This window comes from Arthrobacter glacialis (assembly GCF_002909445.1).
GTDB lineage: Bacteria > Actinomycetota > Actinomycetes > Actinomycetales > Micrococcaceae > Specibacter > Specibacter glacialis.
The window spans coordinates 115,344-171,611 of the sequence record NZ_PPXC01000008.1 but is presented as its reverse complement, the minus strand read 5'-3'; the positions used below and the strand labels follow the sequence as shown (position 1 = coordinate 171,611).

Here is a 56,268-nt window from a genome sequence, read left to right as displayed (position 1 = left end):
ACCGAAGGCTGCATCATCTGGTTGTCGTAGTTGGGCACAAAGTCCACAACGTTCTCATCCAGGTTCCCCGTCAGCTCCAACGCGGCCGCAGCAAGGCGGGCCTCCGTGTAGCGGGGGGCGGCGGGGCCGTCGTCGAGCGAGCCAAAGTTTCCGTGGCCGTCAATGAGCGGCAGGCGCAGGGTCCAGTCCTGGGCCATGCGCACCATGGTGTCGTAGATGGCCGAGTCGCCGTGGGGGTGCAGCTTTCCCATGACCTCGCCCACCACGCGGGCACTTTTGACGTGGCCTTTTTCGGGGCGCAGGCCCATCTCGCTCATCATGTACAGGATGCGCCGCTGCACAGGCTTGAGGCCGTCACGGGCGTCCGGTAGTGCCCGGGAGTAGATCACCGAATAGGCGTACTCCAGGAACGAGCCTTCCATCTCCGTGGAAACATCAATATCAACAATGTTTTCCACGAAGTCGTCAGCTGGCGTGCCGTCGGTGGGGCGTTGGCGCTTGGCCATGATGAAGATGGTCCCTTTTCTTTGTTAAGTGTGTTGCGGACTGACATAGACGCAAATGAATGGATCATGTCGGTACAGTGATTCTATGGTGAAGCTAGAGCTCGCGCCCGAATATCCGGCCCATTGGGAAGCTGATGTTGTGCTCCGCGACGGCGCAACAGGCCATTTGCGCCCCATGACGCCCGCCGACGCCGACGCCGTGCAGACATTTCACATGGCGCAGTCCCAAAATTCCATCTATATGCGCTTCTTTACCTACAAATCGAAGCTCACAGCCAAGGAATTGCGCCGCTTTACCGAACTGGATTACCGGGACCGTGTGGCATTTGTCATTACCCGCGGTGCCGAAATTATTGGTATTGGCCGTTATGACAGGTTGAACGATCCCACCGAGGCCGAGGTGGCCTTCAATGTTTCCGATGCGCACCAGGGCCGTGGACTTGGTTCAATCTTATTGGAACACTTGGCCGCCGCCGCGCGGGAGAACGGGATCGACAAGTTCTCCGCCGAAGTTCTGCCAGAGAACCGGAAAATGATCCAGGTCTTCTCCGAGGCCGGGTATGAGGTTCACCGGCACTTTGACGACGGCGTCATCTCCTTGCACTTTGACATCGACCCCACCGATAAATCCCGTGCCGTGATGGAATCCCGTGAGCACCGGGCGGAGGCCCGCAGCGTGGCCGGCCTGGTGGCGCCTGCCTCGGTGGCCGTCATTGGGGCCAGCCGGGCGTGGGGGAGCATTGGCCAGCAGCTACTGGAGCACGTGGTGGAGGGCCAATTCACCGGAGCCGTGCACGCCGTCAATCAGGAGGCCCTGGAAGTTTCCGGCATGATGCCGTACGCCAGCATTGCCGAGGTGCCCGGAACCGTGGACTTGGCCATCATCGCCGTCCCCTATGATCAGGTTCCGGCCGTGGTGGAACAGTGCGGTCGGGCAGGGGTGAAGGGCCTGGTCATCGCCACGGCAGGTTTTGCCGACGACGGCGCACAAGGGTTGGCGCGGCAGCGCGCCTTGGTGCGCCAAGCCCGGGCGAACGGCATGCGGCTGGTGGGTCCGGCGTCGTTGGGATTGGCCAATACAGACCCCGCAGTTTCCCTCAACGCCTCCATGGCACCAGCCTTGCCGGTGAAGGGCGGACTGGGCATTTTTACCCAGTCGGCTGCCTTGGGAGTGTCACTGTTTGCCTCGCTCAGCCGCCGCGACGTGGGCCTTTCCACCGTCCTCTCCGCGGGGAACCGGGCCGATGTGTCAGGTAATGACATGATGCAATTTTGGGAAGATGACGCCAACACCACAGCCTGCGGGCTGTACCTGGAATCCATTGGCAATCCGCGCAAGTTCGCCCGCATCTCGCGACGCCTGGCCCGGAGTAAACCCGTCATTGTGGCCAAGTCCGACTCCATGGGACTTCGGCTGCCACCGGGCCACGCGGTGCGGGTCACCCAGGCGCCGGCCGGTGCCCTGGATGCCATGCTGCGCCAATCCGGGGTGGTGCGCGTGAACACCATCGAAGAGCTCTCCGATGTGGCGCAATTGGTGGTTGGCCAGCCCCTGCCACAGGGCCCGGGCCTGGCCATCATTGGAAACTCCGCGGCCCTGGGGGCGGTGGTGGCCGACGCTGCCGAGCAACAAGGCCTCAAGGTTGCCACCGTGCAGACGAAACTGCTGCTGGATGTGGGCCAATCCAAGGCGCTCCCGCTGCTCAAACGCGCCGTCCTTGCGGGCCTGGCCGGGGCAGATTCGGCCATCGTCACACTCTTGCCGGTGATTGGCCTGCCGGTGGAGACCATTGCCGCCACGCTGCAGGAGTGTTCCGTTACGTCCGGCAAACCGGTGCTGGCAGTCTTCACCGGAATCGTTGATCCCCGGATTCAGGTCAATCGGCAAATGGCCGCGGCAAAGACGCTGCCGGCCTACTCGAGTCCGGGGGCCGCCGTTGCAGCATTGGCAGCCGTGAGCCGCTATGCGCATTGGCTCATCCTGGAAGCACCTGTTTTTGAGGTTCCCGCCGGAGTGGATCCGGAAGCGGCCGCGGCCCTGCTGGACACCTGGCTGGAGGGTGTCACCACTGAAGAGCTCACCACTCTGGGGCCGGAACAGGTGAGGGAGTTGCTGGGTCACTACGGCATCACCGTGCTGGAGTCCGTGCCCTTTGGCAGCGACGACCAGGCTGTTGCGGCGGCCGAACGCCTGGGCTGGCCAGTGGCCATCAAGACACTAGACCCAAGTCTGCGGCACCGGCTTGACCTTGGCGGGGTGCGGATCAATATTGAAAATGCTGACTCCTTGCGGCGCAACATTGGCCAGATGCGCAAGTACCTCCAGCCCTACGGCAGCAAGGAGTTGGAGGTGCAGGCCATGGCGGAGGTGGGCCAGTCATGCACCCTGCGGGCCATTGAGGACCCGTTGTTGGGTCCTGTGGTGTCCTTTGGCCTGTCCGGGGATGCTGTGAACCTTTTGGATGACTGGGCCCACAGGGTGCCCCCGCTGTCGGTGGCCGACACTGCTGAATTGGTGCGCTCACCCAGGGCGGCGGTAAAACTTTTCGGTTACGAGGGATTGCCTGCCGGCAACGTCAATGCCCTGGAGGACTTGGTGGCACGCGTTGCCATGCTCAAGGAGGAGCACCCGGAGATTGCCTGGATGGAGTTCAAACCCATTCTGGTGGGCCCCAGCACCGTGAGCGTGCTGTCCGCCGAACTGCGCATTGGCAACCCTGCACAACGCACCGACAGCGCACGCCGGGCCATGATCTCCTAGGACTTCCCTGCTGCGGTCCCATGCCGCCGTGCTGTTAGGTTGCGCCCAGTTCGCAACGTTGGCTCCAAAGTGCAAAAATGGAGCATATGAACAGCTTCGGAGCCGGCGCCCCGGCCAATACCAAGGGCCGCGATTTGGAATCCGCGCTCCAGCGCTCAGGGTTTTATCCCCGACTTGTTGCCGATGTGGTCAATGATGCCCTGGATGGCGCGGAAAGCCTGGCCCACCTGGTGCATCTGGAAACCCACTTCGACAGGACGGAAGTGCACCGGCACATCACCGTCCTGGTGCTCACCGCCGAGATGCTGGTCATCACGCACGTTGATGATCACCAGCTCGATGAGTCGGGCGAGCAGATGGTGGCCCAGGTTTCCACCGAGTCGGTCCCTGCCAGCCAGATCAATTCTGTTGTGCTCAGCTACATTTACGCCCAGCCGCAGGATTACAAGCCATCGGATCCGGCCCGTGAACTGACCTTGTCCATCGCCTGGTCTGGTGGTCAGCGTGTGGAGATGGGTCCAACCACGTGCGGGGATCCCACTTGCGACTCCGACCACGGCTACTCCGGCACCATTGCGCAGGAGGACATTGCCTTGCGCATCAGCGCCGAAGCGGAGGGCCTGCAGGCAGTGGCAGACGCCAAGGCTTTCGCCCGGGCGTTGCGGGCCGTCAACACCGGCACGGCAACCCCCACCCATGCAGAGCTGGGGACCTCCAAGTTCCCCACCTTCGGCACACGCCTGGGCCGCTCACATTACCGCCGCTAACGCCGTGGGGGAGCAGGGCCCCACTGTTACGCTGCTGGGGTTCAACCAGCCCGAGCTGCCGGCCGCACCCGCATACGGACGGGCCTCCATTGGCGACGTTTTCTCCAGTGCCGCAGCGGCTCTGGGCGTTGCCGCCTTTGAGAATGTGCTGAGGCTGCCTGCTGCGCCGCGGATCTGCGTTGTGCTGGTGGATGGCTTGGGCAAGGCTTTGCTCAAGCAACGCTCGGGCCATGCGCCGTTCCTGCGTGGAGTGCAGGCCCAGGATTCCTCCGGCGAGCACCCCCGCACCCTTCATGCAGCGTTCCCCAGCACCACCGCCACCTCATTGACGAGCTTGGGCACAGGCACTGTTCCCGGCCGGCATGGGATGGTGGGCTACGACGTGCTGGATCCGCGCCAGGACAAGGTGGTCAACCTGCTGGGCCAGTGGGACCCCGGCGTTGACCCTTTGCGCTGGCAGCCGTTCCCCACGGTCTTTGAACAGATCGCCGGCGAGGTGCCATGCACCACTGTGAGCCTGCCGCACTTCGCCAGTTCGCCCATGACCCGGGCCGCGCTGCGTGGCAGCAGGTTCATTGGCGCCAGCAACGTCCATTCACGGGTTGAAGAGGCAGCTGCGGCCTTGGCGGCCACACCGAAGGCCCTGGTTTACCTGTACTGGAGCGAACTGGACAAGGCCGGGCACGCCCACGGCACCGATTCCGCCCAGTGGGAGCACCAATTGGAGGAGCTCGACGCCGGGATGAAGCGTCTGGCGGCAACCGTCCCGGCAGACACCTTGATCCTGCTCACGGCCGACCACGGCATGGTCGATGTGCCGCGCTCCGCCCGGATTGACTTCTCAGTGATCCCCGAACTGGTGGACGGCGTGCGCCACACAGCTGGTGAGCCGCGCATGGTGCACCTGTATCTGGAGCCGGAGGCCACCGCCGATTTCCGGGATCAGCTGATGGCCGCCTGGGTGGAGCACTTCGGCAAGAAGGCGTGGGTGGTGAGCCGGGAGCAGGCCATTGCCGCGGGCTACTTTGGTGCCGTGGACGACTCCGTGGCAGCCCGGATTGGTGATGTGCTGATTCTGGCCCGCGAATCCATTGCGTTTTACGATCTGCGCCGCGTTCGTGCCCAGGCCATGGACGTGGTGGGCCAGCACGGCTCCATCACCAAGTCCGAGCGTGAGGTTCCCCTGCTGCGCATCCCCGTCACAGCGAAAACTGCCAAAACAGGCAAAGGCAAGCGCCGCTAGCAGCCCTTTAAGCAACTGACCCGCAGTAGTGGTCGAAAAACACCGCGAAATCGCGTTTTTTCGACCACTACTGCGGACCAGTTGTTGAATGCGCTAGTCGCCCTTGGTGCCAAACACGATCTCGTCCCAGCTGGGGACGCTGGAGCGCTTGGGCTTGGCAGCAGCTTTTCGTTCCAGACGCGCAGCAACTTCGCTGTCGCTGGGACCGCTGTCTGCGGTTTCCTGAATTCCGGATTCGGCTTCAACCGCTGGCGCCTCAACCGGTGCGGGGCGCCACGGGGTGCCAGGCTCACCGGACAGGACTATTTCACGGGTTTCGGTGCTGACTTCGGCAACACTGTCCATCTCGTGGTGGTGCTCAGCGTCAAGACTGGGTGCCAGCGACAACAGCGGCATGGCGCGCAGCCTGTCCTTGGCACTGGGTTTGGGTGCGTCCGGGACGGCCTTAATTTCTTCAGCTTCGGTGGCCGGGGCGTACAAGGCCTCGTCGCGCGGATGGGCGCCAGGGACGTGCGTGCCCAGCATCGCTGCCAGCTCGTCGTCGCCGGTTTCATCGATGCCCAAGCGGACACCGCGCCGGGACCGGAGAATCTCCAGGAAGCCATGGCCCGGGTACTCCTCGGTCTCAGCCACGTCGGGAACGCCAGCGGCATCGTCAACGTCAGGTTCGGCGTCGGCCTCAACATCAAAGGGCGCATCCAGCACGGCGGTCAGGCGGCGCTCAGGGACCGGACTGTCCATGGGTTCCAGTTCGCTGAGCTGCTGTGCCCAACGGTTGGCGTTGTGCAGGGCCTTGCGGCCTGGGTGGAAACGCCACAGCGCCGGGGGCGGCTCGCCGATGCTGCTGGCTGCCCACTGCGTCCCTGGCTCAAAGTCAGCGCTGATGGTCCAGGCGCCGGCGCTGTCACGCCAAGCATCCCAGCGAAGTGATTTCGCGTCGATGCCGAAGGCGCCCAGGCGGTGCATGACCATTTCTTCCAAGGCCGTGGGGCTTTCGCCAAAGGCCGAGCGGTAGCCGTCGTTGTGGGGTGTTGGTGCAGCAACCTCGACCTTTCGGGCCTGGTTGGCAATGTGCTCGCGCTCAGCCAGAACCGGTCCCTCGTAGCGGCGCACCTGATCCAGAGACAGGGAGGACTGTTCCGCCACGGAGGCTGCTGTTGCCCCGCCACGGATCAGTGATTGAATCTCCCGCGGGGTCATCCGGGTGGTGCTTTGCTGCACCCGGGAGCTGCGAATGGCGGACTTGGCCGCAGCCGCACGCAACGCCTCATCGAGGGGGAGTAAGTAGTTTTCTCCATCGGGACCACTGAGCAACAGGTGTTCGCCGTCGTCGTGGACACCCACCAGCCGCAAATCAGCCATGCCGTTCTCCCAAATCTTCTAGTTTCCCCTCGAAACTTTGCCACCGAACGGGTGCAATTCCTACTACCTAGCTTGGCGTGGCGCGAGATGGCTTGGAAAAAGCGCCATTTTCGCACTGGTCAGGCGGCAGGAAGCGGGTGGGAGCGCTCCGGGGGTTACGTCCCATCTTAAGCCAGCTGCGAACTCTTGGCAGCGCCGGGCACGCGCCAGGCGTTTGAGCCTTAGGGTATTGGCTGTATTTAGTATCTGCCGCACTTGGCAGCGAAGTGAGGATGTAGTCATGACCACCAGCTTTCACGCTCCCCGCACGGCTGGACGATCAGCGCAACCCTCGGCGGTGATCGATCTGGCGGAAACCGAGCTGGCCGAACTCTACGAACTTCCCGGTGCTGACGTCTCGCCCGAGGAGCTGGCCTTGGAAATCGTGGCCCAGCGGGCCGACGAATTCACCTGCGGGTCATGTTTTTTGGTGCGGCACCGTTCGCAGTTGGCCAAGGAAAAGAACGGCCTGAAGTACTGCAAGGACTGCGAAGGCTAGAGGCCCATAAATAATGGCCACCCCGGTGAATGGGGTGGCCATTGTTGTTGGCGTACTTAGCTGGTTTTCTTCGGCACGGCGCCACCCAGTGCTGCGGCCAGGTGCTCCGGGTTGCGGGTGGATGTCAACCAGTAGGGCGTCTTGTCATCGGGATCGGTGATCTCAATTTTGACCACGGGCTTGATCCAGCCGCGAATGCACAGGTAGGCCAGGCCGTTGAGTTTGATGCCGCGCTGGGCCGTGGCGTCATCGCCGTAATAGTAGCTGACATCGCCAACGAACTTGCGGTCAATCTGGGCCCTGCCCACTTGCAGCGTCTCCGGCGTCACGGAAATGGTGGGGGTGGAGGTCACCAGCATCACCACTTGCGCCGCCAGCAGCACGGCGAATGCCACATAGCCGGCCAAGGGGCTGATGGGGATGAAGATCAAGATGCCAGCGGCGGAAAGTCCCAGCACGATGACCCAAATCCAAAAGGTGGGCCACAGCTTCTCGGTGTAGTTGGCCGTGGTGGGGGACATGGCGCCTTGCGGCGATTCAGATGACATGTATGTAGCTTTTCATCTTTCCGGCAGTAATTCACTTCGGGCCCGGCAGCGCCGCCCGCCGCCACCAGTGTTCGCTTCGGGATACACTGAGCTGTTGTGACCCATCAGACTTTTGCCTCAAACCAAGAACCGGATCAGCCCGGCGCAAATGTGAGCGTGCAATTGCGCATGCTCGACGCCGGGATTGACCCTCCCAGCTACGCTCACCCAGGTGATGCCGGCGCAGACTTGCGCACCCGGATAGATGTTGTCCTGGCACCTGGTGAACGCGTGCTTGTTCCCACGGGCGTCAGCCTTGCCCTTCCTTTTGGCCTGGTGGCCTTGATTCACCCGCGCTCGGGCCTGGCCACAAAGCACGGGCTGACCATTGTCAACAGCCCTGGCACCGTGGATGCCGGCTATCGCGGGGAGATTTCTGTAACACTGCTGAATACCGATTCACACCACTCCATCTCCCTGTCCCGGGGCGATAGAATTGCACAAATGGTCATCCAGCGCGTGGAAATCGCCAACTTTGTTGCGGTGGATCAACTGCCCGACTCGGTGCGCGGTACCGGCGGCTTCGGATCCACTGGTGGTTTTGCCCCGTCCGCAAACGGCGACACCACCTCAGGGACCACCAACGGCTGATTGCCGTTTCATCTTTCACAAGGAGTCTTTAATCCCATGGCTTTCGGGTTCGGTAAGAAAAAGAAGATCAGCGAAGACATCGACCAGCGAGAAGATGCCGGTAGTTCCGCCGAGAATGCGGCTGACGCGGCGCAGGGCCCCGAGGGTGCCACAGCCACGTTGAATCTCCCGCCAGATCCGGCCGACACCGTCTACGACCGTGCCCTGCACGGACCCTTGGACGCTGCCGAGGTGGACAGCACTGACGGCTACATCGACTTGGGAGCTTTGCTCATCACCCCGCTCGAAGGGCTCTCCCTGCGCCTGGAGGTGGAAGAAAGCACCTCACGCGTCATCGCCGTGACGCTTGACCTGGACGGTAACAGCCTCCAATTGCAGGCCTTTGCCGCCTCGCGTTCCGAGCAGTTGTGGCGCGACATCCGTGAGCAGATCGGCTTGTCCGTTGGTTCGCAGGGCGGCGAGATTGAAATTCTTGACGGCACCTTTGGCAAGGAAGTCCTTGCCAAGGTTCCGGCCCAGGGCGCCGACGGCAGCAACGGTTTCCGCGTAGCCCGTTTCATTGGCATCGACGGTCCGCGCTGGTTCCTGCGTGGCGTTCTGGGCGGAAACGCCGCCGTGGACAGCGAAGCCGCAGCGGACCTGGAGAACTTGTTCCGCGGCGTTGTGGTGGTCCGCGGCGAAACGCCGCTGCCCCCACGCGATCTGTTGTTGCTGCGCCTGCCCAAGGATGCAGCCGCCAGCCCGGAAGGCGCCGTGGTGGCTGACCATGCCTCACCGGCCCAAGGCGGGGAGCCCTTCCGTCGTGGACCTGAAATCACGGCGGTCGGTTAGTTTCGTGCCCATGCAATACGGTGAGTGGCCGCCGGCAGTTGCCATCAATGAACTGCCTCCACGCGGCCGGGCCGTGTGCTGCGGCGTTGTCGATGCTGTAACCATTTTGCCGGCATCGGCGTCGCCGGCCTACACGGCCATTGTCACCGATCGGGAGTCGCACAAGCTGGACCCTGCAGCGGGCAATCACCGCCTGCGTTTGGTGTGGATTGGCCGACGCCGGGTACCCGGCGTCGCGGCCGGCACCCGCCTGCGCGTTGAAGGCATGGTGTCCCTGCGCGAGGGATTGCCCACCATGTACAACCCTCGTTATGAAATTATTGGAACCCAGGAGAGCTAGTTGAGCCAGAAGAGCCCCGAAGAAGACTCCCAGGCAGCCAAACCCGTAGGCGGTTTTGCCGACATGGCCCAGGAACTGGCGGCCAAGAACCCTTTGGTGCGCAAGGAAAATGGGCACATCGACTTGCTGGCTGCTGCCGGGGGAGTCAGGGGCATTGCCGAAAGCATTCTTCCGGGCCTAGTCTTTCTTGTTGCGTTCACCCTGACCCGGGACCTGACGGTTGCCCTGGTGGGTTCTGTCGCCATGGCCGCCGTTTTCCTCGTTGCCCGGCTGGTCCAGCGAACCCCCTTGACGCAGGCGCTGGCCGGAATTGTCGGCGTCGCACTTTCCGCGTTCCTGGCCATGAAAACGGGCAAAGCCGAGGACTATTACACGGTGGGTTTCTACACCAACGCCGGCTACATCCTGGCCATGGTGGTTTCGATTGCTGTGCGCTGGCCCGTGCTGGGGCTCCTGTTTGGCTATGCCCGCAACGAGGGCACTCGCTGGCGCCAGCAGCCTGAGCGGCTCCGTGCCTACCGTGTTGCCACCTGGATCCTGGTGGGCGTCATGGGTGCCCGGCTTGCTGTGCAATTGCCGCTGTACTTCGCCGGGCAGGTCGACGCGCTCGGAGCCATGCGCCTGATCATGGGTGTGCCGCTGTACGCGTTTGGCCTGTGGATCGCCTGGCTGGTCAGCCGCCCTGCGGCAGATGTTCCCGCAGCAAGCGACTGACCCCAAGGTTAAACAACTAGCCCGCAGAAAACGCCGAAAATCACGTGAAATTCGTGAATTTTCGGCGTTTTCTGCGGGCCAGTTGTTTAGTCGTTGGTGAGCAGGGTGCGCAGTTCGTTTTCCGCTGCAATGGTTGTGATGAAGAACAGTTCGTCGTGAGCCTCCACCACATCATCGCCGCTGGGCGTGATGGGTGCTTCATCGCGCAGAATCGCCACAAGTGTTGAATCTTGCGGCCACTGAATGGCGCTGACCATTGAACCAATCACGTGCGAATCCTCCGGGACGGTGAACTCCACCAGGGAAGCCACGCCCGTTTGCAGGGTGAGCAGGCGAACCAGGTCGCCAATTTCCACTGCTTCCTCCACCAGGGCTGTCATCAGGCGCGGAGTGTTCACGGCAACGTCAACGCCCCACGAATCGTCAAACATCCAGTCGTTCCTGGGGTTGTTGACCCGGCCCACCGTGCGGCCCACACCAAATTCCGACTTGGCCAGCAGGGATACCACCAGGTTGACCTTGTCATCCCCGGTGGCCGAGACCACCACGTCGGCTTCTTCCAGCTTGGCCTCGCGCAGGGTGCTGATTTCGCAGGCGTCGCCCACCAGCCACCGGGCGCCCCGCAAACCGCTTTTGCCAATGACTTCGGGCTTGGGGTCGATGAGCAGGGTGTCGTGCCCGTTGGACAGCAGTTCCTTGGCAATGGAACAACCCACGCTGCCGGCACCCACAATGACAACAATCATGCTAATTCTCCTTCGCGGGGGCAGCTGCAAGAATGTGGGCCACGTCGGTAAACCGTGCACTGACTATCATGGCGTGGACTGTGTCGCCCTGCTGGTAGCTGGTGTCCGGGCCCGGCAAAATGCCTTCACCAAAGCGGGTCAAATAGGCAACGCGCACCTTGGCAGCGGATTCAATATCCAAAATGTGGCGCCCAATCCAGTCCGGATGCAGCGCCAGTTCGGTCAGGATCAAACGCCCCGATGGTTCACGGAAGTCACCCTTGATGGCAGTCTCAGGCAGGATTCGGCGCAGCACCTGATCGGCGCTCCAGCGCACGGCAGCAACCGTGGGGATGCCCAGGCGCTGGTAGATTTCCGCCCGGCCTGGATCGTAGATGCGAGCCACCACATGCTCCACATGGAACGTCTCGCGGGCCACCCGGGTAGCCAGAATATTGGAGTTGTCACCGCTGGAAACAGCTGCAAAAGCGTAGGCGTGCTCAATGTCCGCCTGCTTGAGGGTTTCCTGGTCAAAGCCAACACCTGTGATTTTGCGTCCGCCAAAACCTGTGCGCAAACGCCTAAACGCCCGCTCGTCCTGGTCAATGATCGCCACGGAGTGACCTGAGTCCTCCAAGGTGTGGGCCAGTGTGGCGCCCACCCGACCGCAACCCATGATCACAAAATGTGCCACTGGTGCTCCTTGTTATAGCGGATTGCCGGGGATTCCCGGCCGACCGCTGCTGGTGCCGCATGCTTTGCCATGCGGTGCGGGTACTAATTTCACGATAGTTGCGGCCCTCCGGTCAAGTTGGGGACGGGGCCGCGTAATGCCAAAATCTCTAGCCCTAGTGTGACATGGAGGCGGTGGCAATGACATTGGACACCCGTGCGGCCCCCAGTGGTGCTAGCGTTACCCGCGTGCTGAACTTCTTCAACGCGTTCAAGCGAGTCCTTGTGGGACGTCCATTCCGCAACGAAAAGCTCGCCCATACGCTCCTGCCCAAACGCATCGCGCTGCCGGTTTTTGCCTCCGATGCGTTGTCCTCAGTGGCTTATGCGCCGGATGAAATCCTGTTGACACTGGCCCTGGCCGGTGTGGCAGCCGTGTCACTGTCCCCCTGGGTGGGGCTCGCCGTCATGGTCGTGTTGCTGACAGTTGTGGCCTCCTACCGCCAAAATGTGCACGCCTACCCCTCCGGTGGTGGCGACTATGAGATTGCCACGGTCAACCTTGGCAAGTCGGCGGGCCTCACAGTGGCCTCCGCGCTCATGGTGGATTATGTGCTGACAGTGGCAGTGTCCATGTCCTCAGCCGCGAACTACCTGGCTACGGCCATTCCGGGCTGGCACGGCACCCAGGCTGCCGTTGCGGCGGTGGGTGTCATCATCTTGGCCCTGGTGAATCTGCGCGGCATCAAAGAAGCCGGGACCGTTTTTGCCGTCCCCACCTACATTTTCATGTTCTGCATCTTCGCCATGACGGCCGCCGGCTTGTTCCAGGCCGCCACGGGAACCTTGGGCAGGGCGCCGTCGGCCGACTTTGAGATTGTTCCAGAGGCTGCGTTCAACCAGGGCCTGGTGGGCTTGGCCGGTGCGTTCCTGCTCCTGCGCGCCTTCTCCTCCGGCGCTGCTGCGCTGACGGGTGTTGAGGCCATCAGCAACGGTGTACCGAATTTCCGCAAGCCAAAGAGTAAGAACGCAGCCACCACCTTGCTGTTGCTCGGCGCCATCGCTGCCGGCATGATGGCCAGCATCTTGTTCCTGGCAGACGCCACGGACGTGCACATTGTGGCCGATCCGCACACCGAATTTCTGGTCAACGGTGTGGCGCCGGGAACCGACTATGTGCAGAACCCGTCTATCAGCCAGATCGCCTCCACCATTTTCGGGGCCGGCTCCATCCCGTTCTTCATCATTGTTGCCGCCACGGGCACGATCCTGGTTTTCGCCTCCAACACAGCCTTCAACGGCTTCCCCGTCCTGGCCTCCATCCTCGCCAGGGACGGCTACCTGCCCCGCCAGCTGCGCACCCGCGGAGACCGGCTGACCTTCAGCAATGGCGTGCTGCTGCTGGCGGTTGGTGCGCTGGTGCTCATCATTGCCTTCGACGCCGACGTCACCCGGCTCATCCAGCTGTACATTGTGGGCGTGTTCATTTCCTTCACGGCCAGCCAGCTGGGCATGATCCGCCATTGGACCCGGGAACTTCTCAAGGTCAAGGACAAGTCAATCCGGTTCAAGATGAAGCGTTCACGGATCATCAACTCCATCGGCTTCAGCATGACCTTGACGGTGCTGTTGATTGTCCTGGTCACCAAATTTGAACAGGGCGCCTGGATAGCTTTGCTGGCCATGGCGGTGCTCTTCGCCGTCATGTGGAGCATCAAGTCCCACTACGACAATGTGGCCAAGGAATTGGAGGTCGAGTCTGATTTTGCGATCAGGGCGCTTCCAGCCCGGATTCACGCTGTGATTTTAGTCTCCCATGTGCGCAAGCCTGTCATGCGGGCTGTCGCCTTTGCCCGCGCTTCAAGGCCGTCAACGCTAGAGGCGATCACCGTTGATCTGGACCCCGCCGAGACCGCCCAAACCGTTGCGGATTGGGAGAGGCTGAGCATCCCGGTACCGTTGACAGTGTTGGCGAGCCCGTACAGGGAAACGTTGACGCCGCTCATCAGCCATATCAAGGCCATGCGCAGGGACGCCCCTCGCGACTTGATAGTGGTGTACATCCCGGAATACGTGGTGGGAAAATGGTGGGAGCAGCTGGTGCACAACCAGACTGCCCTGCGCATTAAAACGCGGCTGCATTTTGAACCCGGCGTTGTGGTGGCCAGTGTGCCTTGGCAGCTGAAGTCCTCCACAGACGCGAAGAAGTACCAAGAATAGAAGAGCAAAGAGCATATGAGCGAGCCCACTAGCACCCCCCGCCTCACCGTCACAGTTGGACCGGTGGCCCACGGCGGCCACTGCGTTGCCAGGCATGACGGACGCGTGATCTTTGTCCGCCATGCCATTCCGGGGGAGACCGTGGAGATCGCTCTCACCGAGCACGACGCCGACGCCAAGTTTTGGCGCGCGGATGTCACCCGCGTGGTGGAAGGGTCCCCGGACCGCGTGAGCCACTTTTGGCCCGAGGCTGACGCGCTGCGGGCAGGTGCCCGCGGAGCCTCACCCATTGGTGGTGCCGAATTTGGACATATTTCGCGCCCCGGCCAGCTGAAGCTCAAAACTGATGTTGTCCGTGAACAGCTCGAACGCCTGGGCGGGGTCCCCACCGAGCGCCTGAATGAGCTTTTCGCCGCAGGTGTTGAGGATGTGGACAGTTCAGGGACGCAAGCCCAGCAGGCCGGCTTGGGCTGGCGCACACGCGTGGGCTTCGCCGTGACGCCGTCAGGCAAGCTGGGCATGCACGCCCACCGCTCACACACAGTCCTGCCCATCTCCGAAATGCCGCTGGCCCTGCCAGCCGTTGACGAGCTGCGCCTCTGGGAGCTGGACTTCACCGGCATTGACCGCGTTGAAGTGGCTGCCCCCGCCAATGGCTCCGGCGTGCTGGTGCTCCTGGCTCCGGCCCACGGCTTGAGCGAAAAGGCTGCCGGCCATGCCGTCAACCGTATTGCCCGCGCCCTCGCCGCCTTGGAAACACCGCCGTCGGTGGCCCGCTGGAACCCCGAAAATAGCGCCATCGAAGTGGTCAGCGGCCGCGGCTGGGTCAAGGAAACCACAGCAGATCACGAGTTCCGCGTGACAGGTGACGGTTTCTGGCAGATCCACCGCAACGCCCCGAAGGTTCTCACGGATGCCGCCCTGGGCTTCCTGCTCGAGGGTGGTTACCTGAACGACGGCGCCGACGTGGCAGACCTCTACGCCGGGGCCGGCCTGTTCACGGCGCCGCTGGCTGACGCCGTGGGCTCCGACGGCAGCGTGCTGTCGGTGGAAGGCTCGCCCGGCACCAGTCGGGATGCACGCAAGAACCTGCATGCCAGCGAGCAGGTGGAGATCCTGCAGGGCCGCGTGGAAAAGATTCTGGGCACCCAGTCGCGGGCCTCGCAGTCGGCGGCCGGACAGCGCAGGCGATTTGACGCCGTCGTGCTTGATCCGCCGCGCGCAGGTGCCGGCAAGGTGGTTGTCCGCGCCTTGGTGGCCACACAGCCCCAGGCCATCGCCTACGTTTCCTGCGATCCGGCAGCTTTTGCCAGGGACGTGAAGTACTTTGCCAACGCTGGCTGGCGCCTGGCCAAGGTGCGGGCGTTTGACCTGTACCCGCACACCCACCACGTGGAGACAGTGGCCCTGCTGGTTCCGGCAGCTGCCATCGCCAGCTAACACGCGCTGACGCCAGCCACACGCCAGCAAAACCCGAGGAAGCCTCTTGAACCAGACACCACCGAAGGTGCGGCCCCAGCGGCGGGATCTGACGCGCAACAAGCCCAAAGGGACGCTCATTGCCGAACGGCGCGATGAACATCGCAAAGCGGCCATGGCAGCGGCCCGGGCGAACTTGGCGCCGGTTGACGAGGTGGTGCTGGAACGTGATGGCCTCACTGCGGCGCAAGTGCGCGAACGCCACGACGCCGAGCTGAGCAACGCTGTGCGGCATGAAAGCAGCCGCAGCATGTGGGCCATTGTGAGGGCCAACGTGTTCACCCTGTTCAACACGGTGTTGGGTGCCTGCCTGGTGCTGGTGCTCATTGTGGGAGACCCGCGGGACGCGCTCTTTGGCTTCATTGTGCTGGCCAATGCTGCTATTGGCGTGGTTCAGGAGTACCGGGCCAAACGGACCCTGGACAGGCTGGCGGTGCTCCATGCTCCCAGGGCCCGTGTGCGCCGTGATGCGCAGGAAGTGGAGCTGGCAGTTGCCGACGTCGTCTATGACGACGTGTTGTTGCTGCGCACAGGCGACCAGATCCCCGCCGATGCGATTGTTGTGGACGCGGACTCCTTGGAGATTGATGAATCCCTGCTGACGGGGGAGTCCGATCCCGTGGAGAAGCACCCGGGGGATTTGGCCCTGTCGGGTTCGGCCGTGGTGGCGGGCTTCGGCACTGCCCGGGTGCACCGGGTGGGGGCGGAGTCCTACGCATCGCAGCTGACAGCTGAGGCCCGCCGTTTCTCCCTGGTCAACTCGGAGATCCGCAACTCGATCAACCAGATCATCTTGTACATTACGTGGGCGTTGATTCCCATCATCTTGTTGGTCATCAACGGCCAAATGAGCGCCCACGGCGGCTGGGAGCGGGCCCTGGCGTCGGGCGAGTGGCGCATTGCCGTGGTGAGCGCCGTGGCCAGCATTGTGGCCATGATTCCCGAGGGTCTGGTGCTGCTGACAAGCATTTCCTTTGGCATGGCCGCGGTGAGCCTGGCCCGGCAGCAGGTTTTGGTGCAGGAGCTGCCTGCAGTGGAGGGCCTGGCCCGGGTGGATATGGTCTGCCTGGACAAGACCGGGACCCTGACGGAGGGACGGATGGAACTGGCCAGCACTCGGGAGTTTGCCGCCGTGCCCGGCTGGGAACAGGTTTTGGCCTGGCAGGGGGCCCACCCCAACGCCAATGCGACGTCCGGGGCCCTTGCCGGCAGCTACACCGCGCTGCCCTCGGAGCTGCCGGTGGAGGAAGTCCCGTTCAATAGTGCGCACAAGTTCAGTGCCGTCACCTTCGGTCCCGGCGGGCTTGCCGGTGACTGGGTGCTGGGTGCCCCGGAGATGGTCTTGGCAGCGCAAAGCCAGAGTGAGGCGCTGGCGGCCGCCCACGACGCCGCAGGACGCGGTCTGCGGGCGCTCGTGCTGGCACACAGGCCGCTACAGCCGCCTCACAGCGCTGAGATCTCCATCACCCCCGATGAGTCAGCAGACTTCTCCGTTGCCGGCCTGGAGCCGGTGGCCCTGCTCCTGTTCCGTGAAAAGGTCCGGCCCGACGCCGCACAGACCCTGGCGTACTTCCGCGAGCAGGGTGTTGAGCTGAAAATTATCTCCGGCGACAACCCCAGAACCGTGGCGGCCGTGGCCCGTGAGGTGGGTTTTGAATTCACCGGCGACGGATATGACGCACGCGGGCTGCCAGAAGACTTACCGGCCATGGCTGATGTTTTGGCCAAGGAAAGCGTGTTGGGCAGGGTCACGCCCGAGCAAAAAAAGGCCATTGTGCTGGCCCTGCAGAGTCGCGGCCATGTGGTGGCGATGACGGGCGACGGCGTCAATGACGCCCTCGCCTTGAAGCATGCGGACATTGGCATCGCCATGGGCAGCGGCGCCGCAGCGACGAAGGCCGTCTCGCGCCTGGTGCTGCTCGATGGCCAGTTCAGCCACCTCCCCTCAGTGGTGGCGCAGGGGCGCCGGGTGATTGCCAATGTGGAGCGGGTGGCGAATTTGTTCCTGACAAAAACCACCTACGCCATCATCATCTCAGTGGTCATCGGGGTGCTGATGTGGCGTTATCCCTTCCTGCCGCGCCAACTCTCCATTGTCAGCTCCATGACCATTGGGATCCCGGCGTTTTTCCTTGCCCTGCTGCCCAATGCAAGGCGGTACCAGCCAGGATTCCTGCGCCGGACGCTCATGTTTGCCATCCCCTCGGGCACCATTGTGGCCGGCTGCGTCATGGCTGTTTACTCCTTCGCCAGAGCCTTTCCGGATCCGGCCCTGAGTGTGGAGGAAGCTGTCACCGTGGCACAAACGGCAACCACCATGACGGTGTTGTTGGTGGCCCTGTGGGTGCTGGGCACCTTGGCCCGGCCCTTCGACAAATGGCGGGCCCTGCTGGTCGGCGCCATGGTCCTTGGCCTGGTCCTGGTGATGGCTGTTCCCTTCGCCAGGAATTTCTTCGCCCTCGATATTCCGTCAGGGCCGCTGTTAGCGGCTACTATGGGCGTAACTGTCGCAGGGTGTCTGGCGATCGAGCTGCTCTACCGTTTCCTGAAGAAGCGGGGCGCCGTCTCCGAGCGTGAGTAAGGCGTGCCTAACTGGCATCCGTGCCCCTGCGTGACCAAGATAAAAGCAGTGGCGAGAGGAGTCCATCGATGACTAATGTGGACAGTTTTGGTTCCAAAGGCGTACTTAATGTTGCCGGGACCGAATACGAGATTTTCCGACTGAACTCGGTTGAAGGCGCGAAGAGCCTTCCGTTCAGCCTCAAGGTTTTGCTTGAGAACCTCCTGCGCACCGAAGATGGTGCGAATATTACAGCTGACCACGTACGTGCGTTGGCAGGTTGGGATCCCAATGCGGAGCCCGACACCGAAATTCAGTTCACCCCGGCCCGCGTCATCATGCAGGACTTCACTGGAGTTCCCTGCATCGTTGACCTGGCCACCATGCGCGAAGCTGTCAAGGAACTTGGTGGCGACCCCACCCGAGTGAACCCCTTGGCTCCTGCCGAGATGGTCATTGACCACTCCGTGCAGATTGACGTGTTTGGTAACTCCGACGCCGTCGAGCGCAACATGGACATTGAGTACCAGCGCAACGGCGAGCGTTACCAGTTCCTGCGCTGGGGCCAGACAGCTTTTGAAGACTTCAAGGTTGTGCCCCCGGGCATGGGCATCGTGCACCAGGTCAACATTGAGTACTTGGCCCGCACTGTCATGACCCGCACTGTCGACGGCGTATTGCGCGCCTACCCCGACACCCTGGTCGGCACTGACTCCCACACCACCATGGTCAACGGCCTGGGTGTATTGGGTTGGGGTGTTGGCGGCATCGAGGCCGAGGCAGCCATGTTGGGCCAGCCTGTTTCCATGCTGATACCGCGCGTTGTTGGCTTCAAGCTGACCGGGTCCATCCCGGCCGGCGCAACCGCAACCGATGTGGTTTTGACCATCACCGAGCAGCTGCGTAAGCACGGCGTCGTTGGTAAGTTCGTAGAATTCTACGGTGAAGGTGTTGCCGGCGTGCCGTTGGCAAACCGCGCCACGATCGGCAACATGAGCCCGGAATTCGGTTCCACGGCTGCCATGTTCCCGATCGACAGCGTCACCGTTGACTACCTGCGCCTGACCGGCCGCAGCGAAGAGCAGCTGGCACTGGTTGAGGCCTACGCCAAGGAGCAGGGCCTGTGGCACGATCCCTCCGTGGAGATCAAGTTCTCCGAGTACCTGGAACTGGACCTCTCGACAGTGGTTCCCTCCATCTCGGGACCGAAGCGTCCCCAGGACCGCATCGAGCTCACGAACGCGAAGTCTCAGTTCCGCTCGGATCTGAAGAACTACGTTGCCGCTGATGCGAACGCTGAAGGCAACACGGTCGATGAGTCCTTGGAAGAGTCTTTCCCAGCCTCCGACGCCCCGTCCTTCACCCATGCAGACAGCCACACCCACGACACCGAGCGCGTGCTGGCTTCCGCCGCTGCCGGTGCCAACGGCCGACCGTCCGCACCGATCCATGTGAAGAACGAATCCGGTGTGTCCTTCGAGCTTGATCACGGTGCGGTTTCCATCGCCTCGATCACCTCGTGCACCAACACCTCCAACCCCTCAGTGATGCTCGCTGCTGCCGTTCTGGCACGCAACGCCGTCAACAAGGGCTTGGCTTCCAAGCCGTGGGTGAAGACCTCTGTAGCCCCCGGCTCCAAGGTAGTCACCGACTACTACGAGAAGTCGGGACTGGTTCCGTTCCTGGAGCATCTCGGCTTCTACACCGTCGGTTACGGTTGCGCCACCTGCATCGGTAACTCCGGTCCCTTGGACACCGAAGTATCCGCCGCGATTGCCGAAAACGACCTGTCCGTGACGGCTGTTCTCTCCGGTAACCGTAACTTTGAAGGCCGCATCAACCCGGACGTAAAGATGAACTACTTGGCCTCCCCGCCTTTGGTTATCGCTTACGCCCTGGCTGGCACCATGGACTTCGACTTTGAGACCGATGCTCTGGGCCAGGACGACGCCGGCAACGACGTCTTCCTTGCCGACATCTGGCCCAACCCGGTTGAGGTTCAGGAAGTCATGGACGCCTCGATTGACCGTGAGATGTTCACCAACTCCTACGCCACCATCTTTGACGGTGACGATCGTTGGAAGTCCCTGGAGACCCCGGAGGGCAACACCTTCGAATGGGATCCCAAGTCAACGTACGTGCGTAAGCCCCCGTACTTTGAGGGCATGAAGGCCCAAGCCGATCCCGTCGCCGACATTGCCGGTGCACGTGTTCTGTTGAAGCTGGGCGATTCGGTCACCACCGACCACATCAGCCCTGCCGGTTCCTTCAAGTCCGAGACCCCCGCGGGCCAGTACTTGCTGGCCAACGGTGTTGAGCGCAAGGACTTCAACTCCTACGGTTCACGCCGTGGAAACCACGAGGTCATGATTCGCGGAACCTTCGCGAACATCCGCATCCGCAACCAGATCCTGGACAACGTTGAGGGTGGATTCACCCGCGACTTCACCCAGGCCGATGGCCCGCAGGCGTACATCTACGACGCCTCGGTCAACTACCAGGCTGCCGGCACCCCGCTGGTTGTTCTGGCTGGCAAGGAATACGGTTCAGGCTCCTCACGTGACTGGGCTGCCAAGGGTACTGCCCTGCTGGGTGTGAAGGCTGTTGTTGCCGAGAGCTACGAGCGCATCCACCGCTCCAACCTCATCGGCATGGGCGTCCTTCCCCTGCAGTACCCGGCCGGCGTGAACGCTGCCTCCCTGGGCCTGACGGGTACGGAAACGTTCTCCGTTGAAGGCGTCACCGAGCTGAACAACGGCACCACGCCGAAGACGCTGAAGGTTACGGCCGTTGCAGAAGACGGCACCACCGTCAGCTTCGACGCCGTGCTGCGCATCGACACCCCCGGTGAGGCCGATTACTACCGTAACGGCGGCATCTTGCAGTACGTACTGCGTCAGATCTCCGCAGCGAGCTAGTCCCCACCCGCCGGCCCAGAAATCGCTGACGCGATTTTTGGGAACCTGGAGGGCGTGGGCCCGGGCCTGTGGGCCCAAGTGTGGGCTTACGTTTTGTGATCCACGCTGTGCAAGGGCGGGCATCCGGGAAACCGGATGCCCGCCCTTGATTGCGTTTAATGTGCTTTGTACCACTGAAACCAAGCGATACGCTCAGTCATGACGGTTGGACACGATATTGTTAGACGTTGATAGTGGACCCAGGGAGGTACCAATGGGACTTTTAGAAACCATCACGCATCCGCGCGATCTCAGCAAGCTCAGCCCGAGCCAGATGGAGACCCTGGCCCAGGAGATCAGGGATTTCCTGATTACCAACGTGTCTCAGACAGGTGGCCACCTTGGCCCCAATCTTGGCGTGGTGGAGCTGACGCTTGCCATTCACAGGGTCTTCGATTCCCCCCGCGACAGCATTGTGTTCGATACAGGGCATCAGTCCTACGTCCACAAACTCGTCACTGGACGCCAAGACTTCTCCACCCTGCGCCAGCAGGGCGGACTCTCGGGCTACCCTGACCGTGCCGAATCCGAGCATGACATAGTGGAAAGTTCCCACGCATCATCCTCCATTTCCTGGGCCGATGGAATATCCCGCGCACGCCAGCTCACGGGCGAGGGTGACCGCTACGTGGTGGCTGTCATTGGCGACGGCGCTTTGACCGGCGGCATGACTTGGGAAGCCCTGAACAACATTGCCGCGGACAAGGACCGGCGTGTGGTGATTGTGGTCAACGACAACGGCCGCTCTTACGCCCCGACCGTGGGCGGCGTGGCCGAGTACCTGGCCTCCCTGCGCCCGGCCATTGACCACGTCCGCACGCATAAGAAGTATGAAGCCTCCATGTCGTGGGGCAAGAAGCGTCTACAGGACGGCAACGCAGCCGGCCAGTTCGTTTACAAGAGTTTGCACGCCGCCAAAAAGGGAGTGAAGGATTGGTGGGCGCCCCAGGGCCTCTTCGATGACCTTGGCATGAAGTACGTGGGCCCCGTTGACGGCCACGACGAGAAAGCCATGGAATCGGCACTGTTGCTGGCCAGGAACTATGGCGGCCCCGTGATTGTGCACGCTTTCACCGAGAAGGGCCGAGGCTATGCCCCTGCCCGGGCGCACAAGGACGACCAGTTCCACGCTGTGGGCGTCATCAATCCCGAGACGGGCGTTTCCGTGGAGGAGCCCAGTGGCAAGTCCTGGACGGGAGTTTTTGGTGAGGAAATCGCCAAGATTGCCGAGGAACGCACCGACATTGTGGCAATCACAGGTGCCATGTTGATTCCCGTAGGTCTTGCCAAGTTTGCACAAAAGTTCCCAGACCGTGTCATTGATGTTGGCATTGCCGAGCAACATGCACTGACCATGGCCGCGGGCATGGCTTTTGGTGGCCTCCACCCGGTGGTGGCCATCTATGCCACTTTCCTGAACAGGGCCTTCGACCAGCTCCTGATGGACGTAGCCCTGCACAAGGCAGGGGTGACAATTGTCCTTGACCGGGCAGGTGTGACGGGCCCGGACGGTCCCAGCCACCATGGCATGTGGGACATGTCCATGCTGCAAATTGTGCCCGGCCTGCACCTGGCCGCTCCGCGTGATGCCGTGCGCCTGCGCGAGGAACTGCGCGAAGCCGTGGCTATTTCGGATGCACCCAGCGTGGTCAGGTATTCCAAGGGCACCGTGGGTCCAGAAATTGTGGCCCTTGAGCGCCTGTACGACGGCGTCGACGTTCTGGCCCGCACCCATCACGACATGCCGGAGGCAGGCAGTGAACCCCAAACCGATGTTCTGATTGTCAGTGTTGGGGCCATGAGTGAATTGGCCTTGGATGTTGCCGCTCGCATTGACCAGCAGGGCATCAGCTCCACAGTGGTTGACCCGCGCTGGGTGATGCCCGTGCCGCGCTCCATTGTGCAGCTGGCCTCACAGCACAGGATTGTCATTGTCATTGAGGACGGCGTCCGGGCCGGCGGAGTGGGCTCACGCATCCGGCAGGAACTGCGCTCAGCAGGCATTGACACGGCACTGAACGAGGTGGGCCTGCCCGTGGAGTTCCTAGCCCACGGCAGCCGTTCGCAGGTGCTTGCGCGGGTGGGGCTGACAGCCCAGCGCGTCGCCCAAGATGTGGTGGAGCAGGTTTTGGGCACCAAGGTGCCCTTTGCCCGGCCCCTGCCCGGGCAGCCTGCGCCCCGCACAGGTCAGATGCCCATCCTGTGACGGCGTTTCCCGACACGCAGTCGGCGCAGATGCCTCAGACCGGGGATCTGGTCGTGGCCCGCAACCGCAAGTATGATGGCACCGCTCACTGGGTGGTACCCGGCCGGTATCTGGGATCCGATGATGCCGGCCACTGGGTGTTCCAGGGAACGGGTGAATTTGTGTCCCGGCCCGGTGCAGCTTTCTATGCGGAATCCGATGCCGTGCTTTTAATTCCCCACGAGGGAGATTGGGTGGCGACGTTTTACGATCAAAGCCACCCGTCCGGCGTCGAACTTTATATAGATCTGGCCACTGAGCTGGCCTGGCGGCGCATCCGGCCGGCGGTCATCGAGTTTCACATGGTCGACATGGATTTGGATGTTGTGCGCACCAAGTCGCGGGGCCTCTATGTTGATGATGAAGACGAGTTTGCCGAGCACAGCAACACCATGAATTATCCGCCCGAACTGTGCACCCGCATGGAACGAGCAGCGGAAGCCTTGATGGAGGCCGTCGCGGCCCGTCGGGCACCTTTTGAGGGCCGGGAAGCGGTCTGGTTCACGCTAGGAAGGACACTGCCATGAGCAGCACCGAAGGACAAGACAGCAACGATTCCCTGGAATCAAATGATCTGGACCCCAACATTGTGCGCATGTACAAGAAGGACGACGCCGGAGCCTGGACTTTCCGCGAAGCGTGGATTGACGCCGGGATGCCCCAGGAGGATGACGCTGAGGCAGCCCCGGCAGAATCGGCGGAGATTTTCTTTGTGGTCAATCATGGCGCAGTAGGCCACCAAAGCACGTCCAAGGATGTTCGCGCAGCCTCCCTGGAAGAGGCCCGTGGCATGCTGGAAGCGTTCGCGGAGCAGTGCGCCGTGGACGGTTATGCCGTGCTCAGTCGTGAAGAGCAGTTCACTGTGGTGGCACAGATTGCCCTGAAGAGCGACAGGATCACTGACAGGGACAAGACCCTTGGAGCCAGTGCCAAGGCAGCCCTGACGGCACATTTGGCATGGCGGGGCAGCGGACTCGTGGAGAAGATTGAATTTACCAAGGGCCCGCACAGCACCGGCAAGCTGAACGTGTACATCCTTGCCCCGGACCCGGCCCGCGCAGTGGCCAACATCAAGGTGTGCATCCGTGAAGAGAAGCTCGACTTCACCAAGCTCAGCGTTGCCGTCGCCCCGGCCGACCAGCTCGACGAGCTGCGGGCCAAGCACAGCACCAGCGGCAGCACAGTCTTCAGCCTCTAACCTCCCACCCCAACGCTCGCTCACTTACGGGGCCGTTTTCCCCAACGCTCGCTCACTTGGTGCAGGAGCGTTGGGGAAAATCCACCCTTTGCTGCAGGAGCGTTGTGCGGGTGGGACGGGGCCAAATTGTCTGCGTGTGGGCGGGACTGGCTATTGTTGAACCATGATTGAATACCGACAAGTAGGCCGTTCCGGACTGACCGTTTCCACTGTGGGCCTGGGGTGCAACAACCTGGGCCGCAGCGGGACGGTGACACAAACGCAGGAGGGCAGCAACGCCGTCGTGCATGCCGCCTTGGAGGCTGGGATCACGCACTTTGACGTGGCTGATGTGTACGGGATGACGCCCGGCATGAGCGAAACCATCCTGGGCAAGGCGCTTGGTGCGCACCGTGAGAATGTCATTGTGGCCACCAAGTTCGGCATGGATACCCAAGGCGCCAATGGCGTGGATTGGGGGCGGCGCGGCTCACGAAAGTACATTATGCAGTCCGTGGAGGCCTCGCTGCGCCGGTTGAACACCGACTATCTTGACCTCTTTTACTACCACACACCCGACGGGCACACCCCTATGGCGGAGACGCTCTCGGCGCTGGATGACCTGATCCGCGCCGGCAAGGTGCGCTACCTGGGACACTCGAATCTGGCAGGGTGGCAGATTGCCGACGCCGAATACACCGCACGCACGCTGGGTACGGAACGGTTTGTGGCCAGCCAAAACCACTACAACTTGCTCGACCGCCGTGCCGAGCAGGAGGTCACCCCCGCTGCTGAAGCGTATGGGCTGGGTGTCATGCCCTACTTCCCGCTCGCGAACGGCTTGCTGACTGGCAAGTACCGTGGTGGTGTGGTGCCCGAGGGCAGCAGACTCTCACACACCCGCCAGCACATGGTTTCAGGGGCTGATCAGGACCAGTTTGCGGCGTTCAGTGCCTTTGCTGCGGCCCGCGGCCTCACCGAGGTTCAAGTGGCGTTCTCTTGGCTCGCAGCGCAGCCGTCGGTTGCCAGCGTCATCGCCGGTGCCACCAAGCCGGAACAGGTGCGCGAAAATGCCGCGGCGGCGGGATGGAAGCCAACAACGGAAGATCTGACTGAGCTCGACCTGATCTTCCCGCGCACTCCCAAAGTGGCCTTGTTCTAGCAGTCAGCAGGGAATTTGCTACATGCTGACGGTGATCCATTCGCCGACTGTGTCTAGCGTCCGCCGCGCGGGGCCGGCTACATGCTGACGGTGATCCATTCGCCGGCTGTGTCTAGCGTCCGCCGCTGGTGGCCGGCTACATGCTGACGGTGATCCATTCGCCGTCGATGGCCGCGCTGAAGCGGGGCAGGGCAGCCTTCGCCGGGCCGGATATCACTGTGCCGTCTGCGCCCTTGAAAAGTGAACCGTGGCAAGGGCACTTGAAGTCCTCGCCATTGGGTGCAACCTTGCAGCCGGCATGCGTGCAAATGTCGGTGTAGGCCAGCACGGTCGTTTCATCCGGGCGGAACAAGATGACATCCACACCATTGGCCGTTCCTGCCGCAGTACTGCCCACGGGGAGCTCGGACACTTTGCCCACCTGGTAGGGAGTTCCGCCCGTGGGGATCTCGGACGGAACGCTGCCTGTGCCGGGACTGGCGGCACCGCTGGGGGTGCAGCCCACCAAGGCCAGCGCGCAGGCGGCGCCGGTGGCTGCTGTGGTGGCCCGGAGGGCATTGCGTCGGGTCAAAGTTGGGTCAAAAGTCATGAAACCATTCTGTCAGTTCCGGCCGGGGGAATGCCACACGCGGCTCCCGGCCAGTTCCGCCTCGCGAACGGGCAGTAGTTGTTGATGTTGAGCACAAACATCAACAACTACTGCCCGTTCACGAGGCGGAGGCGGCGGAGGGGCAATGGATGGATCAGGCGGCGGGGTGGAACAGCTTCCCGTTGACCCGCTCAGAGGCGCCCACCCGGTCCAGGTAGGGGGTGATGCCGCCTAGATGCATGGGCCAGCCGGCGCCCAGAATCATGCACAGATCGATGTCCTCGGGTCCGGCCACCACGCCCTCTGCCAGCATCAGCCCGATCTCCTCGGCCAGGGCATCCTGGGTTTTGAGCAGCAGCTCCTGTTCCGTTGACGGGGAGTTGCCAAAGCTCAGCAGCGCCAGGGTGCTGGCCGGGATGGACACGCTGCCATCCGGGGCGGTCTCCCACAGTCCCTTGATGCCGGCGTCGATCAGGGCCTGTTGGTTGGCCGAGACATGGAACCGCTCGCCAAAGGCTGCGTGCAGCGATTCCGTGACGTGCTGCGCCACGGGGATGCCCACCATGGCCAGCAGGGTGAACGGCGTCATGGGCAGGCCCATGGGGCGCAGCGCGTTGTCCGCAACGTGCGCGTCGGTGCCCTCATCGAAGGCAGCGGAAACTTCAGCCATGAGCCGCAGGAGCACGCGGTTCACCACGAACGCAGCCGCATCCTTGACCAGGACAGCCGTCTTGCGTAGCGCCTTGGCTGTGGCAAACGCCGTAGCCAGTGCGGCGTCGTCGGTCTTGGGTGCCCGAACAATCTCCAGCAGCGGCATAACGGCAACCGGATTGAAGAAGTGGAAGCCCACTAGGCGTTCGGGGTGCTGCAAGTCCGCCGCCATGGCCGTCACGGAGAGTGAGGAGGTGTTCGTGGCGAGGATGCATTCCGGCGAAACAATCGCCTCAACCTCGGCAAACACAGCCTTCTTGACGTTGAGTTCCTCAAACACGGCCTCAATCACAAAGTCGGCATCCGCAAACGCCTCCTTGGACACGGAACCTGTCACGAGAGCCTTGGTGCGGTTGGCAGCGTCCTGGCTCAGCCTGCCCTTGGCGAGCAGCTTGTCCACCTCGCCATGGACGTAGCCCACACCCTTGTCCACACGCGCCGCATCAATGTCCGTCATGACCACGGGCACCTTCAGCTGGCGGGCAAAGAGCAGGGCGAACTGGCCCGCCATCATCCCCGCGCCGACGACGCCAACCTTGGTGACGGGGCGCGCCAGCTTGGCGTCAGGTGCTCCGGCAGGCCGCTTGGCCCGCTTCTGGACCAGGTCAAGGAAGGCGTAGACGGTGTCCCGGAACTGCGGGGTCGCCATGAGGTCGGCCAGCGCCTCATCCTCGGCGGCGAATGACTGCGCCTTGGTGAAGTGTTTACCCTCCTCCAGCAGTTCGATGACGCGGGCCGGGGCGGGCGCGGCGTTGGAAGTTTTCGCTTCAACAAATTTCTTGGCGCGTTCGACGGCGGCGTCCCAGGCTGCGCTGTTTTCCTCGCTCAACGGCTCGGAGACGGCGTTGGGGCGGCTGACCTCCTCACCTGCAAGGACCCGGGCCGCCCAGGTGAGCGACTGTTCCAGGAAGTCGGCCGGTTCGAACAAGGCATCGGCAATGCCGAGTTTGTAGGCTGCCGGGCCGCTGAGCGTGCGATTGTTGCTGAGTGCGTTCTCCAGCATGACCGTTACGGCGTTGGATGGACCGATCAAACGGGGGAGCAGGTACACGCCGCCCCAACCGGGGACCAGGCCAAGGAACGCCTCGGGCAGGCCCAGGGCTCCGGCTCCGGTGGAGACTGTCCTGTAGTTGGCGTTGAGCGCGATCTCAAGACCGCCACCGAGGGCCAAGCCGTTGATGAACACAAAGCTGGGGACGCCCAGGTCGTTGAGTGTTGAGTACACGTCGTGGCCCAGCTGGGCCATCCAGAGACCGGACTGGCGGTCCTTGAGGCTCTTGACGGCGGAAAGATCAGCGCCGGCAACCAGGAAGTACGGCTTTCCAGTGACGCCCACACCAATAATTTCCCCACGTTTTGCGCGCTCACGCTGTTCCTGGAGAGCCGTGCCCAACTCCACCAAGGTGTTCGGGCCCAGGGTGCTGGGGCGGCGGTGGTCCAGGGCGTTGTCCAGGGTAATTAGCGCAAAAGTGCCGGCGCTGGGAGCGCCGTCAACGCCCGGGAGCGCAATGTCCTTCACATGCGAGTGGGTGATGACCTCGTCCGGGAACAGGGCGGCGAGCTGGTGAAAGTCCTGGGCGCTCATGCTGCGCTCCCTTCGGTGGTTGAGGTGGCTGAGGTGGTTGTGGCGTTGAAGTGCGGGTTTTCCCAGATGACTGTGGCACCCATGCCCAGCCCGATGCACATGGTGGTGAGGCCATAGCGAACCGAGGGGTCTTCCTGGAATTGACGGGCCAGCTGGGTCATCAGACGAACGCCGGAGGATGCCAAAGGGTGGCCCACAGCGATGGCGCCGCCGTACCTGTTGACCCGGGGGTCGTCGTCGGCAATTCCGTAGTGGTCAAGGAAGGACAGGACCTGGACGGCGAAGGCTTCGTTGATCTCAAACAGGCCAATGTCACCGATGCTCAGGCCGGCCAGTTTGAGAGCCTTCTCGGTGGCGGGGACGGGTCCGATGCCCATAACCTCGGGCGCCACTCCGGCGAAGGCATAAGTGACCAGGCGCATTTTGACGGGCAGGCCAAGTTCTTTGGCGGTCTCCGCGGAGGCCAGAAGTGCCACCGTGGCGCCGTCATTCAAACCGGCAGCGTTGCCTGCCGTCACCCGGCCGTGGGCGCGGAACGGCGTCTTCAACGCGGCCAGGTCTGCAACCGTGGTGCCGGGGCGCGGGGGCTCATCCACGGTGTTCAGGGTCCAGCCCTGTTCCGGCTTGAGGGTGGCCACGGGCACCAGGTCGGGTTGGATCTGGTCCTTGGCGTAGGCTGCAGCCAGCTTGTTCTGGCTCGCGACGGCGTATGCGTCGGTGCGGTCCTTGGTGATGGCAGGGAACCTGTCGTGCAAGTTCTCGGCCGTGTTGCCCATGTTCAGGGCCGCCGGGTCCACGATCCGTTCGGACATGAAGCGCGGGTTGGGGTCGGAGCCGGCTCCCATGGGGTGGTGGCCCATGTGCTCCACGCCGCCGGCAATGACCACGTCATAGGCACCGAAACCAATGCCGGAGGCGGTGGTGGTGACGGCCGTCATGGCACCGGCACACATCCTGTCAATGGCAAAGCCGGGAACCGACTGCGGGAGCCCTGCCAGCAGTGCTGCGGTGCGGCCAATGGTCAGGCCCTGGTCACCCGTCTGGGTTGTGGCGGCAATGGCGACCTCGTCGATGCGCTCCGGCGGCAGCGAGGGATTGCGGCGCATGAGCTCGCGGATGCACTTGACCACCAGGTCATCTGCCCGGGTGCTGGCGTAAATGCCCTTTTCCCCTGCTCGTCCAAAGGGTGTGCGGACGCCGTCAACAAAGACCACGTCCCTAATCTGCCGATTCTGGCTCACCTGGTGCTCCTTGAGTGCGTACAACGGATGTCGTCCAAGCCAATCATGTTGGGGACGACTGTGTCACACATCATGTTACCCGCCGGTAACTTGGAGTCAAAATCCCCGCGCAAAGCCCGACGGCGTGCCAAACGGGCGATGACGCATGAAATTTCACACGCCCAAGTCAGGGCCCCCGGCCACGAGGGCCCCGAGGCGTGCTTGCGAGTCTTGGGAGTGGCCGGGGATCGCCGTCGGCGGAGGCAGAGGGGCTAGGCGGCCGCTTCTTCGGACCTGGGGGCCTTGGGCTCCTTGGGTGGCAGCGGCTCCGGGTTCAGCAGGGAGTCGGTGAGCAGCTCCGCAGTCTTTTCGATCTGCCAGGGGCGGGCACCAAGTTCCGACAGCTGGGCTGACACGCTCTCCACGCTGATGCTCGACGGCGGACGCCAGCACAAGCGGCGCAGGAAGTCGGGCGTGAGAACATTTTCACCGGGAATGTTGATCTCTTCGGCAAGATCACTCAGGCGCTGGCGCGCAGTGGCGTACCGGGCAGCAGCCTCGGGATCCCGCTCAGCCCACACCCGCGGCGGGGGAGGTGTGTTGGTGGAGACCTGCAGGGGCGGCGGCTCGGTGCTGTTCTTCGCTGTCTGGATGGCGTGGAGCCACTTGGGCGCATCGCGCTTGGCTGCGCGCCCGTGGAACCCGGACAAGCCCAGCAGGGCAGGAACGGTTGCGGGCATGCCCTTGGCAGCTGCCACAATGGCCGAATCCGGGATGAGCCGGCTGGGGGCAATGTCGCGGTGTTCAGCCAATTTCTCGCGGGTGTACCAAAGCTCGCGGACCACTCCCAGCTGAACCCGGTTGCGGATGGTATGGGAGCCGGAGGTGCGCCGCCACGGATCAACACGAGGGGCGGGCACGCCTGCGTCAATCAGGTGCTGGAACTCCTGGGCGGCATACTCGAGCTTCCCGTCCTTTTCCAGCAGTGCCACGAGTTCCTCCTGCAGGTCAACCAGGACCTCCACATCGAGGGCGGCGTAGCGCAGCCACGGCTCGGGCAGGGGGCGCTGGGACCAGTCGGCCGCCGAGTGTTCCTTGGCGAGGTGGTAGCCCAGCAAGGATTCCACCACGGCGCCCAGGCCAACACGCGGCAGTCCGGCCAGGCGTGCGGCCAATTCCGTGTCAAAAAGTTTGCTGGGCCACATGCCAACACCCGCCAAGCAGGGCAGGTCCTGGCTGGCGGCGTGCAGAATCCACTCCACCCCGTGCAGGGCCTCGTCAATGATCTTCAAATCATCGAAGGCTTCGGGATCAATGAGCCATGTGCCGGCGCCTTCGCGGCGAATCTGGACCAACATGGCGCGCTGGCCATACCGGAAACCTGAGGCGCGCTCCGTGTCAACGGCTGCCGGGCCGTGCCCGCTGGCCAATGCCGCGGCGCACCGTGCCAAGGCAGGCTGGGTTTCCACGACGGCCGGAATGCCATCCTGGGGCATGTCCAGCACCACCAGCTCTGGCAGGTCGCCCAGTTCCACCCGGACACGGTCAATGACCACTGAAGTCAGCGGGGCGGCAGCCAGTTCGACGGCGGTGGTGGCGGCATCCTGTGTGGTCCCTGTGCCTGTCGGGGTGCTGGAGGGGGAGCCGGGGCCTTGGTGTGAGGTGGACTTTTTGGCCCGGGCGCGGCTGTGTGCGCTGGATTCTGGGTTGGTCATGATGCCCTTAGTCTACCGAATGGTGCAGCACCTGCTGGGGTGGGAGCCGTCGTCGGCCGCGCCAACCCCCTTCATCAGAGGTCACCAGCCGTGGTTGGGGCGGCGCTGTGAGAGCAAAGTCACTCCGTGGGGCACGGGCGGCAGGCCGGCAAAGGTGCACACAAGATTGCTCCACGCCTGCAGGTGGGCGCTGACATCAGGGCCCTCGGGAGTCCATGAGGCGCGCAACTCGATGTCAATGGCGTCGGGGCGAGAGGCCAAAGTGCCAAAGCCTTCGGAGAGGACACGGGTGGCGGTGCCGCCGGCACTGCGGTACCGGGCACCTTCCTCCTCCAGTGCCTCCACCAGCCAAGCCCACGCCACGTTGGCCAGGAGTGCGTCGTTGCCCATGTCGGCCTCGAGCTGTGCCCGCACATACGTGACGATGCGGAAGGTGCCGTCCCATAGATCGGAGCCGTGGGGGTCGTGCAGCAGGATGAAGCGGCCCGTGGCGAGCTCTTCACCATCCACCATGACCTCAGCACCGAGCGCCACACCAAACGGGGCAAGCCGTGCCGGGGCGGGGACTTCTGCCAACGAAAGTTCAGGGCGGGTTCGGGCCGCCCGCAGCGACGCCAAGGCAGATTGGAAGTCAATGGGAAGCTGTGGGATAGGACTCACCTTGGCAGATTATGACCACGCCGGACCAAACCCCGGCAGGCGCGCCGCAACAAAGGTGAGCGCCTAGGCTGCCAGCTCCGCACGCAAGGCGGCCACGAAGGCATCAACGTCAGATTCCTGGGTGTCAAAGGAACACATCCAGCGCACTTCCCGGGCGGCCTGGTCCCAGTCGTAGAAACGGAATTTCTCCCGCAAACGCTCAGCCACGCCGTCGGGCAAAATGGCAAACACGCCGTTGGATTCGGTGGGCTGGGTGCACTGTACCTCGGGGAGAACCTCCACTGCTGCTCGTAGCCGCGCCGCCATGGCGTTGGCGTGCGACGCCGAACGCAGCCACAGGTCATCGGCCAGCAGCGCCAGCAGCTGGGCCGAGATGAAACGCATTTTTGAGGACAGCTGCATGTTCATCTTGCGCAGGTAGATCAGCCCGTCGGTGGCCTGCGGGTTCAACGCCACCACGGCTTCGCCAAACATGATCCCGTTCTTGGTGCCACCAAAGGACAAAACGTCCACGCCGGCGTCGGAGGTGAACTCACGCACCGGAACGCCCAGGTGGGCGGCAGCGTTGGCCAGCCGTGCCCCATCCATGTGGACCTTCATGCCCAGGGAATGGGCGTGGTCGCAGATGGCACGTACTTCCGCCGGGGTGTAGCAGGTGCCCAGCTCCGTGGTTTGGGTGATGGAGACGGCCAGCGGCTGGGCGCGGTGTTCATCGCCAAATCCCCAGGCTTCCTTGTCAATCAGATCGGGCGTCAGCTTGCCATTGTCGGTGGGGACGGCCAGCAGTTTCATGCCGCCCACACGCTCAGGAGCCCCGTTCTCGTCCATGTTGATGTGGGCTGTTGAAGCGCACACCACGGCACCCCAGCGCGGCAGGAGCGACTGCAGCGCCAGCACATTGGCGCCGGTGCCGTTGAAAACAGGGAACACCTCAACGTCGCGGCCAAAGAGCTGCCCCATCTCCTGGCGCAGCGAAGTGGTGTAGTCATCCTCGCCATAAGCCACCTGGTGCCCGCCATTTGCTGCGGCCACGGCAGCCAAAACTTCCGGGTGAATGCCGGAGTAGTTGTCGGAGGCGAAGCTGATCACAGCGGGGTCGTGAAGCTGGGTGGATTCGGGGTTCACAAAGACCTTCTCTAGTTAAGGATGATGCGCGCGCCGTTAAGCTCGCTGGCGTCGGTGGAAAACAGCTCCGCCACGGTGCGGCCCAGCAGGCCCACATCGGTGAAGCCGGGAAATTTGCGTTCGGGGGAGCGGGCCCGCATGGAGTCATCCACCAGGGCTTTCACCACAAGCACGACGGCGGCACTGGCGATTGGTGTCCCGCCCGTGGCGGCCTCGGCTTCGAAGCCCTGCGCCACGGCCTGCACCCAGGTTTCGGCCGCAGCCTTGATGGCAGCGTAGTTTGCGTTGCCGGCCGTGGGTGCTGTGACGGAGCTGGAGGAGACGATGGCGAGCCGGCCCACGGGGGAGGTGGCCAAATCGGCGAAGAACGCCTTGCTGGTATTGCGCAAGGTGCGGAGTACGGAAGCGTGCAGGACGTCCCAATCTGTGTCACTTTGCGCGGCGAGATCAGCTCCTCCGCGCCATCCGCCCACCAGATGGATGAGTCCGTCAACTGGTCCAAAGTCCGTGTGGACGCTGGCGGCCAGTTCGGCCACTGCCGCAGGATCCGCCAGGTCGCAGACCAAGGGTACGGCGCCGGCGGTGAGCTGGGCGGCGGCACTGATGCGTCCGGCGTCGGACCCTACTGTGAGCACGCGCATGCCAGTGCCGAGCAGTTCGTTGGCCACGGCAATGCCGGCGGCACTGCTGCCGCCGGCAATGAGCACCAGGGGAGTCGTCATAGTTCTTAGAATACCCATTCAGGCAGCACTGGTGCCTGTCATGCCGGAGGTGGACTCGATGACGGCGGCCATTTTCTTGTTCAGGGCCTCGTAAAACATGGACAGCGGGAATTCGTCGTCCAGGACCTGGTCCGTGATTTCACGCAGCGGTGCGGTCAGGGGGAGGGCGTCGGGGCCCTTGGCCCAGGTGGAAGCGGGATTGGGTGTCAGGGTGGCTGCCACCAGCTGGTAGGCGGCCAGCCAGTGCGCCAGCTTGGGGCGGTCGATCGAGCGCCAGTAGAGGTCCTCGATCTCACGGCCAAGCGCAATCACCATCTCCGGGACTTGGTCCCAATCGATGGTCAAGCGGGTGTCCGTCCAATGCAGCACGTGGTGCTGGTGCAGCCAGGCGAACAGCAGCTGCCCGCCCAAGCCGTCATAGTTGCGCACCCGGGAACCGGTGATGGCGAAGCGGAAGATGCGGTCAAAAATCACTGCGTACTGCACCAGCTTGGCGTGTTGGCGGGCCTCGGGGGAGGCCGCCTCGTCATGCTCAATGGCGACCGATTCGCGGTACGCCGTCAAGTCGCAGCGCAGCTCCTCCAGTGAGTACAGGAAGTACGGCATGCGCTGCTTGATCATGAACGGGTCAAAGGGCAGGTCGCCGCGCATGTGGGTCCTGTCATGGATCAAGTCCCACATGACGAAGGTTTCCTGGGTGAGCTCCTGGTTCTCCAGCAATTCCAACGCGTCGGCCGGCAACTCCAGCCGGGTCACCTTGGCGGCTTCACGCACCACGCGGCGGAAGCGGGCAGCCTCACGGTCCTGGAAGATGGCGCCCCAGGTGAACGTGGGCGTCTCCCGCACGGCCACACTCTCCGGAAACAGCACGGCCGAGTTGCTGTCATAACCGGGAGTGAAATCAATGAAACGCAGCGGCACGAACAGTTTGTTGGAGTAGTTGCCGGCTTCCAGCTCGCCGATGAATTCGGGCCAGATGACTTCCACCAGCACTGCCTCCACATGACGGTTGGTGGAGCCGTTTTGGGTGTACATGGGGAAGACCACCAGGTGGCCCAGGCCGTTGATCCGGTGTTCTTGCGGGTTGAAGGCCAGCAGCGAGTCCAGGAAGTCGGGGACGCCCAGGCCCTGCTCCAACCATTTGCTGAAGTCCTGGACCAAAAGGTGCAGATACGCGCCGTCGTGGGGGAAATGCGGCGCCAGGTCCTTGATGGAAACCGTAATGGTTTCAATCAAGGACGCGGCGGCACCATGATCTTTTGGCTCGGGCACGGAGCCGTCCTTGACCTGCAGCGATGCCAGCTGCGTGGCGGCATTTTTCAGGGCCAGCCAGGCGGGATCCGCCACCAGCGTGCCGTAGTCAAATGTGCTGACATCCGTTGTTGCCAGGGATGTTGGTGCCATCGAAAGAGTCATGGGATTTGTCCTTTACTACTGTGCGTTCAGGTCTTTTCCCGAGCGTAGCAACGGAACAGTAAATCTAATGTCAAAATACATCGAGCATAAGAAACTCTCGTGCTCAGGCGTTTTCTGGCGCTTCTGGCGACAGCGTCACCGGACGCTCACGCAGTTTCAGACTCACCGAGTTGATGCAGAACCGCTGATCCGTGGGGGTGTCGTAGCCTTCACCCTCAAAGAGGTGGCCAAGATGCGAATCGCAGGCCATGCACCTGACCTCAATGCGTTCCATCCCCAAGGTTTTGTCATGCAAGTAGCGCACAGTGCCATCTGCCAGCGGTGCAAAGAAGGCCGGCCAGCCGCAATGTGCGGAGAACTTTTCCTTGGAGGTGAACAGTTCGGCGCCACATGCACGGCACTCGTAAACGCCCTCTTGGGTGGAATCCCAGTACTCGCCGGTGTACGGCCGTTCGGTTCCAGCCTGGCGCAGCACCTGGTACTCCGCCGGCGTCAGTTCGTTGCGCCATTGTTGGTCGGTTTTTACTACTGTCGGCACTGCCGAATTTTCAGAGGTAGTCATAGTTGTTCCAACGCTTAGGAGTCGCCAATAAATCCCGAACCCGAATACAAATGCAAAACCGGCAGGCCGAGCTTGCGTTGCGCCTGGTTCGCCCAGTCCTGCCTGAAAGTATCGGCCACGGCATGGGGCCGGGTGACCACCACTGCCTGCCGGGCCCCGGTCTCGGTGACCTTGGCAACCAGGGAGCTAACGGCGTCGCCCACGGCAACACTGCCGCTGAACCTGGCGCCGGAGGCTTCCAGCACGGCCAAGGACTCTGCCAGGGTTTCATTGGCCTCGGCACGCACGGCGTCGGCGTCGGGCTTCTCACGGATTTCACGCAAGGCGCCGGGAAGATCCAGCATGGTCAACTGGTCAATGACATCCACAAACAAGTTCCGTTTGGTGTCGGCGGGAACCAGCAGCACCAGTTCGACGTCGTCCTCCGGGCCGTACAAATCGGCTATGTTGGCCACGTCCACGGCTGTTAACGGTTCTTCGGTCAGGATGATGATCGTATCGCTCATGGCACCAGCTTAGGCTTCCGTGGACTATAAACAATGCCAAGTGGGCAAGTTGTGCGAAGAAAGTTACGGACGCGTCCGGTGTGCCGCTCGACGTGCCCCGGCACGATGGGCACAATGGTCATATGGCTACCTCGGAGCAGCAGTCCAACAAATGGCTTAAATGGGGTGCCCTGAGCGCTGGCGCGGCAGGAATTGGTGCCGCCGCAGTGGTCACGGCCACCTCAGGGCTGGCGGCGTACTTTGCCCTCAAGGTGGTGACGCCGGAGAAACAAAAAGTTGCAGACGTGGCCATTTTGGCTGTCATTGCCAACGGGCCCGAGCAGCAGGTAGTGCTTGAAGCCACCGCTGACACCACCATCGAAGGCAACTACGGGCTCTACTTCAAAGGCGGCGCCGCCCACGCCATTATTGGCCGGGTCATCTCCTATGTGCCACGCGAAGGCAGTGTCACCCGCGAAGTTCTTTCCGTCTATGGAGGCGATCTGCGCTCAGCCACCGCCGGCTGGTGGTCGGGCAACCTCTACTCCCATCCCGAGCAGATGGACCTGCCGTACGAGGATGTCACACTCAACTTGCCCGTTGGGGAGGCGCCGGCTTGGCTGCTTCCGGCACTGAACCCCGGACCCACCTGGGCCATCATGGTCCATGGCCGCGGCGCCACCCGCAACGAAGGCCTGCGCGCAGTTGCCACGGCGCACAAGCTGGGCATGACCGCGTTGCTCATGTCCTACAGGAACGACGGCGACGCCCCCGCGACGCCCGACCGCAGGTACGGCCTGGGCATCACCGAGTGGCAGGACGTTGAAGTGGCCATTGATTTTGCCGTCTCACGCGGCGCCAAGGACGTTGTCTTGTTTGGCTACTCCATGGGAGGGGCCATCAGCCTCCAAACCGCAGACCTTGCCCGGAACCGCAAACATGTTCTGGCCATGGTCCTGGATGCCCCCGTCATCAGCTGGGTCAACGTTCTTGCCCACCAGGCGCAGATGAACAGAATCCCGGACTACGTTGGCCGGTACGGGCAGCTCATGCTCAGCCATCGGCTGGGCAGGCGCATCACAGGCCTGGCCGCACCCGTGGACTTCAAGAGCATGGACTGGGTGGCCCGAGCCATTGAGCTGCGGACGCCGTCGTTGATCCTGCACAGCATCGACGACGACTTTGTCCCCTACGAGCCCACCGCCGAACTGGCCAGGCGCAACCCGGAAATGGTCACCTTTGAACCGTTCAGCAAAGCCCGGCACACCAAGGAATGGAATGTGGACCCGCAACGCTGGGAAAGTTCCGTAGAAACCTGGCTGCGCCCCCGACTGGGCAGACACGGACTGCCGCGGGAGTAACTCGGTTCGAGTCGTCCGGCAGGCCATGTCCGCCGCTCGCGTCCTTCTCGAAATGGGGCTTGTGCCCGCACCGCGCCACACACGACTTCGTCGGTGTGTCCGCGGCGACGCCCACCACGCCGCAAGCCCCATTTGGTTCTGGACGCCGCGGCCCGGCAACCTGGCTGGCATCAGCACCGGGCACGCGTGATACCTAGCCGGGGTGGCCAATTTTTGCTGTGGTCGCCTTGGTCAGGCTGATGAGGTCGGTGGGGGAAAGCTCCACGTCGAACCCCCTCCGGCCGCCGGAGACGTAGATGGTCTCGCAGAGCAATGCCGATTCGTCCAACACGGTGGGGGACTGCTGGCGCTGACCCAGGGGTGAAATGCCGCCCAGCACATAACCTGTGCGGCGTTGGGCTGCGGCGGGATCAGCCATGGTGGCCTTCTTGTGGCCAACGGCCTGGGCCAGGGCTTTCAGGTCCAGCATGCCGTTGACGGGGACAATGGCCACGGTCAGGGTTCCGGCCACATCCGCCATGAGCGTCTTGAAGACCCGTTCGGGTGAAACACCCAAAACATCGGCCGCTTCCGTGCCGTAGCTGGTGTTGGCGGGATCGTGGGCATAGCTGTGGGCGGTGAACTGCACGCCGGCAGCAGTGAGGGCGACTGTTGCTGGGGTTCCTGCACTGGCGGCAGCTGTCTTCTTGGCCATGGCCCAATTATGTCAGCGCACAGCCAGTGCCTGAAGAATCGGGTACGGGAGAATCGGGCAATGAGAAATGCCCCGCAAGGTCACCGTCATTAGCAGGGAGACCTTGCGGGGCATGTCATGAAGCTGCTTGCCCTGGCAGGCTGCTTAGGCAGCGGGACGAGCCCCAGCAACGATCTTGCGTTTGACACGTCCCAGCATGGCGGACATGCCGCGCATGCGCAGGGGCGAGATGGCGCGGGTCAGCCCCAGTTGCTCGGGCATGTCATCGGGCACGGCCAGGATCTCCGCTGCGGTCAAACCATCCAGGCCCTCAAAGAGCACGGAGGCAAAGCCGCGCGTCGTGGGTGCCTCGGGGGGTGCCTTGAAGAAGAGTCGGATGACTTCGCCCTTGTCAGTCTGTTCAGACTCGACAGTCAGGAACAAGGGCGACTGGCATTCCATCACCTGTTCCAGCAACTCGGGGTGATTTGTGAGACGTTCCGGCAAGTCGGGCAGGGACCGCGAGAATTCCAGCAGCAGCGTCAGGCGGTCGCGCTCCTCAAGTTCCTGGAAATCAGTGACGATCTCGGCCAGGGCCGGTGGCAGTGCTTGTGAAGTAGTCATTGCTTTAACAGTACGATTCTTTCTGCTGGCCCGGTAGCTAGTTGGTCTTGGGCAGTTCGCCACGTTCGGAACCAATGGCGATGGGAACACGCACAGCGTTGCCCCATTCGGTCCAGGAACCGTCGTAGTTGCGCACCGTGTCGAAGCCCAACAGGTACTTCAAGGCAAACCAGGTGTGGCTGGAGCGTTCGCCGATGCGGCAGTAAGCCACAACGTCGTCGCCGGGAACCAGACCGGCCTCATCCAGGTAGAGGGCTTCGAGTTCAACGCGAGAGCGGTACGTGCCGTCTTCTGCCGCGGCGCGGGCCCACGGGATGGACGCAGCGGTAGGGATGTGGCCCCCACGCAAAGTACCTTCCTGGGGGTAGGCGGGCATGTGCGTGCGCTCGCCTGTGTACTCCTCGGTGGAGCGGACATCGATCAGCGGCTTGCCCAGGTGTGCCAGGACGTCATCCTTGTAGGCCCGGATGGGGGCGTCGTTGCGCTCCACCACCGGGTAACCTGCGGAGGGGGAAGAGGGTGTGGCCTCGGTGGTCAGTTCGCGACCCTCGGCAATCCACTTGTCGCGGCCGCCGTCGAGCAGGCGAACATCTTCATGGCCGAACAAGGTGAAAACCCACAGCGCGTAGGCAGCCCACCAGTTGGACTTGTCGCCGTAGACAACCACCGTGGTGTCGCGCGAGATGCCCTTGGCGGTGGCGAGCAGTGCAAAAGCCGCGCCGTCAATGTAGTCCCGGGTGACGTCGTCGTTCAGGTCAGTGTGCCAGTCGATCTTGACCGAGCCGGGAATGTGGCCCGTCTCGTACAGCAGCACGTCCTCGTCGGACTCCACAACCACCAGGCCGCCGTCGGCCGTGGCGCCGTTGGCCAGCGCATCCGCGAGCCACTGCGTGGAAACCAGGCGCTCCGGGTGGGCGTACGCTGCGAACTTCTCGTTTGATTCAACTGCAACAGGCATGATGTCCCTTCTTGTAAACCGTGCTGCCGCGGATACATGACGCGACAGCTGTTCCTAACTCTCAGCGTAACCAGTTGGTGTTCGTATTACTTCCCGAGTGTTAACGCAAGGCAATATGGGGTGGGTATTCTTGTATCCGTGATGCGCCTATCACGAACGCCTGAAATTTTTTGATGATGGGAAACATCCTTGGTACACGTTGAGCAACTTTCCACCCGCCGCCCGGCAGTATCGGTGGAGGAACTGCTGGCGGGATTCGTCCCGTCGCCGCGTTTTGGTGAGGTTGCCTTTGCCACCTACCGCCCCGATCCTTCCCAGCCCTCCCAGGCCGAGGCCGTGACAATGCTGCAGAACTTTGCTGCCGATGCCGCGCACAAGCCCGCCACCGGCCTGCGGAAACTCTTCGGCGGCAAGGCCAAGGTCCCCGCCGGTCGCGCCGGAATTTACCTTGACGGTGGCTTTGGCGTGGGCAAGACCCACCTGCTGTCCTCGCTGTGGCACCAGATGGAGGGCCCCAAAGCTATTGGCACCTTCGTGGAGTACACCAACCTGGTGGGCGCCTTGTCCTTCCGTAAAACCGTTGAGGCGCTCAGCGCTTACAAGCTGGTCTGCATTGACGAGTTTGAGCTGGATGATCCCGGAGACACCGTCCTGATGTCGCGTCTCATGCGTGAACTGGCCGACGCCGGTGTGAAGTTGGCTGCCACCTCCAACACCCTGCCGGGTTCCCTGGGCGATGGGCGCTTTGCGGCCGTTGACTTCCAGCGTGAGATTCAGGTGCTGGCAGACCAGTTTGAGATCCTGCACATTGACGGCGAAGACTTCCGCCACCGCGGCCTGCCCACTCCTCCGGAGCCTGTTGCCAACAGCGACTTGGATGCGCGCATGCGCCAAGATTTTGCCGGGCGCACCGTGGCTGTGGATGACTTTGGTACCCTGGTGGACCACCTGGCCGGCGTCCACCCGTCCCGGTACCGCCAGATGCTTTCCGGGATTGACGCTGTGGTGTGGCGCAATGTGCACACCATCACCGAGCAGTCTGTTGCGCTGCGCTTTGTGGTGCTGGCGGACAGGCTCTACGACAAGGATGTGCCCATCCTGGCCAGTGGTGCGCCGCTGGATCAGTTGTTCACCCCCGAAATGATGGCCGGCGGGTACCAAAAGAAGTACTTCCGTGCTGTGTCACGACTGACGGCGCTGGCCCGTGAAGCCCAGGAACTGAGCGTGCCCGCACCCGTGGGATAAGCGGTTAAAAGCGGAAGGCGTCGGTACCGTCTCTCGACGGGACCGACGCCCCCTTGACGCTCTGATCAAGAGCGAAAGGTGAGTTACTTTGCTGCGCCGTCTACAAAACCTGACGCGGCCTGCTGCGCTGAGTCAATCTGGTCCTTGAACTTGTCACCAGTCTTCTCATCGACAAAGTCACCGACTTTTTCAATGCCACCCTTGATGGCGTCTTCCTTGCCGGCGATCAGTCCCTCTGCCTTGCCCTTGATATCGTCAAAAATAGACAATAGGCACCTCCCTTCGCTCCTGGGGTCTTTTGCGCCCCAACTTTCTCCAGCCTAGTGGCTTGGTTCACGTTGTCAACCATATTTTCTTTGCGCTTAATGGGTGTGCCAGACTGGATAATGCCAGATGGCACCCGGACGAGGTGCGCCGTACCCGGCCAGCGAAAAGACGGCGTCAAGGAGAAATTGTCATGGCCTGGATTATTTTGATCGTCTCGGGAATGCTCGAAGCTGTATGGGCAACGGCCCTGGGCAAGAGCGAAGGCTTTAGTAAATTGGGCCCCAGTATTTTGTTTGTTGTGGCGTTGATTGCCAGCATGGTTGGGCTTGCCTGGGCCATGCGCACCCTCCCCATCGGGACCTCGTACGCCGTGTGGGTGGGCATTGGGGCAACGCTAACGGTTGCCTATGCCATGATCACCGGCACGGAGGCCGTCTCACTGTTGAAGATTTTGCTGTTGCTGGGCCTGGTTGGCTGCATCGTGGGCCTCAAGCTGGCTCACTAGTCCCATCGCGCTGTCGATGTGGTGATTCGCTGCCGATATATCAACAGCGAATCACCACATCGACAGCGCTGGGCTCTCGCCCCCAGTTTTGTGGCACGAAAAAGCCCCTCTGATCAGCGTTTGTGCTGGTCAGAGGGGCTTTTCTTTGGGTGGGCGATACTGGGTTCGAACCAGCGACCTCTCCGGTGTGAACGGAACGCGCTACCACTGCGCCAATCGCCCAAAAGTGAACTGCATAATCGCCAGGCGATACATGCGCGTTCCTGTGGTGCGTTCAAAATAATAGCTCAAACTTTCCCGTGCTCATAATCGTCATCTTCGAACTCCCTGCCGCATGGAGTGCAGCCCATGGCGCATCACCGTCCACCCCACCGTTGCGGCAGCCAAGGTGGCTGAAAAGCAGCAGGGGAGTGGCCGGCGTCGACCATAAAAGGATGGAATGTGACGAGCACCTCACAGGAAATTTTGGGTGAACGCGGCAAAAACACCCCGAAAACGCTCAGGAATGACACGGCTGTAATTCGAATGAAGGGCCCGGCATCCGCGCCATCTCAACGATCTGGAGGACCAGGCTCCCTCAAGGGGCATTGGCGTGCGTGGTCGATTTGGTGATTAGGAAAGGCCTCGGGTATTGTTTTTACCGCAGCAACACGGACTACCGAAGCGGAGACGCAAACGGGAGAAAATGTTACTCATGCGGTTGTAGCTCAGCTGGTAGAGCACCACCTTGCCAAGGTGGATGTCGCGAGTTCGAATCTCGTCAACCGCTCGCATGACACGGTTCAGTATTCACGGTGGGGTGGCCGAGAGGCGAGGCAACGGACTGCAAATCCGTGCACACGGGTTCGAATCCCGTTCCCACCTCCAGTTTGACTGAAACAACGTATTTTGCTGTATAGTTCAGCGGGATGCATTGGGCGATTGGCGCAGCGGTAGCGCGCTTCCCTGACACGGAAGAGGTCACTGGTTCGATCCCAGTATCGCCCACGAATGAGTTTGTCTCGTTCAGCTGATGCAAATCAGTAAAGCAGTAAATTGCGGTCGTAGCTCAGCTGGTAGAGCACCACCTTGCCAAGGTGGATGTCGCGAGTTCGAATCTCGTCGACCGCTCAGATGTATGCGTAAAAACTGCCGGAATCCTTGTGGGTTCCGGCAGTTTTATGCGGTGCTCTGTTTTTTGGGGCACTTTGGGCGATTGGCGCAGCGGTAGCGCGCTTCCCTGACACGGAAGAGGTCACTGGTTCGATCCCAGTATCGCCCACGAATGAGCCTGGCTCATTCAACTGATGCAAGTCAGTGAAGTAGTAAATTGCGGTTGTAGCTCAGCTGGTAGAGCACCACCTTGCCAAGGTGGATGTCGCGAGTTCGAATCTCGTCAACCGCTCCAAAAGAAATGCCGGAATCCATGTGGTTCCGGCATTTCTGTTTAACCCGTGAGCTTTCGCTGGGTGACTTATCCACAGATAAGCCCCTGGCTGGGCCACGGTGTCCGACGGTAGTGGAATAGTAGAGGTATGACAGCACCAGCTTTGGCACACAGCACCGAATTGGGGCGCATGTACGCCCGTTCCCTGCAGGACCCGCCCAAGGTCCCTTCCATCACCACGGTCATTGGCCAGCAATCCAACACCCTGGACGGCTGGATTGGCTATATGGCGGCAACTGCCGTGGCGAAACACCCCGATTTGGGTGCGGCCGTGGGCAATCCTGGTCAGTTGCGCACAGTGGTGCGGGACAGCTCCAACGCCGCCGAACAGTTCCGGGACGCCGCAGCAGCCCGTGGCGACCGGGTGCACAATTATTGCGAACAGGTGTCCTTGCGCGCCCTGGACAGGCCGCACCAGTTGGCTGAGGCCCGCGAAGCCCTGGCCGAACACGGCGAGGAGAACTTTGCGCTGCGCTTTGACACCTGGTGGGAGGACTACCAGGTCAAGCCGCTGGCTCCGGAGGTCACCGTCTGGAATGAAACGCTGGGCTACGCAGGAACCTTGGATTTGGTGGCCACCATTGGTGGCAAGCTGTGCATCATCGACTACAAAACCAAAGGCACCGACAGGAATGGCCAGGTCAAGAGCCTGGACGCCAAGGTGGTCATGCAGTTGGTTGCGGGGATGAAGGCAGAGGAGTCCATTGTTGATGAATCCGCCGGCACTTGGGAACCCTGGAAATACGGAGCCGACCCCATCTTGCTCGGCGTTGCCATCGGCGAAACAGAAGTCCGGACACTGCGGGCAAACCCCGAAGTACTTAAAGCCCACTGGTTTAAGTTCGCCTCACTGCGACGTGTGTGGCAAACCTCATTGGATGCTGCCGCCGCCGGGACACCTTTGCTGGAAATTTCGCCGCCCGGACGTTGAGCGCCAACTAGACTTAGAAGCCCCAGCATTCCCCTGAACCGGAACGCATCAATTCCAAAGTGAGGTCCCCACCCATGGCCATCCTGAGCATTCGCATCATCGGCGACCCTGTCCTGAGAACAGTGGCCGAGGAAGTGACAACCTTTGGCCCCGAACTGGCCAAGCTCATTGACGACATGCACCAGACAATGGTGGATGTCCGGGGGGCCGGGTTGGCGGCACCCCAAGTTGGTGTCAACAAGCAGATCTTCACGTATTCGGTGAATGGCCAGGAAGGCCACATCATCAATCCCATCCTGGTGGCCAGCGACGACCTCGCCACCGCACAGGAAGCTGAAGGCTGCTTGTCGGTGCCGGGCCTGGGCTTCAAGGTTGAGCGTCACAGGTGGGTGCGCATCACCGGTGTGGACAAGAACGGCCACCCCATCGACATGGAAGCAACAGGCGTCCTCGCCAAGTGCTTCCAGCACGAAACTGACCACCTGATGGGCAAGCTCTATGTGGACCGCCTTGAGGGTGAGGACCGCAAGGAAGCCTTGCGCGCTATTCGCACCGCCAATTACCACGATGTCACGGCACAGACTGTTGCCAAGCGGGCCCGCACTGTGGGCTCAGCTTTTGGCGCAGGCGCCGCCCAATGAGGATACTTTTTGCCGGAACACCCGCTGTAGCCTTGCCGTCGCTGGAAGCCTTGCGCGCCGCAGGGCATGAGATTGTTGCTGTCCTGACCCGCCCGGATGCGCCGTTAGGCCGCAAACGGGTGCTCACGCCGTCGCCCGTTGCAGCCCGCGCCCAAGAGCTTGGCCTGCCTGTCATCAAGGCCAACAAGATCGACGACGAAGCTGCCGCGGCCATCGCGGCCGCGGCGCCGGAGGTGGCCGCCATTGTGGCGTACGGGGCGTTGATCCCCGAAAGTGCTCTGACCATCCCCACGCATGGCTGGATCAACCTGCATTTCTCCTTGCTTCCCGCCTGGCGCGGCGCGGCCCCCGTGCAGCACTCCGTTATCAACGGTGACCAGGTCACCGGTGCCGCCACCTTCCTGCTGGAAAAGGGGCTCGACACCGGACCCATCTACGGCACCATGACCGAGGGCATCCGCCCCACCGACACCAGTGCGGAGTTGCTGGAACGGCTTTCTCACAGCGGGGCAGTGCTGCTGGCCCAAACCATGGGTGGCCTTGAGGCAGGTGCGCTCAGTGGCGTGACCCAGCAGGGCGAGATTTCGCTGGCCCCCAAATTAACGTTGGAGGACGGCCACGTGCGCTGGAGCGATCCGGCCCTGGCCATCGACCGGCGGGTTCGCGGCGTGACGTCCGAGCCGGGCGCCTGGACTCTGCTCGGCGGCCAGCGTTTCAAACTGGAACCGGTTTTGCTGCGTCCAGATGTTACCGATCTTGCCCCCGGGCAGCTTCGCGTGGAGACGAAATCCGTGCTGGTGGGCACGGGATCGCACGCCATTGAGCTTGTGAACGTGCAGCCGGCAGGCAAAAAACTTATGAAAGCAACAGACTGGGCCCGCGGCCTAGCCAACAAGGAAGATGTGGTGTTTGAATGACCAGCGAGCAAGGCGGACGTTCGAGCCACCAAAGCAACCGATCAGGGCAGGGCGGCAACTCCGGGGGTGTCCGGCGTCGTGATGATGCAGGGCGCGAGCGGAACCGCAGCACCACGCGCAACCGGACGGATACCGCACCGGGGCAGCGCACCCGTGTAGCAGATCCGGCACGGTTGGTGGCTTTTGAGGTGTTGCGGGCCGTCTCGGCCGATGACGCCTACGCCAACCTGGTGCTGCCCACACGCATCCGCCGCCATGGCCTGGACCGCCGCGACGCCGGCTTCGCCACGGAACTGACCTACGGTGCACTTCGCGCCCAGGGCACCTATGACGCCATCCTGACCCAGTGCGTGGACCGCCCGCTCAGCGAGCTGGATCCTGCCATTTTGGATGCCCTGCGCATTGGCGTCCACCAGTTGATGGCCATGCGCGTGCCCACGCACGCCGCCCTGGACCAGACCGTTGGCCTGGCCCGCGCCGTGATTGGTGCCGGCCCGTCGGGTCTCGTCAACGCAGTGCTGCGCAAGGTTGCCGCCAAGGAATTGCCGCAGTGGCTCAGCGAGCTCACCGAGGGTCTCAGCGACGACGTCAAGATTGCCTCCATTGAGCATTCCCACCCGGAATGGATTGTTCGCTCCATGCGCCAGGCCCTGGTGGCGCACGGTCGCGACGTCTCCGAGATCACCGCCTTGCTGGAGGCCGACAACGAGGCCCCCGTGGTGAACCTGGTGGCCCTGCCCGGCCTGGGCGATCTTTCCGAGGCCTTCGAGGCCGGCTTCACGCCCGGTGAATTAGTGGCGGATTCCGCACTGTCCTCCGGCGGAGACTTGAGCCGACTGGAAAGTGTCCGCGACGGCTCCGTGCGTGTTCAGGACGCCGGTTCGCAGCTGGTGGCCAGGGCCTTGGCGGCCGTGGAGATCACCTCCGAACCGAACGACGGCGAGGAACGCTGGCTCGACCTGTGCGCCGGCCCCGGTGGAAAAGCAGCCCTGCTGGCAGCCCTCGCAGCAGAGAAGGGCGCCTGGATCTTGGCCAATGAGCCCTCCGTGCACCGCGCCAAGCTGGTCTCCCAGGCACTCGCCGCAGTGCCGGCCGACACCTGGACCGTGCGCACTGGCGACGGTCGCGACATTGGCAAGGAGCACCCGGACGCCTTTGACCGGATCCTGGTTGATGCGCCCTGCACGGGCCTGGGGGCCTTGCGCCGTCGTCCGGAATCACGGTGGCGCCGCAAGCTCTCGGACGTGGCCGAGCTCGGCCCTCTGCAGCGCGAACTGCTGACCTCTGCCTTGCAGGCAGTCAAGCCCGGCGGCGTGGTTGCCTACGTGACCTGCTCCCCGCACGTTGCCGAGACCATCGCCGTGGTGGAGGACGTGATGCGCAAGCGTGACGATCTTGAACTGCTCGACGCCGGTGCCGCCCTTGACGCTGTCAGCCTCAGCCACAATGTGGGTGCCGGCAACGCCGCCTCGGCTGTGCCCGCCCACCAGAAAATGGCGCAGCTGTGGCCGCACATCCACCAAAGCGATGCCATGTTCCTTGCCCTGATCCGCAAGAACTGACCCGCCCGCACCACCACGAGTGTCCCAGCAGAAAATCCCAGCAGAAAAGATGAGGCTAATTCGTGACCAGTAATTCGCTCAAATGCTGCATCAACCCCAGCATTTTGTCCGCCGACTTTGTGAACCTGCAAGCCGAATTGGCGCGCATCAGCAACGCCGACGCCGTCCACGTTGACGTCATGGACAACCATTTTGTGCCGAATCTGACCCTGGGACTTCCTGTGGTGGAACGGATCCAGCAGGTCAGCCCCATCCCGTTGGACGCGCATCTGATGATCGCCGATGTGGACAGGTGGGCACCGCAGTACGCGGACGCCGGCCTGGCCTCGGTGACGTTCCATGTCGAGGCATCCAACGCCCCCATCAAGCTGGCCCGTGAGCTCCGGGCCCGGGGGGCCAAGGCTGGCATGGCGCTGCGGCCAGCCACCGCCGTCGAGCCCTACTTGGACATGCTCCCTGAACTGGACATGCTGCTCATCATGACGGTTGAGCCGGGCTTTGGCGGGCAGTCGTTCCTGGACGTCACCTTGCCCAAGATTCGCCGGGCCAGGGCCGCCATCGAAGGCAGCGGCGTCAACGTGGCCATCCAGGTGGACGGCGGCATCACGGAGGAAACCATCACCCGAGCAGCCGAAGCCGGGGCCAATATTTTTGTGGCCGGATCAGCCGTCTACGGCATGCCGTCGCCGGAAGAGGCCATCGAATCCTTACGCGCCAAGGGCCAGCTGGCCTTCGGCTAGACTTCCCCGCTTCATAGACTTTAATAGGGCGGGAATGAATTGGACCCACCGCGCATTACATAAGAAGTAGGCAATGCAAATGGCGCCATAATAAGGTGCCATACTATAAGTGCCGTTCGCAATGGCGGGCAGCAAAAATGAAGTATCACGTGCTCCGGGGTCGGTGTAATTCCGAACCGGCGGTTATAGTCCGCGACCCGCGCGCAGCCAGTTGGAAACAGCAGGCAGCGCACGGTTGATCTGGTGAAATTCCGGAACCGACAGTTAAAGTCTGGATGGGAGAAGCACGAACAGTTTTGGCCACCCGCCAAAGGTGTCGCAGCCGCATACGCTGTTGGCGCCGTCGCACGGGTGAGCCCGTTCTGTCGTTACCCCCGGAGCCATCGCGGTCTTGAAAGGGTATAGGTAACGATGGACTTTCTGCGATGGCTCTTTGACGCCAAACTTGAATTTGCCGGTGGCGGATTCCTGCTCTGGCGTGAAGTCATAGGCAATCTTTTTGGGCTCGCCAGCGCCCTCGGCGGAATGCGCCGTAAAATCTGGGCATGGCCCGTGGGCATCATCGGCAATCTCCTGCTGTTCACCGTCTTCATGGGCTCGGTCTTCGGCTCGGCCGACCACGTCAACCTGCTGGGCCAAGCCGGCCGCCAAATCATGTTCATCGCCGTCTCCGTGTACGGCTGGCACAGGTGGAACCAAACCCGCCATACCAAGAACGACGACGGCACGCACGTTGGCGAAGCCGTTGAGCCGCGCTGGGCCGGAGTCCGCGTACGCTGGGCCCTGGTGGGGACCATGATCGCCGGAACAGCAATTCTCACACCAATTTTCCGCGCCCTGGGTTCCTACGAACCCGTGTGGGCGGACGCCTGGATTTTCATGGGCTCACTTTTGGCCACCTACGGGATGGCCAAGGGGTGGGTGGAGTTCTGGCTCATCTGGGTTGCCGTGGACTTGGTGGGCGTGCCGTTGCTCTTTAGCGCCGGCTACTACGCCTCCGCCTTCATGTACATCTTCTACGGCGCTTTCACCTTGGCCGGATTCTTTGTTTGGTGGCGGGTGCGGCGCACCAGCGACGCCTTGGCCCGCCAGGTATCAGTCGATGCCACTTTCCCCGACATCACTGTGAGCAATCGAGAGGTCAAATCATGAACTTGAACACCATGAACCAAGGCGGCATGAGCCCCGAGCCGGAGCACTTCACACATGCCGAGGTGCTCGGCATGGAGACTGCTCTCTCGGCGGCACGGCAGGGCGTCCGCAGCTCCAACCCCCTGGTAGGGGCAGTGATTATTGACGCCGATGGGACGTTCCTGGCCATTGGTTATCACAAGGGTGCCGGGACCGCCCACGCTGAAGCCGATGTGATCAACCGCCTGCTGGGCACCGGGGTGAAACGCGACCTCTCGGCAGCAACCCTCATTGTCACCCTCGAACCGTGCAGCCATGTGGGCCGGACCGGGCCGTGTACCCAGGCCATCCTGGACGCTGGAATTGGGAACGTGGTGTTCGCGTTGCCGGATCCGAACAAGACTTCGGCCGGCGGAGCGGAGATTCTCCACAACGAAGGCATCAACGTCCGGATGGGGTTGATGGCCACCGAAGCCGAAGATCTCAACCGGCAGTGGTTTATTGCCGTCCGGGAGAACCGGCCGTTCATCACGGCCAGGCTGGCGCAAACCGTTGACGGGCGCATCGCCGCGGTGGACGGCACCAGCCAGTGGATCACCTCGAAGGAGTCCCGGCAGGACTCGCACGAACTGCGTGCCCGCGTGGATGCCATTGTGGTGGGCACGGGAACTGTCATCGCGGACAACCCGCGGCTCACAGCACGTGCCGCCGACGGCGCAGACTCCGCCAAGCAGCCCCTGCGCGTGGTGATGGGCCTGCGAGAAATTCCAGCGGATGCAGCCGTCCGCGGCAAGGCGGGCACGGACGACTTCCTGGCCCTGCAAACCCACGATCCGGCCGCCGTCGTCCGGGAACTGCAAGCGCGCGGAGTGGGGCACCTGATGATTGAGGGCGGTGCCAAAATCAACGCGGCGTTCCTTGCACAGGGGCTGGTGGATGAGCTGGTTGTCTACCTTGCGCCGACCCTGTTGGGCGCTGGCATTCCAGCCCTGACCGACCTCGGCATTGGAACCCTTGAAAACGCCCAACGCTGGGAATGGGACAGCACCACGCGGGGGCCTGTGGAAATTCTGGGCCCGGACCTGAAATTGACGTTGATGCCGGCCAAGGCCGCCAGCGTGGAAGGAAAATAGAGCATGTTTACAGGAATTATTGAAGGCCGCGGCACAGTGGTCAGCCTTGAGCAGCAGCCGGAATCGGACAGTGCCGTGCTGGTTGTGAAGGCCGGTGACGTCCTGGACGGGCTGGCCCTTGGCGGCTCCTTGGCCGTCAACGGTGTGTGCCTGAGCGCGGTGCGCCTGGACGGGGGCACGGTTGAAGTAGATGTCATGGGCGAAACCCTGCTGCGCACCACAACAGGTGAACTGCACGTGGGCGACACCGTCAATCTGGAACGCTGCGTGGTGGCTGGCGGGCGGCTGGACGGACATGTGGTGCAAGGCCATGTGGACGGTGTTGGTTCCCTGCTCGAACGCGAGAACCAGGGCAAATGGGACCGCCTGCGCTTTGCCGTGCCCCGGGAGTTGTCGCGCTACATTGCAGAAAAGGGCTCCATCGCCATCGACGGCGTGTCCCTGACAGTGACTGCCGTCAGCCCGGCCGCGTTGCCGGAGCAGTGGTTTGAGGTGGGGCTCATCCCCGTCACGCTGGAAAAAACAGGCTTGGGCGCCAAGGGTGTTGGCGGGACCGTCAATCTGGAAGTGGATGTGCTGGCCAAATACGCCCAGCGCCTGCTGGAATTCAGCACACTTGAGGCGGATGCCCAATGAGTGCCGCAACAGATCCCGTCACGCTGCTGGACCCGGTGTCCCTGGCCATCGCCGCGATGGCTCGGGGCGAGGCGGTCCTGGTGGTCGATGACGAGGACAGGGAAAACGAGGGCGACATCATTTTTGCCGCCCAGCACAGCACCCCCGCACTCATGGGCTGGACCATCCGGCACAGCTCCGGGGTGATTTGCATACCCATGGACCACGACCGGGCTGACGCCATGGCGCTGCCGCCCATGGTGGAGGTCAACCAGGACGCCAAGGGCACGGCATACACTGTCAGCTGCGACGCCACGCACGGTGTCTCCACGGGCATCAGCGCCACCGACAGGTCGCTGAGTGCAACAGTTCTCGCTGACCCGCAATCCATGCCCGACGCCGTCACCCGGCCCGGGCACATGTTCCCCCTTCGCGCCGTGGCCGGGGGAGTGCGCCAGCGTCCCGGGCATACAGAAGCAGCCGTCGACCTGTGCAAGTTGGCAGGGTTGCAGCCCGTCGGTGTCATTGCCGAGGTGGTGGACGACGCCGGCGAAATGGTCAGGCTGCCCGGTTTGCGACAGTTCGCCGATGAGCAGGGCCTGTTGCTGATTTCCATCGCCGACCTCGTTGACCACATGGCGGGAGGGCCCGGTCATGACTGAGAGTTGTGTCAGCGGCGGCCCCGTGGTTTCGCTGCCCACCAAGTTTGGTGTGTTCCAGGCCCAGGCGTGGACGGACAAAGTCACGGGGGCCGAGCACCTCAGCGTCACCTCACCCCATGCTGCGCAAGGGGATCCGCTGGTTCGCCTGCATTCGGAATGCCTCACCGGAGATGTTCTTGGCTCCTACAGGTGCGATTGCGGTGAACAGCTGGACTATGCCCTCGGGCTCATTTACACCCACGGCGGAACGCTGGTTTACCTGCGCGGCCATGAGGGCAGGGGCATTGGCCTGGCCAACAAGATGCGCGCCTACGCCTTGCAGGAGGCCGGTGCGGACACCGTTGACGCCAACGAGCAATTGGGATTCCCGGCGGATGCGCGCGACTACGCCTCGGCTGCCGGCATTCTGGTAGCCCTTGGCTTGGACCGCATCAAATTGCTCAGCAACAACCCGCTGAAGTCGGAGGAACTGAGCCGTCTCGGAATCGCCATCAGTGAGATCGTTGCCACCGAGGTTCCTGCGCGCAGCGAAAACGTCCGCTACTTGGAAACCAAGCGCGATCGCATGCGCCACGTGCTGAACGTGGAAGCACCCGAAAAAGCCACAAGCCACGCAACGTCAAACCCCCAGGAAGGACCCTCAGCATGAGCGGCCACGGAGCACCAGTCATCGGATTCAGCACGGAAGAAAAGTCCCACACATCATCGTTGAAGGTGGCCATCATTGCCGCCAGCTGGCACACCGAAATCATGGACGGCCTGCTGGCCGGTGCCCTGCGCGGTGCCGCGGACGCCGGCATCGCCGAGCCCACAGTGGTCAGGGTCCCGGGCAGTTTCGAGCTGCCCGTTGCTGCTGCGCGGCTGGCACCGAAGTTCGACGCCGTCGTAGCCCTGGGTGTGGTGATCCGCGGCGGCACTCCGCACTTTGACTACGTGTGCCAGGCAGCCACCATGGGACTCACCGACGTCAGCGTCCGCACAGGCGTGCCCGTTGGCTTCGGCGTGCTGACCTGCGACACCGAACAGCAGGGCCTGGACCGCGCCGGACTGCCCGGCTCGGTGGAGGATAAGGGCCACGAGGCCATGACGGCCGCCCTCGCAGCAGCCCTGACCCTGGCCCAGCTGGGCGTCTAACCGTTCCTGAACTTTTGCGCGGAACCCGCCATGAGTTCTGCGCATAAGTACTTATGCGCTGAACTCGAGCCGAGTTTTACGCACAGCTTCAGAGGAATGAAATTATGCGCCGAACTCGTCATGGGTCCGGCGCATAACTTCAGCCAGCTGCCGTGCCCGGCGGGCAGGCGCGGGAAAATGTCCACATGTTGGACGCGGCTGGTGGGTGAATCCTTGGACGGCCCGTAAAGCAAGTAAGCTGGACTCCGTGAAGACCTTCGAATCCCTTTTTGATGAGCTCAGTGCGAAAGCCGCAGCCCGGCCCGCCGGCTCCCGTACCGTCGCCGAACTTGAATCCGGCATTCACGGTATCGGCAAGAAAGTGGTTGAGGAAGCTGCTGAGGTATGGATGGCCGCCGAGTATGAATCGGAAGAGGCCTGTGCCGAAGAGATTTCCCAGCTGTTCTACCACCTGCAGGTCATGATGATCGCAAAAGGACTGACCCTTCAGGACGTTTACAAGCATCTATAGCCACGCGCTGTGGCTGCTTGAGTCGACCCTGAAAAGGCGTTGGAAACGCCAAAAAACTTTTGCTTGAACCGATCTGAAAGAAACTTTCAAATGCTGCGTGTTGCCGTCCCGAACAAGGGTGCCCTGTCCGAAGCCGCCTCAGCCATGTTGGCGGAGGCTGGTTACCGCCAACGCCGCGATAGCCGCGAGCTGGTCATGGTTGACCCTGAGAACAACGTTGAATTCTTCTTCCTCCGTCCCCGCGACATTGCCGTTTATGTTGGCGCCGGAACGCTGGATGTTGGCATCACCGGCCGTGACCTGCTCATGGACGCCCAGGTGGATGCCGAAGAGCTGTTGCCGCTGGGCTTTGCCCGCTCCACCTTCCGCTTTGCCGGGCCCGTGGGCCACTTCAGCAAGGCTGCCGAGCTGGAAGGCAAGCGCCTGGCCACCAGCTATGACGGCCTGTTGCGTGAGTACCTGGCCGAACTTGGCATCAACGCCAAGGTTGTCCGCCTTGACGGTGCCGTTGAGTCGTCCGTGCGGCTGGGCGTGGCTGACGCCATTGCCGACGTCGTCGAAACCGGCAGCACGCTCAAGGCAGCCGGCATGGAAATTTTCGGCGAGCCCATCCTGAACTCGGAGGCCTTGTTGATTGGCCGCCGCGGCGTTACCCCGCCGGCCGGGGTGGAAGTGTTGATCCGCCGCCTGCACAGCGTTTTGGTGGCGCGCCAGTACGTGCTCCTGGACTACGACGTGCCCAAGACGCTCATGGAGAAGGCCACGGCACTGACCCCGGGTCTGGAATCGCCCACGGTTTCGCCGCTGCGCGACTCGGACTGGGTGGCTGTGCGCTCGATGGTCTTGTCCAAGGACACCAACCGGATCATGGACGAGCTGTACGATCTTGGCGCCCGTGCCATCCTGGTCAGCAACATCCACGCCTGCCGCATCTAGGGAGAAGACCCATGAGTGTTGCCATCAGGGTCATTCCGTGCCTGGATGTCGACGCCGGCCGCGTGGTCAAGGGCGTCAAGTTTCAAAACCTGCGCGACGCCGGTGACCCGGTTGAGTTGGCAAAGCGTTACGACCTTGCCGGGGCCGATGAGCTGACGTTCCTGGACGTCACGGCCTCCTCCGGGAACAGGGAGACAACCTTTGATGTTGTCTCCCGCGCTGCCGAGCAGATCTTCATCCCGCTGACTGTTGGCGGGGGAGTGCGCGAGGTGTCCGATGTGGACAAGCTGCTGCGCCATGGGGCTGACAAGGCCTCCATCAATACAGCAGCGATTGCCCGCCCCGGCGTCATCGATGAGATCACCCACCGTTTTGGTTCGCAGGTTCTGGTGCTCAGCGTTGACGCGCGCCGCACGCAGGGCGGGATCACGCCGTCGGGCTATGAAGTGACAACCCACGGTGGCCGCGAGGGCACACGGATGGACGCCATCGAATGGGCCAAGGAAGCGGCCGACCGCGGTGTAGGGGAGATCCTGCTGAACTCGATCGACGCCGACGGCACCAAGGAAGGCTTTGACCTGGAGCTGATCCGGCTGGTTCGCGCCGCCGTGCACATCCCCATCATTGCCTCGGGCGGTGCCGGCAAGCCGGAGCATTTCCCGCCCGCCGTAGCTGCCGGTGCCAACGCTGTGCTGGCCGCATCCGTGTTCCACTTTGGGCCGGACCATGCCATTGCCGATGTGAAAAAGGCTATTCGCGACGCCGGTTACGAAGTCCGCTGATTCCCTCGCCGGCCTCGCGAACGGGCAGTAGTTGTTGATGTTTCACGCAAACATCAACAACTACTGCCCGTTCACGAGGCGGGGCGAGGCGAGGCGGGGTTAGAGTGCGCGCATCCGGTTGTTACGTGGATTGTGCTCCACCTCAGCCAGGCCCAGTTCCTCCAGCAGCGGCGGCAGGTACATGCCGACACGTCCGCGGTAGCCCTTCTTCAATCCGTACCAGCCGCCCACAGGATTGGACTCGGCCCGGGCCCAGGCCTCCACGGTGCCGTCTTTGGCGGTTTTCTGCTCATCAGCGCTGCCCAGTTCCATCCAGTCGCCGTGCTCGGCAAGCATGGCCGCCAAGTCGGCAACGAGGCGAAGCTGGTACTTCAAAACTGTTTTGCCCACCGTGCACACAAGTTCTGGCGGGTCTGCTGATTCGTTGCGGTACATGGTGTACTCGGAGGTGCCGGGTGGGGTTTTCAACAGCCACGGGGAGTCGTTGGTGCCGGCGTTGCCCCAGTCAAGTGCACTCATGAACTTTTCCATCCACTAGATGCGAACGCTGGCGGCCTAAGAAAAGCTAGAGCCCCACCGACGCTGTCTGCAAAAGTGCCACGGCGTCTTGCTGGCCCTCAAAGGAGACCAAAGCCTGGCCTGTGCGGCCGTTGGCGTGCATGAGCAGCTCACCCGGCTCGCCAATGATGGCCACGGAGACGGGTGCTCGTTTGGCGACGTGCCGGGGTCCGCTGGCGTTGACCAAAACGACGCCCAGGTCAACGCTGCGGTAGAGAATGGCTGCCCGGGTGATCAGTTCAGCCCAGAGCGCCTGTGAGTACTCGGCATCCAAGGCGCGCGGCGCCCAGCGGTCCGAGGCGCGGCGGACATCTTCGGTGTGGATGAAGAACTCCGCGAGGTTCGCACTGTGCTCAACAGCTTTCAAGGCAAAGGGTGAAATTTTGGGCGGGCCGGCACGGAACTTTTCCACCAAGGCTGCATACGCCTCGGGCGTGCTGGACTCGGCCGCGAGCTTGGCAATGGCCTTTTCAGTGGCTTTGCGCCAGGGTTTGAGCACCATGCCCAGGCCGGCGCGGGGATTGTGTTCGCGCAGGTAAAGGTGAGCGGCCAGTTCCTGGGTCCGCCATCCTTCACAGAGTGTGTTAGCTCCCGGACCTGCTGCCAGCAAGGTTTCGGCGAGTACTTCTCGGGACGGCTCTACAAATCGCATCACTTGTGAAATTAGCATGTATTGACTCCAATTGGCATCAAGAACCGCCGCTTGGCTGTCCTTGGCTTACGAATTTC

General features: G+C 62.6%; 54 protein-coding genes, 7 tRNA genes and 2 riboswitches (1 of these 63 cut by a window edge). Of the genes, 39 read left to right on the top strand and 22 right to left on the bottom strand.

Annotation, left to right across the window (positions count from 1 at the left end):
* Positions 1-506, bottom strand: partial view of a DNA gyrase/topoisomerase IV subunit A gene (locus tag CVS27_RS12145; protein ID WP_103465991.1) — the beginning only. The gene continues 2,140 nt to the left of window position 1, outside the view; 506 of the gene's 2,646 nt are visible here — the first part of the coding sequence; the start codon lies at positions 504-506; the stop codon falls past the left edge of the window.
* An 85-nt stretch (positions 507-591) separates the two neighbouring features.
* Here CVS27_RS12145 and CVS27_RS12140 point away from each other — a divergent pair, with 85 nt between their 5' ends.
* The 3 genes from CVS27_RS12140 (at position 592) to CVS27_RS12130 (ending at position 5,277) form a co-directional block, all read left to right on the top strand.
* A complete protein-coding gene (locus tag CVS27_RS12140) occupies positions 592-3,267 on the top strand; it encodes a bifunctional acetate--CoA ligase family protein/GNAT family N-acetyltransferase (RefSeq protein WP_103465990.1) in 2,676 nt (891 codons plus the stop codon).
* 77 nt (positions 3,268-3,344) lie between these two features.
* Positions 3,345-4,034, top strand: coding sequence for a DUF5998 family protein (locus CVS27_RS12135; protein WP_103465989.1), 690 nt, complete (start codon positions 3,345-3,347; stop codon positions 4,032-4,034).
* A 4-nt stretch (positions 4,035-4,038) separates the two neighbouring features.
* Positions 4,039-5,277: an alkaline phosphatase family protein gene (locus CVS27_RS12130; protein ID WP_243400158.1), complete on the top strand. Its 1,239-nt coding sequence runs from the start codon at positions 4,039-4,041 to the stop codon at positions 5,275-5,277.
* A gap of 93 nt (positions 5,278-5,370) precedes the next feature.
* Here CVS27_RS12130 and sepH read toward each other — a convergent pair whose 3' ends face one another.
* On the bottom strand, positions 5,371-6,639 hold the full coding sequence (gene sepH, locus CVS27_RS12125; RefSeq protein ID WP_103465987.1) for a septation protein SepH: 1,269 nt from the start codon (positions 6,637-6,639) through the stop codon (positions 5,371-5,373).
* 280 nt (positions 6,640-6,919) lie between these two features.
* Between sepH and CVS27_RS12120 the strand changes: the two genes are divergently transcribed.
* The gene (locus tag CVS27_RS12120) at positions 6,920-7,177 is read left to right on the top strand and encodes a DUF4193 family protein (RefSeq protein ID WP_103465986.1); all 258 of its coding nucleotides are present in this window, start codon (positions 6,920-6,922) and stop codon (positions 7,175-7,177) included.
* A gap of 56 nt (positions 7,178-7,233) precedes the next feature.
* Here the strand turns inward: CVS27_RS12120 and CVS27_RS12115 are convergent, their stop codons facing one another.
* On the bottom strand, positions 7,234-7,725 hold the full coding sequence (locus CVS27_RS12115) for a DUF3093 domain-containing protein (RefSeq protein WP_103465985.1): 492 nt from the start codon (positions 7,723-7,725) through the stop codon (positions 7,234-7,236).
* Positions 7,726-7,821: 96 nt separating this feature from the next.
* Here CVS27_RS12115 and dut point away from each other — a divergent pair, with 96 nt between their 5' ends.
* The 4 genes from dut to CVS27_RS12095 are packed head-to-tail and all read left to right on the top strand — an operon-like array spanning position 7,822 to position 10,240.
* The gene (dut, locus tag CVS27_RS12110) at positions 7,822-8,355 is read left to right on the top strand and encodes a dUTP diphosphatase (RefSeq protein WP_243400157.1); all 534 of its coding nucleotides are present in this window, start codon (positions 7,822-7,824) and stop codon (positions 8,353-8,355) included.
* Between the two features lie 36 nt (positions 8,356-8,391).
* Positions 8,392-9,186 carry a DUF3710 domain-containing protein gene (locus tag CVS27_RS12105; RefSeq protein WP_103465984.1) on the top strand — a complete coding sequence of 265 codons (795 nt, stop codon included), beginning with the start codon at positions 8,392-8,394 and terminating at the stop codon, positions 9,184-9,186.
* A gap of 10 nt (positions 9,187-9,196) precedes the next feature.
* Positions 9,197-9,526 carry a single stranded DNA-binding domain-containing protein gene (locus CVS27_RS12100; RefSeq protein WP_103465983.1) on the top strand — a complete coding sequence of 110 codons (330 nt, stop codon included), beginning with the start codon at positions 9,197-9,199 and terminating at the stop codon, positions 9,524-9,526.
* A complete protein-coding gene (locus CVS27_RS12095) occupies positions 9,527-10,240 on the top strand; it encodes a DUF3159 domain-containing protein (protein ID WP_370739509.1) in 714 nt (237 codons plus the stop codon).
* Positions 10,241-10,326: 86 nt separating this feature from the next.
* Here CVS27_RS12095 and CVS27_RS12090 read toward each other — a convergent pair whose 3' ends face one another.
* Together CVS27_RS12090 and CVS27_RS12085 are read right to left on the bottom strand one after the other, a co-directional pair.
* Positions 10,327-10,986, bottom strand: coding sequence for a potassium channel family protein (locus tag CVS27_RS12090; protein WP_103465982.1), 660 nt, complete (start codon positions 10,984-10,986; stop codon positions 10,327-10,329).
* A 1-nt stretch (position 10,987) separates the two neighbouring features.
* Positions 10,988-11,659: a potassium channel family protein gene (locus tag CVS27_RS12085; protein ID WP_103465981.1), complete on the bottom strand. Its 672-nt coding sequence runs from the start codon at positions 11,657-11,659 to the stop codon at positions 10,988-10,990.
* 179 nt (positions 11,660-11,838) lie between these two features.
* Here CVS27_RS12085 and CVS27_RS12080 point away from each other — a divergent pair, with 179 nt between their 5' ends.
* From CVS27_RS12080 to CVS27_RS12045, 8 genes are all read left to right on the top strand, one after another.
* Positions 11,839-13,857 carry an APC family permease gene (locus CVS27_RS12080; RefSeq protein ID WP_103465980.1) on the top strand — a complete coding sequence of 673 codons (2,019 nt, stop codon included), beginning with the start codon at positions 11,839-11,841 and terminating at the stop codon, positions 13,855-13,857.
* Between the two features lie 15 nt (positions 13,858-13,872).
* Positions 13,873-15,297 carry a class I SAM-dependent RNA methyltransferase gene (locus CVS27_RS12075; protein WP_103465979.1) on the top strand — a complete coding sequence of 475 codons (1,425 nt, stop codon included), beginning with the start codon at positions 13,873-13,875 and terminating at the stop codon, positions 15,295-15,297.
* A 154-nt stretch (positions 15,298-15,451) separates the two neighbouring features.
* The gene (locus CVS27_RS12070; RefSeq protein WP_103466032.1) at positions 15,452-17,917 is read left to right on the top strand and encodes an HAD-IC family P-type ATPase; all 2,466 of its coding nucleotides are present in this window, start codon (positions 15,452-15,454) and stop codon (positions 17,915-17,917) included.
* 68 nt (positions 17,918-17,985) lie between these two features.
* Positions 17,986-20,814: an aconitate hydratase gene (locus CVS27_RS12065; protein WP_103465978.1), complete on the top strand. Its 2,829-nt coding sequence runs from the start codon at positions 17,986-17,988 to the stop codon at positions 20,812-20,814.
* Positions 20,815-21,067: 253 nt separating this feature from the next.
* On the top strand, positions 21,068-23,059 hold the full coding sequence (gene dxs / locus CVS27_RS12060) for a 1-deoxy-D-xylulose-5-phosphate synthase (RefSeq protein WP_103465977.1): 1,992 nt from the start codon (positions 21,068-21,070) through the stop codon (positions 23,057-23,059).
* A gap of 29 nt (positions 23,060-23,088) precedes the next feature.
* Complete coding sequence (locus tag CVS27_RS12055) at positions 23,089-23,625, top strand: DUF402 domain-containing protein (RefSeq protein ID WP_103466031.1); 537 nt, start codon at positions 23,089-23,091, stop codon at positions 23,623-23,625.
* Positions 23,622-24,296 carry a hypothetical protein gene (locus tag CVS27_RS12050; protein WP_243400156.1) on the top strand — a complete coding sequence of 225 codons (675 nt, stop codon included), beginning with the start codon at positions 23,622-23,624 and terminating at the stop codon, positions 24,294-24,296. Before CVS27_RS12055 ends, CVS27_RS12050 begins: the two co-directional genes overlap by 4 nt.
* A 163-nt stretch (positions 24,297-24,459) precedes the next feature.
* On the top strand, positions 24,460-25,437 hold the full coding sequence (locus tag CVS27_RS12045; protein WP_103465976.1) for an aldo/keto reductase: 978 nt from the start codon (positions 24,460-24,462) through the stop codon (positions 25,435-25,437).
* Positions 25,438-25,573: 136 nt separating this feature from the next.
* Here the strand turns inward: CVS27_RS12045 and CVS27_RS12040 are convergent, their stop codons facing one another.
* The 10 genes from CVS27_RS12040 to CVS27_RS11995 form a co-directional block, all read right to left on the bottom strand.
* The gene (locus tag CVS27_RS12040) at positions 25,574-26,026 is read right to left on the bottom strand and encodes a Rieske (2Fe-2S) protein (protein WP_103465975.1); all 453 of its coding nucleotides are present in this window, start codon (positions 26,024-26,026) and stop codon (positions 25,574-25,576) included.
* A 154-nt stretch (positions 26,027-26,180) separates the two neighbouring features.
* A complete protein-coding gene (locus CVS27_RS12035; RefSeq protein WP_103465974.1) occupies positions 26,181-28,322 on the bottom strand; it encodes a 3-hydroxyacyl-CoA dehydrogenase NAD-binding domain-containing protein in 2,142 nt (713 codons plus the stop codon).
* Complete coding sequence (locus tag CVS27_RS12030) at positions 28,319-29,563, bottom strand: thiolase family protein (protein ID WP_103465973.1); 1,245 nt, start codon at positions 29,561-29,563, stop codon at positions 28,319-28,321. The genes CVS27_RS12035 and CVS27_RS12030 overlap by 4 nt, the downstream gene beginning before the upstream one ends.
* A gap of 251 nt (positions 29,564-29,814) precedes the next feature.
* Positions 29,815-31,257, bottom strand: coding sequence for an HRDC domain-containing protein (locus CVS27_RS12025; protein WP_103465972.1), 1,443 nt, complete (start codon positions 31,255-31,257; stop codon positions 29,815-29,817).
* A gap of 81 nt (positions 31,258-31,338) precedes the next feature.
* Complete coding sequence (locus tag CVS27_RS12020) at positions 31,339-31,917, bottom strand: DUF3000 domain-containing protein (RefSeq protein ID WP_103465971.1); 579 nt, start codon at positions 31,915-31,917, stop codon at positions 31,339-31,341.
* Between the two features lie 63 nt (positions 31,918-31,980).
* Positions 31,981-33,042 carry a threonine aldolase family protein gene (locus CVS27_RS12015; protein ID WP_103465970.1) on the bottom strand — a complete coding sequence of 354 codons (1,062 nt, stop codon included), beginning with the start codon at positions 33,040-33,042 and terminating at the stop codon, positions 31,981-31,983.
* 11 nt (positions 33,043-33,053) lie between these two features.
* A complete protein-coding gene (locus CVS27_RS12010) occupies positions 33,054-33,764 on the bottom strand; it encodes an SDR family NAD(P)-dependent oxidoreductase (RefSeq protein ID WP_103465969.1) in 711 nt (236 codons plus the stop codon).
* A gap of 18 nt (positions 33,765-33,782) precedes the next feature.
* Positions 33,783-35,180 (bottom strand): DUF6421 family protein, encoded by a 1,398-nt coding sequence (locus tag CVS27_RS12005; protein WP_243400155.1) that lies wholly within the window; start codon positions 35,178-35,180, stop codon positions 33,783-33,785.
* Between the two features lie 103 nt (positions 35,181-35,283).
* Positions 35,284-35,742 (bottom strand): peptide-methionine (R)-S-oxide reductase MsrB, encoded by a 459-nt coding sequence (msrB, locus tag CVS27_RS12000; protein ID WP_103465968.1) that lies wholly within the window; start codon positions 35,740-35,742, stop codon positions 35,284-35,286.
* Positions 35,743-35,756: 14 nt separating this feature from the next.
* Positions 35,757-36,248 (bottom strand): hypothetical protein, encoded by a 492-nt coding sequence (locus CVS27_RS11995; protein WP_103465967.1) that lies wholly within the window; start codon positions 36,246-36,248, stop codon positions 35,757-35,759.
* A gap of 122 nt (positions 36,249-36,370) precedes the next feature.
* Between CVS27_RS11995 and CVS27_RS11990 the strand changes: the two genes are divergently transcribed.
* Positions 36,371-37,588: an alpha/beta hydrolase gene (locus tag CVS27_RS11990; RefSeq protein WP_103465966.1), complete on the top strand. Its 1,218-nt coding sequence runs from the start codon at positions 36,371-36,373 to the stop codon at positions 37,586-37,588.
* 193 nt (positions 37,589-37,781) lie between these two features.
* Here CVS27_RS11990 and ybaK read toward each other — a convergent pair whose 3' ends face one another.
* The 3 genes from ybaK to CVS27_RS11975 form a co-directional block, all read right to left on the bottom strand.
* Positions 37,782-38,282 carry a Cys-tRNA(Pro) deacylase gene (gene ybaK, locus CVS27_RS11985; RefSeq protein ID WP_103465965.1) on the bottom strand — a complete coding sequence of 167 codons (501 nt, stop codon included), beginning with the start codon at positions 38,280-38,282 and terminating at the stop codon, positions 37,782-37,784.
* 144 nt (positions 38,283-38,426) lie between these two features.
* A complete protein-coding gene (locus CVS27_RS11980) occupies positions 38,427-38,885 on the bottom strand; it encodes a SufE family protein (RefSeq protein WP_103465964.1) in 459 nt (152 codons plus the stop codon).
* Positions 38,886-38,922: 37 nt separating this feature from the next.
* On the bottom strand, positions 38,923-39,843 hold the full coding sequence (locus CVS27_RS11975) for a sulfurtransferase (RefSeq protein WP_103465963.1): 921 nt from the start codon (positions 39,841-39,843) through the stop codon (positions 38,923-38,925).
* A gap of 189 nt (positions 39,844-40,032) precedes the next feature.
* Here CVS27_RS11975 and zapE point away from each other — a divergent pair, with 189 nt between their 5' ends.
* Positions 40,033-41,088: a cell division protein ZapE gene (gene zapE / locus CVS27_RS11970; RefSeq protein ID WP_103465962.1), complete on the top strand. Its 1,056-nt coding sequence runs from the start codon at positions 40,033-40,035 to the stop codon at positions 41,086-41,088.
* A gap of 83 nt (positions 41,089-41,171) precedes the next feature.
* Here the strand turns inward: zapE and CVS27_RS11965 are convergent, their stop codons facing one another.
* A complete protein-coding gene (locus CVS27_RS11965; RefSeq protein WP_103465961.1) occupies positions 41,172-41,357 on the bottom strand; it encodes an antitoxin in 186 nt (61 codons plus the stop codon).
* 114 nt (positions 41,358-41,471) lie between these two features.
* Positions 41,472-41,533: riboswitch (guanidine-III (ykkC-III) riboswitch) on the top strand.
* Positions 41,534-41,545: 12 nt separating this feature from the next.
* Between CVS27_RS11965 and CVS27_RS11960 the strand changes: the two genes are divergently transcribed.
* Positions 41,546-41,860 (top strand): DMT family transporter, encoded by a 315-nt coding sequence (locus CVS27_RS11960; RefSeq protein ID WP_103465960.1) that lies wholly within the window; start codon positions 41,546-41,548, stop codon positions 41,858-41,860.
* 150 nt (positions 41,861-42,010) lie between these two features.
* Here CVS27_RS11960 and CVS27_RS11955 read toward each other — a convergent pair.
* Positions 42,011-42,082 (bottom strand) — tRNA-Val (locus CVS27_RS11955).
* 474 nt (positions 42,083-42,556) lie between these two features.
* Here CVS27_RS11955 and CVS27_RS11950 point away from each other — a divergent pair.
* The 20 genes from CVS27_RS11950 to hisF all read left to right on the top strand — a co-directional run bounded on the left by CVS27_RS11950 (position 42,557) and on the right by hisF (position 54,981).
* Positions 42,557-42,629 (top strand) — tRNA-Gly (locus CVS27_RS11950).
* Between the two features lie 24 nt (positions 42,630-42,653).
* A tRNA-Cys gene (locus CVS27_RS11945) sits at positions 42,654-42,727 on the top strand.
* A 48-nt stretch (positions 42,728-42,775) separates the two neighbouring features.
* A tRNA-Val gene (locus CVS27_RS11940) sits at positions 42,776-42,847 on the top strand.
* 50 nt (positions 42,848-42,897) lie between these two features.
* A tRNA-Gly gene (locus CVS27_RS11935) sits at positions 42,898-42,970 on the top strand.
* A gap of 79 nt (positions 42,971-43,049) precedes the next feature.
* Positions 43,050-43,121: transfer RNA gene (locus tag CVS27_RS11930), tRNA-Val, on the top strand.
* Between the two features lie 50 nt (positions 43,122-43,171).
* A tRNA-Gly gene (locus tag CVS27_RS11925) sits at positions 43,172-43,247 on the top strand.
* Positions 43,248-43,374: 127 nt separating this feature from the next.
* Positions 43,375-44,217 carry a PD-(D/E)XK nuclease family protein gene (locus tag CVS27_RS11920; RefSeq protein WP_103465959.1) on the top strand — a complete coding sequence of 281 codons (843 nt, stop codon included), beginning with the start codon at positions 43,375-43,377 and terminating at the stop codon, positions 44,215-44,217.
* Between the two features lie 74 nt (positions 44,218-44,291).
* On the top strand, positions 44,292-44,858 hold the full coding sequence (gene def / locus CVS27_RS11915; protein ID WP_103465958.1) for a peptide deformylase: 567 nt from the start codon (positions 44,292-44,294) through the stop codon (positions 44,856-44,858).
* A complete protein-coding gene (fmt, locus tag CVS27_RS11910) occupies positions 44,855-45,775 on the top strand; it encodes a methionyl-tRNA formyltransferase (RefSeq protein WP_103465957.1) in 921 nt (306 codons plus the stop codon). Before def ends, fmt begins: the two co-directional genes overlap by 4 nt.
* Complete coding sequence (locus tag CVS27_RS11905; protein ID WP_103465956.1) at positions 45,772-47,337, top strand: RsmB/NOP family class I SAM-dependent RNA methyltransferase; 1,566 nt, start codon at positions 45,772-45,774, stop codon at positions 47,335-47,337. The genes fmt and CVS27_RS11905 overlap by 4 nt, the downstream gene beginning before the upstream one ends.
* A 62-nt stretch (positions 47,338-47,399) precedes the next feature.
* Positions 47,400-48,077 carry a ribulose-phosphate 3-epimerase gene (gene rpe, locus CVS27_RS11900; RefSeq protein WP_103465955.1) on the top strand — a complete coding sequence of 226 codons (678 nt, stop codon included), beginning with the start codon at positions 47,400-47,402 and terminating at the stop codon, positions 48,075-48,077.
* A gap of 146 nt (positions 48,078-48,223) precedes the next feature.
* Positions 48,224-48,368: riboswitch (FMN riboswitch) on the top strand.
* A 120-nt stretch (positions 48,369-48,488) separates the two neighbouring features.
* Positions 48,489-49,229, top strand: a complete 741-nt coding sequence (pnuC, locus tag CVS27_RS11895; RefSeq protein WP_103465954.1) for a nicotinamide riboside transporter PnuC — start codon at positions 48,489-48,491, stop codon at positions 49,227-49,229.
* Positions 49,226-50,341, top strand: coding sequence for a bifunctional diaminohydroxyphosphoribosylaminopyrimidine deaminase/5-amino-6-(5-phosphoribosylamino)uracil reductase RibD (ribD, locus tag CVS27_RS11890; RefSeq protein WP_243399926.1), 1,116 nt, complete (start codon positions 49,226-49,228; stop codon positions 50,339-50,341). Before pnuC ends, ribD begins: the two co-directional genes overlap by 4 nt.
* 3 nt (positions 50,342-50,344) lie before the next feature.
* Positions 50,345-50,977 (top strand): riboflavin synthase, encoded by a 633-nt coding sequence (locus tag CVS27_RS11885; protein WP_103465953.1) that lies wholly within the window; start codon positions 50,345-50,347, stop codon positions 50,975-50,977.
* Entirely contained in the window at positions 50,974-51,618 is a 645-nt protein-coding gene (ribB, locus tag CVS27_RS11880) for a 3,4-dihydroxy-2-butanone-4-phosphate synthase (protein WP_103465952.1), read from the top strand. Before CVS27_RS11885 ends, ribB begins: the two co-directional genes overlap by 4 nt.
* Positions 51,611-52,267 (top strand): GTP cyclohydrolase II, encoded by a 657-nt coding sequence (gene ribA, locus CVS27_RS11875; protein ID WP_103465951.1) that lies wholly within the window; start codon positions 51,611-51,613, stop codon positions 52,265-52,267. The genes ribB and ribA overlap by 8 nt, the downstream gene beginning before the upstream one ends.
* Positions 52,264-52,752, top strand: coding sequence for a 6,7-dimethyl-8-ribityllumazine synthase (gene ribH, locus CVS27_RS11870; protein ID WP_103465950.1), 489 nt, complete (start codon positions 52,264-52,266; stop codon positions 52,750-52,752). Before ribA ends, ribH begins: the two co-directional genes overlap by 4 nt.
* 247 nt (positions 52,753-52,999) lie before the next feature.
* On the top strand, positions 53,000-53,263 hold the full coding sequence (locus CVS27_RS11865; RefSeq protein WP_103465949.1) for a phosphoribosyl-ATP diphosphatase: 264 nt from the start codon (positions 53,000-53,002) through the stop codon (positions 53,261-53,263).
* 90 nt (positions 53,264-53,353) lie between these two features.
* Positions 53,354-54,199: an ATP phosphoribosyltransferase gene (gene hisG / locus CVS27_RS11860; protein ID WP_103465948.1), complete on the top strand. Its 846-nt coding sequence runs from the start codon at positions 53,354-53,356 to the stop codon at positions 54,197-54,199.
* 11 nt (positions 54,200-54,210) lie between these two features.
* Positions 54,211-54,981, top strand: coding sequence for an imidazole glycerol phosphate synthase subunit HisF (gene hisF / locus CVS27_RS11855; RefSeq protein ID WP_103465947.1), 771 nt, complete (start codon positions 54,211-54,213; stop codon positions 54,979-54,981).
* 99 nt (positions 54,982-55,080) lie between these two features.
* Here hisF and CVS27_RS11850 read toward each other — a convergent pair whose 3' ends face one another.
* Both CVS27_RS11850 and CVS27_RS11845 read right to left on the bottom strand, forming a co-directional pair.
* The gene (locus CVS27_RS11850) at positions 55,081-55,500 is read right to left on the bottom strand and encodes a DUF6855 family protein (RefSeq protein ID WP_103465946.1); all 420 of its coding nucleotides are present in this window, start codon (positions 55,498-55,500) and stop codon (positions 55,081-55,083) included.
* Positions 55,501-55,546: 46 nt separating this feature from the next.
* Positions 55,547-56,191, bottom strand: a complete 645-nt coding sequence (locus CVS27_RS11845; RefSeq protein ID WP_103465945.1) for a TIGR03085 family metal-binding protein — start codon at positions 56,189-56,191, stop codon at positions 55,547-55,549.
* Positions 56,192-56,268: the final 77 nt, after the last annotated feature.

Coding starts and splice junctions, on each gene's coding strand:
- CVS27_RS12140 (WP_103465990.1), top strand. CDS start 592: ATGGTGAAGCTAGAGCTCGCGCCCGAATATCCGGCCCATTGGGAAGCT.
- CVS27_RS12135 (WP_103465989.1), top strand. CDS start 3,345: ATGGAGCATATGAACAGCTTCGGAGCCGGCGCCCCGGCCAATACCAAG.
- sepH (WP_103465987.1), bottom strand. CDS start 6,639: ATGGCTGATTTGCGGCTGGTGGGTGTCCACGACGACGGCGAACACCTG.
- CVS27_RS12120 (WP_103465986.1), top strand. CDS start 6,920: ATGACCACCAGCTTTCACGCTCCCCGCACGGCTGGACGATCAGCGCAA.
- CVS27_RS12115 (WP_103465985.1), bottom strand. CDS start 7,725: ATGTCATCTGAATCGCCGCAAGGCGCCATGTCCCCCACCACGGCCAAC.
- CVS27_RS12105 (WP_103465984.1), top strand. CDS start 8,392: ATGGCTTTCGGGTTCGGTAAGAAAAAGAAGATCAGCGAAGACATCGAC.
- CVS27_RS12100 (WP_103465983.1), top strand. CDS start 9,197: ATGCAATACGGTGAGTGGCCGCCGGCAGTTGCCATCAATGAACTGCCT.
- CVS27_RS12090 (WP_103465982.1), bottom strand. CDS start 10,986: ATGATTGTTGTCATTGTGGGTGCCGGCAGCGTGGGTTGTTCCATTGCC.
- CVS27_RS12080 (WP_103465980.1), top strand. CDS start 11,839: ATGACATTGGACACCCGTGCGGCCCCCAGTGGTGCTAGCGTTACCCGC.
- CVS27_RS12075 (WP_103465979.1), top strand. CDS start 13,873: ATGAGCGAGCCCACTAGCACCCCCCGCCTCACCGTCACAGTTGGACCG.
- CVS27_RS12070 (WP_103466032.1), top strand. CDS start 15,452: ATGGCAGCGGCCCGGGCGAACTTGGCGCCGGTTGACGAGGTGGTGCTG.
- CVS27_RS12065 (WP_103465978.1), top strand. CDS start 17,986: ATGACTAATGTGGACAGTTTTGGTTCCAAAGGCGTACTTAATGTTGCC.
- dxs (WP_103465977.1), top strand. CDS start 21,068: ATGGGACTTTTAGAAACCATCACGCATCCGCGCGATCTCAGCAAGCTC.
- CVS27_RS12055 (WP_103466031.1), top strand. CDS start 23,089: ATGCCTCAGACCGGGGATCTGGTCGTGGCCCGCAACCGCAAGTATGAT.
- CVS27_RS12050 (WP_243400156.1), top strand. CDS start 23,622: ATGAGCAGCACCGAAGGACAAGACAGCAACGATTCCCTGGAATCAAAT.
- CVS27_RS12045 (WP_103465976.1), top strand. CDS start 24,460: ATGATTGAATACCGACAAGTAGGCCGTTCCGGACTGACCGTTTCCACT.
- CVS27_RS12040 (WP_103465975.1), bottom strand. CDS start 26,026: ATGACTTTTGACCCAACTTTGACCCGACGCAATGCCCTCCGGGCCACC.
- CVS27_RS12035 (WP_103465974.1), bottom strand. CDS start 28,322: ATGAGCGCCCAGGACTTTCACCAGCTCGCCGCCCTGTTCCCGGACGAG.
- CVS27_RS12025 (WP_103465972.1), bottom strand. CDS start 31,257: ATGACCAACCCAGAATCCAGCGCACACAGCCGCGCCCGGGCCAAAAAG.
- CVS27_RS12010 (WP_103465969.1), bottom strand. CDS start 33,764: ATGACGACTCCCCTGGTGCTCATTGCCGGCGGCAGCAGTGCCGCCGGC.
- CVS27_RS12005 (WP_243400155.1), bottom strand. CDS start 35,180: ATGACTCTTTCGATGGCACCAACATCCCTGGCAACAACGGATGTCAGC.
- msrB (WP_103465968.1), bottom strand. CDS start 35,742: ATGACTACCTCTGAAAATTCGGCAGTGCCGACAGTAGTAAAAACCGAC.
- CVS27_RS11995 (WP_103465967.1), bottom strand. CDS start 36,248: ATGAGCGATACGATCATCATCCTGACCGAAGAACCGTTAACAGCCGTG.
- CVS27_RS11990 (WP_103465966.1), top strand. CDS start 36,371: ATGGCTACCTCGGAGCAGCAGTCCAACAAATGGCTTAAATGGGGTGCC.
- ybaK (WP_103465965.1), bottom strand. CDS start 38,282: ATGGCCAAGAAGACAGCTGCCGCCAGTGCAGGAACCCCAGCAACAGTC.
- CVS27_RS11980 (WP_103465964.1), bottom strand. CDS start 38,885: ATGACTACTTCACAAGCACTGCCACCGGCCCTGGCCGAGATCGTCACT.
- CVS27_RS11975 (WP_103465963.1), bottom strand. CDS start 39,843: ATGCCTGTTGCAGTTGAATCAAACGAGAAGTTCGCAGCGTACGCCCAC.
- CVS27_RS11960 (WP_103465960.1), top strand. CDS start 41,546: ATGGCCTGGATTATTTTGATCGTCTCGGGAATGCTCGAAGCTGTATGG.
- CVS27_RS11920 (WP_103465959.1), top strand. CDS start 43,375: ATGACAGCACCAGCTTTGGCACACAGCACCGAATTGGGGCGCATGTAC.
- def (WP_103465958.1), top strand. CDS start 44,292: ATGGCCATCCTGAGCATTCGCATCATCGGCGACCCTGTCCTGAGAACA.
- fmt (WP_103465957.1), top strand. CDS start 44,855: ATGAGGATACTTTTTGCCGGAACACCCGCTGTAGCCTTGCCGTCGCTG.
- CVS27_RS11905 (WP_103465956.1), top strand. CDS start 45,772: ATGACCAGCGAGCAAGGCGGACGTTCGAGCCACCAAAGCAACCGATCA.
- pnuC (WP_103465954.1), top strand. CDS start 48,489: ATGGACTTTCTGCGATGGCTCTTTGACGCCAAACTTGAATTTGCCGGT.
- ribD (WP_243399926.1), top strand. CDS start 49,226: ATGAACTTGAACACCATGAACCAAGGCGGCATGAGCCCCGAGCCGGAG.
- CVS27_RS11885 (WP_103465953.1), top strand. CDS start 50,345: ATGTTTACAGGAATTATTGAAGGCCGCGGCACAGTGGTCAGCCTTGAG.
- ribB (WP_103465952.1), top strand. CDS start 50,974: ATGAGTGCCGCAACAGATCCCGTCACGCTGCTGGACCCGGTGTCCCTG.
- ribA (WP_103465951.1), top strand. CDS start 51,611: ATGACTGAGAGTTGTGTCAGCGGCGGCCCCGTGGTTTCGCTGCCCACC.
- ribH (WP_103465950.1), top strand. CDS start 52,264: ATGAGCGGCCACGGAGCACCAGTCATCGGATTCAGCACGGAAGAAAAG.
- hisG (WP_103465948.1), top strand. CDS start 53,354: ATGCTGCGTGTTGCCGTCCCGAACAAGGGTGCCCTGTCCGAAGCCGCC.
- hisF (WP_103465947.1), top strand. CDS start 54,211: ATGAGTGTTGCCATCAGGGTCATTCCGTGCCTGGATGTCGACGCCGGC.
- CVS27_RS11850 (WP_103465946.1), bottom strand. CDS start 55,500: ATGAGTGCACTTGACTGGGGCAACGCCGGCACCAACGACTCCCCGTGG.
- CVS27_RS11845 (WP_103465945.1), bottom strand. CDS start 56,191: ATGCGATTTGTAGAGCCGTCCCGAGAAGTACTCGCCGAAACCTTGCTG.